Genomic DNA, 43,402 nt, shown 5'->3' on the forward strand with positions numbered 1-43,402 from the left:
GATAAGAAGTAGGTAATTCATCAAACGTAAATCCATTTAATTCTTCGATAACATCACAATCAGATAATTTTAATTTATCTTTATCTTCAATATTATTATGTGTTGCACCTACTAGTTCTCCTCTTAAATGTAAATATGAGGAAATTCTTTGTAAACCGTCAATTAGTTCATATTTACCATCATCAAGCTCAATAACATAAATAGGTGGTACAGGCATTTCTAAAATAAGCGATTCAATAAAACGTGATTGTTTGCCATTTGACCATCGAAATAATCTTTGGAAGTCAGGTGAAATATTTAACTCATTACTTTGATACATATCAAGAATTTCATTAAAAGAAACATCCAGATGCGTTGTATGTATCTTGGAAACTTTTTCTTCAATTATTGTCACTAGTTGACTTGGATTAATTTTCATATATAACCTACTATTTTTTTAAGATAATTACACTCTCAAAATTTTGTTTTTTAGAAACATATTTTGAAGAGTTTTTGTTAATATTAGATAAAGATTGGATTGGAAAATCTTCACGTTTAATAAGATCAAAGCCAATATTAATAGACATTTCACTTAAATGAGTTGCGATATCATTAAAAATCTCTTTGTAGTAAGAGTTTTGTACAACTAATATAAAAGTTCCATTATATTTTAATACCCTATATATTTCTTCCAAAGAATTAAACATGTTAGAGAAGTATTGAATATGATTTTTATAATAGTATGTATTGGATGCTCTCGATTCGTGATTTTTGATTAAATTAATGAAATTATTGCAACTAGTACCCCATATGATATTAGGTGCAGTTATTTGTTTATCAACGGTTGTTGTTCCAATGATACTTCTTCTCAAGTCCTTAAATTCATAATTTAGACGGTAATTTAAAATTGCTAGCTCAGGCTTCATTGAAACTGCATAATCTATTCTTGTGCAGTAAGGAGGTGATGTTAATACAAAGTCAATAGATTGATTAGTTAATGGAAGAGATGTCGATGAACCTATATAAAAATTAGTGTTAACATTAGAAATTAAATTGCAATTAACTTTTTGCTTTATAATATATTTTTTAAGCAATTCGCTATATTCCTTGAGAATATCGTTTTTATCAATATTAATTTTTTCCTCTTCAGATTTTGCAATTTTAATCCATGTTGGATTAGATGAAGAAAAATTTTCTTTAACTATTTTTTTTGTTAAAAGGAATAAAACTGTTAAGTAAAAACATGTTTCTTCAGAGTAATAATTTTCTGGGTGTAAAAATTTATCATATGCTAAAGTTATTTCTCTTTGTAAATTTCTAAATATTTTACATGTATCTTCATGAAACCATTGCTTAAGAGGTTCCTCTTCATCAATACTTTTATCAAAATCAATTGAATACAAAAAATTATCATTGATATTTGTTAGATTTTCATAAGTAACCAAAGATGCTCTACTTATAATAGTCATAACTGGATTAATATCTATTCCAAATGACTGCAAATTTAATGTATTTGCAATTATATTTGTGATTCCAGTTCCAGCCCAAGGGTCTAAAACAACAGAATTTTGTGAATCTATATTTTCTAGAATAGATTTAACAAAATTTTTAGAAAAACCGGCATAGTAAGGGTACAAACCTGCACCCTCAATTTGCTCATGTGAATTAAGTTTAGCTTTATTTAAATTCATAAATTATACAATCGAATCATCTAAATTAGGCCCTAACCAACGCTTCGCCTCATCAAGTGTCCAACCTTTACGTTTTGCATAATCTTCAAGTTGGTCTTGAGAGATTTTACCTACGTTGAAGTATTCACTTTGAGGGTGTGAATAATAGAAACCACTTACCGAAGATGGCGGCATCATTGCAAAGTGTTCAGTCAGTTTAGTACCAATTTTATCGGTAGAGCCTAACCAATCAAATAACACTGCCTTTTCAGAGTGCTCAGGGCAAGCAGGGTAGCCCGGTGCAGGGCGAATACCGACATATTTCTCTTTGATCAGTTCTTCATTGCTAAGCTGTTCATCAGCTTTATAGCCCCAGAACTCTTTACGAATGCGTTCATGTAAGTGTTCTGCAAAGGCCTCTGCAAAACGGTCAGCTAGTGACTGAACTAAAATTGCAGAGTAGTCATCACCTTTTGCTTTGTATTCATTCGCCAATTCTTCTGCACCAAAAATTGATACAGTGAATCCGCCTAAGTAGTCTTGTTGCTCGCGGTCAGTACGAATGTAATCAGCTAAAGACAAGTTCGGTTTGCCTGTCACTTTGTCAGATTGCTGACGTAAGTGCTCAAAAGTATGCGTAACATTTTGACCAGCTTCATCAAATACACTCACTGTGTCGGCGTCAGTGCGCTGAGCAGGGAACATACCAAATACGGCACGAGCATCAAAACGGTTGTTATCGATAATATCTTTCAACATCGCTTGTGCTTGGTTGTAAAGGTCAGTTGCCGCTTCACCCACCACTTCATCTTCTAAAATTTTCGGGAATTTACCTGCCAAGCTCCAAGAAATGAAGAATGGTGTCCAGTCAAAATAATCTACGAGTGTCGCAAGCGGGTAGTTGGTGAGGACTTGTGTTCCTAAAAGATTTGGTTTTGGTGGTACATAGCTTTCGTCAATTTTAAAACCGTTTTCAACTGACTCAGCATAGGTCAATTTTGCAGCTTTTGGCTGTTTGTTGGCTAAGCGCTCACGAATCTTGGCATATTCAGCACGGTGCTCTGCAATAAAGTTTCCACGCATTTCTTTCGATAAGAGAGTGGTTGCAACACCTACCGCACGTGAAGCATCGGCAACATAAATCACGGCATCATTTTGGTACTGAGGGTCAATTTTTACTGCTGTGTGTGCTTTAGAAGTCGTCGCGCCACCAATCAATAAAGGAATGTTAAAGCCTTTGCGTTGCATTTCTTTCGCAACAAATACCATTTCATCTAAAGATGGAGTGATCAGACCAGACAAGCCAATGATGTCACATTTTTCATCAATTGCAGTTTGCAAGATTTTCTCGCAAGGTACCATCACCCCAAGGTCCACAATGTCATAACCATTACAGCCAAGTACCACGCCTACAATATTTTTACCAATATCGTGTACGTCACCCTTAACCGTTGCCATTAGGACTTTACCTTTAGATTGTCCTTCAGCCTTTTCAGCTTCAATATACGGGTTGAGCCATGCTACAGCTTGTTTCATAACACGGGCAGATTTTACAACCTGTGGTAAGAACATTTTGCCTGAACCGAACAAGTCACCAACCACGTTCATACCATCCATCAGCGGTCCTTCAATCACATCTAAAGGACGTTTAGATTTTAAGCGAGCTTCTTCGGTGTCTTGGTCAATATAAGTGGTAATACCTTTAACCAATGCATATTCAAGACGTTTTTCAACTGACTCATTACGCCATTCAAGGTTTTCGGCTTCTTTGGCAGCGCCGCCTTGTCCGCGGTATTTTTCTGCTACTTCAAGTAGTTTCTCAGTCGCAGCTTGACCAGATTCACCTTGGTTTTGGTTTAAGATGACATCTTCAACTGCTTCTTTTAGCTCGGCTGGAATATCATCATAAATTGCCATTTGACCAGCATTCACAATACCCATGGTCATGCCTTGCTTAATGGCATGGTACAAGAACACAGAGTGAATCGCTTCACGAACGGGTTCATTACCACGGAATGAGAATGAAACGTTCGATACACCACCAGAAATCATGGCATGTGGTAAGTTCTGTTTAATCCAACCTGTTGCCTCAATAAAATCGACCGCGTAGTTGTTGTGTTCTTCAATACCTGTTGCCACTGCGAACACGTTAGGGTCAAAAATAATATCTTCAGCAGGGAAGCCCACTTCATTCACTAAAATGTCGTATGAGCGCTTACAGATCTCGCGTTTACGTTCAGCAGTATCAGCCTGTCCAGCTTCATCAAAGGCCATCACAATAATTGCGGCACCATATTGACGGCAAAGGCGGGCTTTCTCGACAAACTCGTCATAACCTTCTTTTAAAGAAATCGAGTTAACAACGGGTTTACCTTGTACGCATTTTAAGCCAGCTTCAATGATTTCCCATTTTGATGAGTCAATCATGATTGGCACACGTGAAATATCAGGTTCAGATGCTACAAGGTTTAAGAAATGCACCATCGCATTTTGCGAATCGAGCATCCCTTCGTCCATGTTAATGTCGATAATTTGCGCGCCAGCTTCAACTTGTTGCTGTGCAACTTCTAAAGCTTCGGCAAAGTTTTCTTCACGAATGAGGCGTAAGAATTTCTTAGAACCAGTAACGTTAGTACGTTCACCGACGTTTACGAAAAGTGAGTCATCATGAATATTAAATGGTTCTAAACCACTTAAACGGCAAGCAGGTACCGTTTCAGGTACTTGGCGAGGCGCAATGTCTTTTACCACATTGGCAATAGCTCGAATATGGTCTGGTGTCGTACCACAGCAACCACCCGTAATATTAATTAAACCGCTTTCAGCAAACTCTTTTAAGAAAGCTGCAGTTTGCTCAGGTGTTTCGTCATATCCACCAAATGCGTTTGGTAAGCCTGCATTTGGATGCGCTGAAACAAAAGTATCTGCCACATCAGAAATGGTCTTTACGTGAGGACGCATGGCATCTGCACCAAGAGCACAGTTGAAACCAATTGAAAGTAAGTCACCATGACGTACAGAGTTCCAGAAAGCTTCGGCAGTTTGGCCTGTTAAGGTACGACCTGATGCATCGGTAATGGTCCCTGAAATCATAATTGGTAACTCACGACCAATTTGTTTGAAGACTTCTTTAACCGCAAAAATTGCTGCTTTACAGTTTAATGTATCAAATACGGTTTCAATCAAAATGATATCAACACCGCCTTCAATCAGTGCATGAGTCGCTTCAATGTAGTTTTCTTTTAACTCATCAAAGGTAATGTTACGAAAAGCAGGGTCATTTACATTCGGTGAAATTGAACAAGTACGCGATGTTGGCCCAAGTACACCTGCCACAAAACGTGGTTTGTCTGGAGTCGAGTACTTTTCACAAGCTGCTTTGGCTAAACGAGCTGCTTCACGGTTAATCTCTGGAACAAGATCTTCCATGTGGTAGTCAGACATTGAAACACGTGTGCCGTTAAAGCTGTTGGTTTCAATAATATCTGCACCAGCATCAAGATAAGCTTCATGAATGCCTTGAATGATTTGAGGTTGTGTCAAAACTAAAAGGTCATTATTACCCTTTAAGTCATGTGCCCAATCGGCAAAACGCTCACCACGGTAGTCGGCTTCTTCTAATTTATGGCGCTGGATCATCGTTCCCATAGCACCATCAATAATCAGAATGCGTTTAGCAAGAAGCGCTTTTAGGGTGGCAAGCGTAGACATAGAAAACCCCGATCTTTTATATGAATTTAAAAATGCGGCGCTATTGTAACAGAATAGCAGCACAAATGATGACCTACGAAGGTCATGAGTTGATGAGAGAAAAATTAAAAAGAGAGGGGGTTTTATGACAAAAACGAAAGAATTTTCATGAAATATTCATTAAATGATCATGATATTGAAATATTTCATGCTCAATATGCCGAAATATTACAGTTGTTCTGTGTAAAAAATAGACATGTGGGTCATTTTATTTGTTTTTTTGCTGTAAAAATAAGCACAAAAGGAGCTTGTAAATAATGAATTAAGTTATTGTATTTTAATAATAAAATAAAAATGAGCGAGGAAAGGTGCATCAAATGAGGTCAAAATATAAAAATTTGACTTCATCAGGCGGCTCTTTGTCATATAATTGTCATAATTTAATTTAAGAATACAGAGGATTTTATTATCCTCTTACCGTCTGCATGAATTCTAATCTACCCCCTGTTTCGGATTCAAAACTTGCGGCAAACCTGCAAGCAAAATCGACGAATGTACACGTCCCAACACCGAAATTTTTTATGCCGGTGTTTCTGACGATTATTGTTGCAACACTTATTTATATTGGGTTTCAGGTTAGTGCTGATTTAGCGCATGTTCCACCTTTGAGCCTTTATTCGGTTATTCTTTTATCTACTGCGCTTTTCATTGCATTGGGCTTTGAATTTGTAAATGGTTTCCACGACACTGCGAATGCAGTTGCAACGGTCATTTATACAAATGCATTGCCTGCACCAGTTGCAGTCATGTGGGCTGGTTTTTGTAATTTCCTTGGGGTAATGGTCGCAAGTGGTGCTGTTGCTTATGGCATTATTGCATTGCTTCCTGTTGAACTTATTATGAATATGGGGAGCGGTGCTGGCTTTGCAATGGTTTTTGCATTGTTAATCGCTGCAATTCTTTGGAACTTGGGTACTTGGTTCTTAGGAATCCCAGCTTCTAGTTCTCACACTTTGATTGGTTCAATCTTGGGCGTGGGTATTATGAACCATCTATTGAGTGCATCGACTGGCGTAACGACTAGTGGTGTAGATATGGATCAGGTGATTAAAGTAGGTAAGGCATTATTATTTTCACCTTTAATTGGTTTTGCTTTTGCAGCAATCTTATTCTTGTTGGTTAAAACTATTTTTAAACGCCAATTAGAATTATTTCAGCCACCTGAAGGTAATAAGCCACCACCAGCAATCATTCGTGCAATTTTAATCTTTACCTGTACAGGTGTAAGTTTTGCACACGGTTCAAATGACGGCCAAAAAGGTATGGGACTCATCATGCTCATTTTGGTTGGTTTAGTACCATTAGCTTATTCAATCAATAAAAACCTCGATACACAACAGGTTCAATCATTCCACCAGCTTTCTTCTCAAACTGCTGTTTTGTTAAACCATAATCAGCAAGAATTGACTGATGAAAAAGCGCGTGAAGTTTTAACTAAATATATTCAAACCAAGCAACAAACACCTGAAGTTGTACCGGCATTGGCAAGTATGACTGACCATTTAGGTGCTCGTGTTTCTAGCTATCGCGACTTAAAAGATATTCCAGAAGCTGCGATTAGTGAAATTCGTAATGACATGTATTTAAGCACAACCACGTTTAAACGTTTGGATAAAGCAGATGCTTTACCAAAAATGGATGATTCACAGAAAAAGCTTGTGAAAGATTATCGTGGTAGCTTGGATTCATTCTTACAGTACATTCCAAACTGGGTAAAAGTTGCAGTTGCATTGGCACTTGGTCTTGGCACTATGGTTGGTTGGAAACGTATTGTGGTGACTGTAGGTGAGCGTATTGGTAAGAACCATATGACTTATGGTCAAGGTATGTCTGCTGAGCTTATTGCAATGAGTACAATTGCAGCAGCAGATGGTTTAGGTATGCCAGTTTCAACTACACATGTTTTAAACAGTGCGGTTGCAGGTACTATGGTTGCAAATAAATCAGGTCTAAACTTTAATACTGTTAAAACAATCTTATCAGCTTGGATATTTACTTTACCTGCGACCATCTGTTTGTCAGGTGGCTTATATTGGTTGTTCTTAAAGTTCATTTAAGTTGTCTGTTTAAATCTAAAAAGCCACTATGATTAGTGGCTTTTTTATTGGCATATTTAAAAAAAGATCGCTTTTTTCAGGTAAATTCAGTAAAGAGTTAATGATTATTGCGAACACTTAGTGCTAAGTGATTGGCTCAAAAAATTTATGAAAGGATATAGGATGAAAACGGTTCAACTCGATCAGCTAAAACAACAATTTCCACTCATTCAAACATTACAAGATTATCAAGAAACATTCTGGTTCAATCCAAACCGTTATCCTTTAAACGATGCTCTCGCGAAAGTAGGACTGACCGAGCAAGATGTAAAAGATGCCGAGGCTCGACTAGAACGTTTTGCACCTTACTTGGCAAAAGTATTTCCGGAAACTCAAGCACAACATGGAAAAATTGAATCAGAATTAGTAGAAATTGCAGATATGCAACAAGCCCTATCTGTAACAAAACAACAGGAGCTTACGGGAAAGCTTTGGCTCAAAAAAGATAGTCATTTACCTATTTCAGGTTCAATCAAGGCACGTGGTGGTATTTATGAAGTTTTGGCTCATGCTGAAAAATTAGCAATTAAGGCTGGGCTTCTCACGTTAGAAGATGATTACAGTAAACTTGACCAAGATGCATTTCGAACATTTTTTTCTAAATATCAAATAGCGGTAGGCTCTACAGGTAATCTTGGTTTATCTATTGGTATTATGAGTGCGAAACTCGGTTTTAGAGTGTCCGTACATATGTCTGCTGATGCAAGACAATGGAAGAAAGATAAACTACGTTCACTAGGGGTCAATGTCGTGGAATACGCCAGTGATTATGGCGTTGCTGTAGAGCAGGGACGAAAAGCCGCAGAACAAGATCCAAATTGCTTTTTTATTGATGATGAAAATTCAACAATATTATTCTTAGGTTATGCAGTAGCAGGAATACGCTTAAAACAACAGTGTGAGCAAAAACAGATTAAAGTCGATGCAGAACACCCATTATTTGTTTATTTACCTTGTGGCGTAGGTGGTGGCCCTGGTGGCGTAAGTTTTGGATTAAAACTCGCTTTTGGTGAGCATGTACATTGTATATTTGCAGAACCGACTCATTCTCCATGTATGTTGCTAGGTATTTATACAGGTCTGCATGATCAGATTTCCGTAAATGACATTGGTTTAGATAACATCACTGCGGCAGATGGATTGGCTGTTGGCCGTGCTTCTGGTTTTGTCGGGCGTGCTATGGAGCAGTTAATTGATGGTTACTACACGATTCATGATGAGTGTTTATATGAGCTCATTGCGCTTTTAAATCAAACTGAAAATATTCAAGTTGAACCCTCAGCTGCAGCAGGCATGATGGGGCCATATTATGTGCAAACTACTCCTGATTATTTAGCTTTACATCAATTGTCAGCAGAGAAGTTAAAGCAGGCAACACATGTGGTCTGGGCGACTGGTGGTGGTATGGTGCCACCAGATGAAATGCAAAAATATTTAACTCATAGTCAAAACAAATAACTGAAGCTAAAAAAGCCCAATTTTAAAATTGGGCTTTTAATTTCATTATTTTTTAGAAGATTTTCTAAATGGAAGTTTTTCGGTTGCAAAACCGTAAATAGCAGCAAAAGGAAGGGCAGTACGGGCTAAATAAGCCACACGCCATAGTCCACCGTGGTTGGCACCTTCCATCATCAACTCAAGAGGGTGATCGAGTACGGTTTCAGGGTTCGCCACAGAAGATTCATTTCTTAAATCATGAATCCATAGCGCCGCCATAATGGCATTGGTGGTTTCTGGGTTAAATGCTTCTACATCAAACAGTTCGGCACCATTAAAAGCAGCTTTAAGTAGCGGATTTTTAGTCACCGAGTGAGTTGTAGTAGAAGGGGCAATATTAATACTTACACGTTGGCCTTGATGACGGGCAAGTGTTGCACGCCATTGTTGAATACGTTTTGCCAAAGCATAGTTTGGCCCTTGTTCAACCACTAAACAGTCTGCAATACCATAAGTTTTACCATTTTCGCTAGTAATCAAATCTTGATATGGCGCTTGGAAAAAACGTTTGAGCGAAAGTGCAGAAACCCCTTTTGCAGCCATTTTTTGTAGTTGTGAACGAGATTTAAATTTCTCTTGAGCAGCATCTGCAACTTCTTTGGGTACTGCGTAGACGTCGGTTGGGGTGCACATAAACATTAAACTTGTATCAGGTTTATGTTCACTCACATATTGCATAATGCTGTCCATTGCCATTGAGACACGGACATGCTTTTCCCCATCTAAATAAGCAATAGCAGCCAAATCTAACTTTTGTGGAAATTGAACTAACCACTGTGCAATTTCTGGTATTTGAGTTAGTAAATTGGCGCCTAATTTATCTCTTAATTCTGAAGCTTTTGCTGATGAGTCAACTGATTCAATCGTAGGTGCAATCAGCGTCGCATTTCCTTGCTGAATCGTATGTAAAATTTTGCCCCAAACTCTTGGGTTCGGTAAATCTACTGCAATAATATTCGCTTTCCACTTTGCTAACCAAGGTAAGGGGCCAGCTTCTGATGCTGCACCAAACAGGACCATAGTGCAGTCAGATAAATCAAACCATTCAGGGTGGGCAACAGCTTCACGTAATGCTGTGGCGTGGCTAGGCTCAATAATGCCTGCACTTTCCCATTTTTGAATTTGATCGAGTAAGCTTTGTCCGCTCAGTTTTTGACCTTTATATGGCACATACCATTCTGGTGCAGATTCACTTTCGCCTTTAAACCTTACTGTATTTAAAGGTCTAGAAGAGGAAATATGCAGAGCATCTTTTAAAAGATAGTGTTTACCATCGCGGAAATAGTCAAAGAGATGATGAGCCTTATGTAAACCCTGTTTTGCAATGGTAATCGGATTGTTGTTATTAGAGAGTCCATGCTGAACAAGTGATTTAAAGTATGTTGGATAGTTTTTCCGCCAGTTTTTTTCAGTCAAAATCTGTTGAGCAGTTTTATTATCTACAATAGATAAAGCTTCTGACAAAATCTCTTGACCTGTGCGAGAAGTACTTTGCTTTTTGGTTGAAGCGTGTATCGGAAACTGTAGACCTTCATCTGGACTCTGGCTGGACATAAAATATCTCACTTGTACGGTAGCATTAATATACAGGTGTATACATTATCTATGCCAATTAAAAGAAACGAGTGGCAATAACTAACAAAATGAAAATTAAATTATTTTTGTGATAGAGGTAGTTTGAGTGATTTTTTATGATAATTCGATCTCATTTTTACCTCAATTTTTTTCACATTTTTAGAACATTTTTATAGACTTACGTTACATAAATGATTATTTTGTATAGAGCGAAATCATCAGATTTAAGCTGAAGATAAAATGTTCAAAATGTATCAATAAAAAGATACGATGATGAGTAAAAACTAGACTTTTTTATTAAACGATAAGACAAGTCAAACGGAATAAGAAAGAATTGGGGTGAAACTAGATGGAAGACAACGTAAGATTGTCTTTTAAAAATCTTGGGGATATGGTGATTTTTTTGCACCATAATTTTCTAGTTTCGCCCCATCTAATTTTGGGTGAAACCCTCCATATAAGTTATTTTTCCATAAAGAAAAATTAATTTGCTTACAGTCTATCTAAATCTTTAGCAACGGCCTTTCTTAGCTTGTCCTGGTGGGCAGAAGTCTCCTGGATGTCCGTAATGTGGTGAATCTGGATCGACCACCACACTGCCAGCTGGGGTGTAAACTGCACAAGCCGATAGTGATAATGTGAAAATTGCAGCTGCACAAACTAGAAATGTTTTCATATTGTTCTCACTTTTTATCATTCTCCCATTCAGTATTTACTATAGAAATTATTAGATCGTTTTTCGATCTACTTTTGGTTAAGAAATATCAATACTACAAAATAGTTTTAACTTGTTAAGATGTACGTAAAATTGTTCGAAAACCGACGTGGGTAGCTGCTAAATCAAAATCTTGAGGGTAACGGCTACTGTTGCGATAACGTGAACAGTAATTCTCAGCACACAAAAATGAGCCTCCTTTAATGACATATTGGGTACTGCTCATTTCTTTTTGTCTTAAATCAGAATAATTACCCATATGTTGATCATGCGCGCCTTGGTAGGGAGAGGATGTCCATTCCCAAACATTTCCAATCATATCGAATAGTTTAAAGCCATTAGGTTTAAAACAGCCAACAGGAGCAATACCAGTAAAATGGTCTTGATTCAAATTTTCAAAAGGAAATACACCTTGCCAGTAATTTGCTTGGGGATGCTGATGTTCATCAGTAGGTGCTTGGTGTAAAGGCGTGTCGGTCTGTGAGTTTGCTTTAGCGGCGTACTCCCATTCAAGTTCTGTGGGTAAATCGCGTCCTAGCCAAACTGCATAATACTCAGCATCATTTTTTGTCACGTAGCGTACAGGTTCATGAGGGTTGGGAAGTGCGCCATTTTGGCCATTTGGCATTCTCCAGGTATATCCAGATTTGAGTTGCCACCATTGCTGTGGGTGATGAGGGTCTGGTGAAAAAACAGCCGCCTGTTTTTGTTTTTCAGCATCGGTAATATAACCAGTTGCTTTTATGAAACTTGCAAATTGAGCGACCGTAACTTCAGTCTGATCAATCCAGAATCCTTTGACTTCCCGCTGTTTTTTCCCAAAATTAAGCTCATCAGGATAAGCTTTTTCAGAACCAAAATTAAAATGTCCATCTGGAATGAACACCATTCCAGCCGTTGTATTTTTAAGCCAACCTGCAGGAAGGCCTGTATAGCTTTTACATTGTTCAATAGAACCCAAAGCAGCCGATGGGGTGGCTTGCTTTGGTAAAACTGTTTTTGTGTCAGAGCTATGTTCAGACTTACTACAGCCTGTGATGAATAACAAGCTGATTGTAGTGCTTAGAACCAGTTTCAATTTCATTTGGCGTTATATTCCTGTACGCCATTTTGTTCAGTGTATTTTTGATAAACCGAGAGCAACTCTTGTACTTTTGCTGGGTAAAGCTGCGCAACATTGTGATTTTCACCACGATCAGTGGCAATGTTATAGAGTTCCCAAGTACTCGTGCCTAATTCAGGGCGACCTTGAAGCGCAATTTTCCATTCGCCTTGTTTGGCATATTTACTGCCATGGAGTTCATCGGCAAAGCTGAAATTTGCTGGACGGATGGTTTGTGATTTATTTTCAAGTACAGATTTCCAAGAATAACCGCTCGGTGTATTAATAGTTCGACCTTTATATTGGCCTTGAGGGACTTGAATATGGGCATAATCTAATAAGGTTGGAAAAACGTCGAGTACCGATGCAAAGCTATGATTGGTTGCTTCTGCTTTTTTCTGATTTGGTAATTTCACAATAGCAGGGGCAGTCGTTGCACCTTCGCCAGCCGTATCTTTCCATAAGTGGAAAGGTGCCGCACTGACCTCGGCCCAACGTGGTCCAATATAGTGGTATGAAGTAGGCGTACCTACGTTTGCTACAGAGTTATCAAAACCGGATTCACTACCATATCCACCACGAATAAAACCTTCTGTGCCATTGTCAGAAACAAAGAAAATTAAAGTATTTTCATAAAGATTATTTTGTTTTAGATATTGGATAATTCGGCCCACGTTGGCATCAAGATTTTCTACCATACCTGCGTAGATTTCCATTTTACGTGCTTCAAGTGCTTTCTGTTCAGCCGTTAACTCATTCCATTTTCCATATTTCTGTGGTGCATTTTGTGTTGCAATTGGTTCTGCTGCTTCAAAGTTTGTCGGAATAATTCCAAGCTGTTTTTGGCGAGCTATACGTGCTTTGCGAATGACATCGTAGCCAACATCATAAACGCCACGATATTTGTCACGGTATTCAGCAGGAGCCTGTATAGGCCAGTGAGGTGCGGTATAGGCAGCATAGGCAAAGAATGGCTTGCCGCTATTTTTGCCTGATTCTAAGTAGCTCAGCAATTTGTCGGTAAAATAGTTTGTCGAGAAGAAGTCATCAGGTAACGCTGAAACAGGAATAATTTGTCCATCTTCGGTATACGTCGAGTTGCGTTTAAAGGCACTTGGAGCTTGTTTAAAGTGATGATCTAGACCTTGTAATAAAGTAAATGAATGATCAAAACCTTTGGCATGTGCATTGGTTTCAGGTGTTAACCCTAAATGCCACTTACCACTTATATAAGTCCGATAGCCGTTGTCTTTGAGTACCTGAGCAATTGATAAGGAGCGTTCATTTAAATAGCCTTCATAACCCGGCTGTCCTTTTAAACGGTCAGGGGTAAGCTCTGCCATAGCACCTATACCTGCTAGATGATGGTCAGTCCCTGAAATGAGTTGCGAGCGAGTAGGGGAGCAAGTGGGTGCAGTATGATAGTCCGTTAAAAGTCGGCCTTCTTGTGCCAAACTATCAATATTAGGTGTATGAATTTCACCACCAAAGGCTCCTAAATCTGAATAGCCTAAGTCATCAGCCATAATGAATAAAATATTGGGCTGCTTTGGTGTACTTGCTGCAGTTTCTTGTGAGTTATTATCGTTACAGCCAGCTAAAGATAAGCTAAATAAAGCAATGGAAAGACTAGATAAAAGAGCTTTGTACTTCATTGTATCATCTGAATTATTAAAAGAATTGTGCTTGAGTTTAATCAGATGGTTTTTGCTATCAAAACAAGGAATTGATCGAAGAAAATCAGAAAAATATCTGAGAATTTATGCTGATAAATAAATGAGAAAAAAAGAAAAGCCCATATCGGGCTTTTCAAAAACATTAAGTTTAAAACGGTAAGCGGGTAAGTTGATCTAAGAAATGCGGAATCACTCTTGGTTCAATCAAAATCGTTACTACTACACCATAAGCTGCACCCCATAAATGGGCACTATGGTTAATATGAGTATTGCCACGTTTACCAGCCCAAATACTATAAGCTACATATAAAACCGCAAAAATAATGGCTGGTACTGGAATAAAAAATACAAAAATCAGCTTCCATGGCTGAAACAGGATATAGGCAAACAGAACAGCAGATACAGCTCCTGAAGCTCCAAGACTTGCCCAATTTGCATCATTTTTATGTTGTAAATAGCTTGGTAAAATCGCAAAAATTAACCCGCCCAAATAGAACAACACAAAACCCATGTCGTAGAAATATTGGCGATAAAAACTTTCAATGATGCTGCCAAAGAAGAACAGGGTAATCATGTTGAAAAGTAAATGTGTTCCATCGGCATGAATAAAACCATGGGTGATGAAACGATCAAATTGTCCACGTTGCATTGCAGGCGGCCAGAAGATCAGGCGGTTCATAACGTTTTGATTGCTAAAAGCAAGTAAAGAGACGATGACCGTAATAATAATAAGGGTAATGGTATGGTTAAACGGCAAATGCAACATAAGAAATATTTAAAAAATGATCAATACTAAGGTCAATAATGCCATTAAAAATACAACTTGAAACCCTGTTGTGTATAAATCCGACAAATTTAGTTGATTTTTTTTAAATCCCCCTCATCTTCGGTTAATATAAAGGCATCAGCTTGAGGAATATTGTTATGTCGACTGAGAACACCAACACTGCTGTTGCAGAAGAAATTCCGAACCTTTTGATTACACCATCTGCACAAGAGTATTTGCACGAATTATTGGCGAAGCAAAATACTCCGGGAATTGGCGTTCGAATTTTTGTTGAACATCCGGGTACACCACGTGCAGAGTGCTGTATGGCATATAGCGCACCAGAAGAAGTGGTACCAACGGATTATAAACAGGACTATCCTGATTTTCCTGCATACATTGATGCACCGTCTATTCCATATCTTTTAGACGCTGTAATTGATTACAACAAAGACCGTTTTGGTGGTCAGTTAACCTTCCGTGCACCAAACTCTAAAGTGCCACGCGTAGGACCAGATGCTTCAATTGAAGAACGTATTACTTACATTCTTCAAGCAGAAATTAACCCAGGTCTTGCAGGGCATGGCGGTAATTGTAGCTTAGTAGAAGTGCAAGATGACCCAGAACATGGTTTAACTGCTGTATTGAAATTCGGTGGTGGTTGCCAAGGTTGTTCTGCAATTGATGTGACTTTAAAACAAGGCGTAGAAACAACCTTGAAAGAAAACATTCCTGAGCTTCAACGTGTGGTTGACCAAACAGACCATACGCAAGCAGAAGGCGCTTACTTCAAATAATAAGATTATTTGAAAAGTGAAATAAAAAAGCCTCTTCCTGAGGTTTTTTTATTTTTATCAATTGAAAATAATTATCAATATTATTTATTTTATTATTTAAATTTGTTACATTTGTTTAAGTAAAACTTAATATTTATTCATAATTTAATCTGTTGGAGCAGGATATGACTAAGCGTATTTTCCAATCTGTACTATCAATTTCGGTACTAACAGGAATGTTTCCTGCGGCTTATGCCGCTGAAAGTGAAAATATTTTAGTTGATTCTTCCAGAAAAAATAAAAAAGATAGTGAGGTTGCACAATTAGAAAAAATAGTCGTGACAGCAAGTGGTTTTGAACAAAATATAAAAAAAGCAGCCGCTTCTATTTCTGTTTTAACTCAAGATGAAATTAATAAAAAAGCATATCGTGATGTCACTGATGCACTTAAAGATGTGCCTGGTGTCGTGGTTACAGGGGGCGGAAGTTCATCTGATATCAGTATTCGTGGAATGGGAAGTGCCTATACCGTTATTATGGTCGATGGTAAGAAAGTAAACACACGTTCTGTACGACCAAATAGTGATAATTCAGGTATTGAACAAGGTTGGTTACCGGGAATCGAAAGTATCGAACGTATTGAAGTTATTCGTGGCCCAATGTCTGGACTCTACGGTTCAGATGCGATGGGTGGTGTAATTAATATTATTACTAAAAAAGTTGCAGATGTTTGGAGTAGCTCGGTTAAGTTAGATACAACCATTCAAGAAAACAACAAATCTGGCAATCTTTACCAAGCCAATACATATGTTTCAGGGCCATTAATTAAGAATTTACTTGGGTTAAAAGCCAACGGCACATTTTCACAAAGAGATGAAGATGAAATTATTGGTGGTTATAGCAAACAAAAAATCCGTGCTGGTGGGGCTACTTTAAGTCTGACTCCGAATGACCAACATACCATTGAACTTGAATATCAGCGTTCTATTCAAAATCGTAATGCTACAGTTGGAAAATCAGTTTCACCTGTTCAAACTGGACGTAATCCACCAGTGGATTCAATAACGGATTATTATCGTACCGAATATAGTTTGACCCATCGTGGTGACATTGGTCCTGTGAAAACCCATTCTTATATTCAACGCGAAGAAAACAAGAATCCTTCGAGAAACATGGAAGCGGTAAATACTACTTTTAATACGCTTAACCAGATTACACTCGCAAATCATGCACTGAGCGTTGGGGGCAGTTATTTAAAAGAAGAATTAGATGATTTAGGAAACCAGTTAAAATTGGGCGGGTCACAACCTGTTTCTAATTTAGATCGTTATAGCTGGGCATTATTTGCAGAAGATGCATGGAATATTATTGATCCTTTTACTTTAACAATGTCACTGCGTATGGATCAGGACGAAAAATTTGGAGATCATTTCACTCCTAAAGTTTACGGTGTGTGGACTTTAAATGATAACTGGATCATTAAAGGCGGTGTATCAACAGGCTATAAAACACCTGCGCTAAGAGCGACAGTAGCGGAATGGGGACAAGCTACGGGAGGAGGACGTTCGGCAGGGGTAATTGTTGGTAATCCAAATCTAAAACCAGAAAAAAGTACCAACTATGAGCTGTCATTTTCTTGGGATAATTTAGATAACTTGAATGCTGGCCTAACGCTTTTTAATAGCGAATTTAAGGATAAAATTACAGAAGTTAGAACCTGTTCAGGAGATGCAGGTACTTATAATTGTGATTGGTTAGGTACAAAATTTGATTTTGTCAGTCAACGAACAAATGTTGATAAAGCTAGTATGAGAGGCATTGAAGCGACGTTTGGTTGGCTCATTTCACCTGACTTAAAGTTGAATGCTAATTATACCTATACTGATACAGAGCAAAAGAGTGGGGAGTTTAAAGGTCAACCTTTAAATGAAATGCCGGAACACATGTTTAATACTACTTTAGATTGGCAAATGAATGACTTGGTGGGTATGTGGAGCCGCTTGAATTTCCGTAGTAAAACTTCTGAATATTTAAGCCGAACTTCAATGGCTGAAGGAAAACCTGCTTATGGGTTGGTTGATATTGGTATGAACTATAAACCGACTGATAAAATCCAAGTTGCAGCAGGTATCTATAACTTATTTGATAAAGATATTGATGTAGCAACCTACAATTATGTTTTAGACGGACGCCGTTATAATTTAGGGATTATTTATAAATTTTAAATAGTTAAACAACAAAGGCGCTTTAATCGCCTTTGTTGTTTAGAATATCTAATGTTTTTTCAGAATAATAAAATTTCTCTAGATACACGCGAGCACGGCGTCTTAAATGTCCTGTTGTCACTAATTGCTGTAATACTGGTACAAGTAACTGAGTGAGTTCGTGTTGTACTAGGCTTTCATCAATATTAAGGTCACGTAGTAATAAGTCAAAGTTACGTTCCTGATTACGGACGTACCAAGTGTAAATACCATCATGTACTTGTTGTTTCAGGTAATCAGTTTGACGAATGTGGTCCCAAATCTCATGTCCTAAGCCCACTGTTTTTGTTAAATCTTGAACTTCTACATAATTTTTCAAAACAGAAAGAGGCATCGTTTTAACTTTGTGCCAAACATTTGCCTGAAAATGGTAGAGCTTATCATTGTCAAAATGTTGGTTTAAAACACGCTCACTCATTTGACTGAGTTTTAAAATATTCTTTTGCAAATAATGGTTAATGGTATCGTCGAGATTAGAATCGGTGACTGTTTCTAATACCGATTTACCCATTTTCATAAAACGGCCTACACCTGGTACGCGTTTTGACATAGATTCATCTAAATAATCATGCATTGTTTGCTGAATCAATTGCGTTAAAAGGGCTGAAAAGGCTGGATTATTTACAATTGTTTTAATGAGTTTTTTACGGTGCTCTTCTTTACTTGCAACATACTGCGCAATGCGGTCAATGGTTAAAACAGGAATAACGTCTTCAACTGTTGCCATGTCATTTGCAGGATGAATGAGTGCAAAGCGAATATGCTCAGCAATCTGTTCAATCAAAAAATCAGAAGCAGGTGTATCTAAAATCTGCTTTTGAATGAGCTGCTGAATCTGGTCAAAGGTCCAAAGGTGCTGTAATTGTCGACTGCCCAACCAATGATAAAATTGTTCAAACTCTTGTTGAATCACCTGAGTCTGAGCAAATTGCTCATCTAAAAAATCTAGATGAGCTTCAATAAGTTTTTCTATGATTGGTTGGGTAGACATAAGGTCTCACAAGTCCGAAGTTTTATTTAAGGTGCGGTCGTTTTTGACGTCTGATCTGTTTCTACTTTTAGTAAAAACGGTACATATTGTTGAATAACTAACTGCTCAGCTTCCAATATTGGCATATGGCCTACGTTTTCTAAAATAACTGGAGGCTGTGCGTTTTTCAAAAGTCGTTTTAGTTCACTCGCCACTTCGACATTAATAATCTTATCTTGTTTGCCCCATAAAATGAGTGTGGGTGCATCAATGGTTTTGGTGAGTACTGCAAATGAGTCTGGAGTATAGACTTTATTGAGTGCAATGAGTTGGTCGACCAATTTTTGAGTTTGTGGCGCCTGATTAATCATCAGTTTTTCTTGAGCTTGTAAGAACTCTTTAGGAATAAACGGAGGATTAAACATGGTTTGTTTTAATAAATAATTAAAGTCACCTTTTTTAGAGACTAAAAGTTGTTTTAAGTAGGCTGGGTCTTTTAGATAAATTGTATTGGCAGAACGGAAAATACCGCCGCTATCAACTAAAAATAGACTTTTGGTTTCAAATGGATACTGTCCAGCATAGAGTAGGGCAATAGAACCACCAAGTGAGTGCCCAGCAATATGGATAGGTCCTTTCAAATTTTCAGCTTCAACAAAACGGCGTAATTTTTCAGCAAGGTTCGGAACAGAATAGTCAAAGTCTTGAGAAACAATAGTTTCGCCGCTACCTGGTAAGTCTGGAATAATGACGTGGTAATTCGTAGTTAAGTAATGCGCCATGCGATTCCAATTGTCACGACTGCCACCTAAACCATGAATAAGTAATAAGGTTGGTTTTGTGGTCGAACCACCTTCACTATATGACCAAGTGATATCACCTACTTTTAATTTTTTGCTTTGAAGGCCCGCCCAGCTACGTTCTTGTTGTAAGACTGTTTGATACGTTACATCAATATTGTCGATTGCCTGTGCTTGAGAAATGCTCATAACCGACCATAAGCTACAAGCTAATGTCAGTGCAGTAGCAGTTTTTTTCATAGAGGCTTTAATTGATGCAGACAGCCTGGTCATAGATTTCATCCTTGAAGCTTAAGCGAGTTTGAAAAATTATTGAAAAACTTTGCCAATGAGTCATTTGCCAAACGTTTGGAATGAAGAAAATTATAGTCAATCTAGGAACTAAAGTATGTCTATTTTTTCACTAAACAGTAGGGAATATGCAGTAATAGCTATCTTAAAATCTTTTGAGTATTTTTAAATTTTTTCATGAAAAAGGATTTATTTTTTGTCAGTGACATTCAAATTTTGACACATTAAAATGATTTCCAACCTTGAAAAAACAATGGAAATATACAATGCCTACTGCGCAAGAAGTTTTGGATCGTCTGAAAGCTGGTAATCAACGATTTGTAAATGGAAATACTTCCCTTACAAAAACCTTATCGCATCATGAACGCGCTGAAATGGCAAAGGATCAAAATCCGTTTGCAATTGTATTAGGCTGTTCAGATTCTCGTGTACCAGCAGAAATGGTATTCGATCAAGGTCTTGGTGACTTATTCGTAATTCGCGTTGCTGGTAATGTGGTTGCACCTTCACAAGTTGGTAGTGTTGAGTTCGCAGCAGAGCGCTATGACTGTCCAGTTGTAGTTGTATTAGGACATAGTCATTGTGGCGCGATTCAAGCGACAATTGATACATTAATGAACCCTGATCAACCACCATCGTCTAACTTAATGTCAATTGTGAATCGTGTTCGTCCATCTGTTGAAATTTTAATGCAGACGGACTTAAAAAATGATTTGAAAAAATTATCATGTCATGCAGTACGTTCAAACGTTTTTGCTTCGGTAAATCAGTTACGTCATGGGTCGGCAGTGCTAGAAAATTTAATTGCACAAGGTAAATTAATTGTTGTAGGCGCTGAATATTCACTAGAAACTGGTGAAGTTACTTTTTTTGACTTCTGATCAGTCTAAAAAGATTTAAAATTAAAAGGTGCCTATAGGGCACCTTTTATGTATGGATAAGCTAAATTAAGTAGTTTCGATTGTGCTTGAGCATTTGGATGAATCAAGTCATTTTGCATAAGCTGTTTTTGACCAGCGACCCCATCAAGGAAAAATGGTAGTAATTTCACCTGATATTTTTGACTTACAGTCTTGTAGCTGTTTTCGAAAGCTTTGCTATAAGCGGTCCCATAATTTGGCGGAATCTTCATACCAAAAAGAATAACCTGCGCTTTTTGTTTTTGGCTTAACTGGATGAGCTGAGACAGATTTTGTTGAATCATTTGTGGCGGTTGACCTCTTAAACCATCATTCCCACCTAACTCAATAACAACAACCTCGGGTTTATACGTCTGTAAAAGTTTAGGTAATCTTGCCAAAGCCCCACTTGTGGTTTCACCACTCATACTTGCATTGACCACTTTATGTTGTTTGGGATACTGTTGGTCTAAACGTTTTTGTAGTAACTGTACCCAACCTTGTTTAGGGTCTATTCCATAACCGGCACTAATACTATCTCCTAAAATTAAAATAGTTTTGGCCGAGACGAACATAGGCAACATGCTCAATGAGATGAGCAAGAGACTTTTAGAACTAAACAAATAAGATTTATACATTTGTGTTTCGACCCGAATACTAAATATATAGGACTGTCCACATCATGCCACAACCTATCATTGCTGCCCATCAAGTTACACAAACTATTCAGATTAACCAAAATCAGTTTACGATTTTAAAAAATATTGATTTAGAAATTTATGAAGGGGAGCAGGTAGCAATTACAGGACGTTCTGGTTCGGGTAAATCAACATTACTGGGTATTTTAGCGACTTTAGACCAACCATCTGAAGGAGAAGTGTGGTTATGTGGACAGGCGGTTCATCAGTTGACAGAAGAGCAGCGCGCTCAAATTCGAATGCAGCATATTGGTTTTGTATTTCAGTCTTTCCAACTTTTACCGCAGTTAAGTGCGCTTGAAAATGTAATGTTACCACTTCGGTTGCGTAAAGATTTTGATTATAAAGTTGCTGAACAAAAAGCCTTAGATTGGTTGCATCGAGTAGGCTTAAGCCGACAGGCAGAGCAAACCCCTAAAGTCTTATCTGGAGGAGAGCAGCAACGTGTGGCAATTGCTCGGGCTCTCATTGCCGAACCACAAATCATTTTTGCCGATGAACCTACTGGGAACTTAGATGGTCAGACAGCACAAGAAATTGAAACTCTACTTTTTGATTTAAATAAAGAGCTCGGTACAACGCTTATTTTGGTCACACATGACCGTAACTTGGCAGCGCTTTGTCAACGTCATGTTGAGTTAGATGACGGACGACTAAAGACAGTACAGGGTGGCTAGACTATGCGTAATTTACTTAAGCCACTTTTACTACAAAGCTTTCGTACAGGAGGGCTATATTTACTCATTATTGCGCTTTCACTTGCCATTAGCGCAACCACGGCCCTTAAGTTTAGTAATGATCAGGTTAAAAATGCGGTAAGCCTGCAAGCTTCGCAAATGTTAGCGGCCGATTTAGTTTTATCGAATAATGAACCTCTAGACACAAAATGGAAAAAAGAGGCAGAACAATTTGGTTTAAAACAAACTAATGTGACCATGTTTAGTTCGATGGCGCATACGCAAGACCAGTTTGTCATGGTCAATATCAAAGCGATAGAACCAGCATTTCCATTAAGAGGAAAGCTTGAGATTGCACCTAGTGCACAGAGTATTCAACCAGGCCAAGTGTGGTTAAGTCAAAGAGCAGCCGATTTACTTAAAGTTAAACTAGGCGATACGGTTTCTATTGCAGATGCCGAATTCCGTTTTAGTGGTGTCATCGTACGAGATTCAAATCAAGAGTTAGGTTTTTCTGGTTTTTCGCCTACCGTTATTATTCATCAAGCAGATATTGCTAAAACGCATGCAATACAAACTGGCAGTAGAATCGATTATCGATTGTTAATGTCTGGTCAACCTGAACAGGTTCAGAACTTTAGTAAGCAATTTAAACAGCAACATAAACCCGTAAATGATCAGGAAGAACCTGCAGGATTACGCTTACGCGATGCCAGTGAATCAAATAGTAGATTATTACGTCCGTTAGAAAACCTCGATACATTCTTACAACTTGCCAATATTTTAACGATTTTATTATGTGGCATTGCCATCGCGTTAACGAGTCAGCGTTATGTTCAGCAAAACCAAGATCATATTGCTTTAATACGTTGTTTAGGTGCCAGTAAGTTCCAAATTTTATGGGCCTATATCGGGCTACTTTGTGTAGTCAGTGCAGTTTCGATTGTGATCGGTAGCCTACTCGGAATAATGATGGGCTATGGCTTGCTTGAGCTTATGTTACAACTGATTCCACAACTAGAGTTAAGTTTCTCTGTGGTTGGTTTTTTACTTGGTCCCTTACCAATTGCCATTTTTACCAGTGTAATTGTGCTAATTGGATTCATTTTGCCAAGCATTTGGGAGTTGTTAAATACTCCTCCCATCCGTGTTATTCGAGAGCAAGCAAAATCTCGAAAATCACTATTTTTTATGTTCTTTGCAGGTATTACCAGTCTTGTTATTTTTAGCTTAGTTTTAAGTGAAAACTTGATGCTCAGTATTTGGGTACTAACAGCGATTATTCTGCTTTGCATTTTACTTTATACCGTTGTCTGGCTATTGCTTCGTGCTTTAAAAAAGATGAAAACCCGTTTGTCTTTTTATATTCGTTCAGCATCGCAAAGTGCCTTACAAATTACAGCACTGGCTTTGGGTTTAAGCCTCATTACCGTGTTAAGCGTACTCAGGACAGATTTATTAGAGCGTTGGCAACAGCAATTACCAGAGGGAACACCAAACCAGTTTGTTTATGGCCTACCTCCATTCGATTTAAAAGCTTTTGAGCAACAGTTAAAGCAAAATGGTTGGCAAAGTACACCGTTATATCCAAACATTCGCGGGCGTTTACTTGCCAAGAATGATGTGCCTTTTTCGGAAGAAGCCATAAAGCAAAATAATGCTTTACGCCGTGAATTAAATTTAACTCAGTCGAGTGCTTTACCAAATGACAATGTCATTACAAAAGGTCAAGCTAATTTTAATGCTGTAGGCCAAGTTTCAGTAGAGACAAAAACTGCTGAAAGTCTAGGTATTAAGATTGGGGATAAGCTGACCTTTAGTCTGCCAGACGGTACTTTACAGGCTAAAGTTGTAAACTTCAGAAGTGTTGAGTGGGAAAGTTTTAGCCCCAATTTCTTCTTTATTTTTTCGCCAAAAACTTTAGATGAGAATGCAGGTAGCTACTTGGGTAGTTTTTACGTGCCTAAACAAGATCAACCTAAGATGATTCATATTATTCAGCAATTTTCAAATACGGTTTTTATTGATGTTGACCGTATTTTGGATGAAGTAAAGCGTTTAATGAATGTTCTAGTCAAAATCGTGACCGTGCTTGCAGCGTTAGTTGGCTTTTCTGGAATACTCGTTTTAATTGCTTGTTTAAACCTGTTAATGGATGAACGCCGTCGGGAAGTTGCTTTGTTACGGTCATTTGGTTTGTCTAAAAATAAAATGAAGCAGATGCTGAGCTTAGAAATTGGATTTTTAGGTCTGTTAGCAGGCATTGTTGCCTGCTGTTTTGCTGAGGTAATTAGTGCAATTGCAAGTTATAAAATGAACATGGCTCTACAGTGGCATATTGAAATATGGTTAATTTTACCCCTTGCTATGATGTTAATTTGCGCTCTCATTGGTCAATATAGACTTGGTTATCTTTGTAATTTACCGCCGCTACAAAGTTTGCGAGAGCTGAACCAGATTTAAGTTAAGGCAGTATTTCTGGGTTCTGAATTAAAATTTCATGCCAAAGTGGAAGTAATGATGAGTTGAGCTGATTACAGTAAATATAGAACCCGACTGTTAATAAGAGGCCTCCCATTAAACCCAAAAATTTTAAGATCGTACTAAGTTTAGTACGGTAACTTAAATACCAAATCAGCGCGAGTAATGCACCCATAATCATACCGCCGACATGTGCAGCATTATTGATACCTGTGGCAACCAGACCGAATATAAGGTTAATCGCCATAATCATTAATAATGCTTTTTTATCGAGTATATAGGCTTGATGAGGTAGAGGAGGAAATAATGAAAGGACGGTTAAAGCTGCACCTAATCCCATCACAGCACCAGAGGCTCCGGCACTTACATGAGGGAGCAAGCTTTGGTCAAAATGTTGTAGTAATTCATGTCCATTTTGAATATTGATATAGCTACTTAAAAGGCTACCAAACAGGCCTGCAAGCAAATATAGGCCGATAAAATATAAACGACCAAATAAAGCTTCAGCGACATTACCGAAAATATATAGGGCCCACATGTTAAGCATAAGGTGAATGATACCAAAGTGAAAAAACATGCTGGTAAATAAACGTTCGGGCTGTCCAGAAAAAGTAAGTGGTGTAAAATCTGCTCCCCAGTGAAGAGCATCTTTTATGGCTGGGTCGCTAATGTCGACCCCAGATATAATTTGCCAGATGAACAAACCTACATTGATTGAGATCAGTAGGGCGGTCAGCCACCATGCTTGTACATTGAGTTTACGATTAATGTGCGGAGGCTGAGATTGAGTCATGCTATGCTTTTGTTATATATGAACATGCTTTACAGCTTAACATGAAAAAAGTTGAATACAGGAGATCAGGACGAACATGAAAGCTTTTATTGTTCGCGTGTTGTTAATTTTTATTGGGGCAATTCTCTTAATTCAGCTTTGGATCTTCTCAAGTTTGGTTTGGTGGCGTACACATGAAGTTGATACCACCATGTTTATGCGAATTGATTATTGGTCTGATACATCTCGGCCAATTATTCATGAATGGCTCGACTATGACGATATTAGCGATAATTTCAAACATGCGATTTTAGCTGGTGAAGATGCTAAATTTATCCATCATCATGGCTTTGATTGGTACGGTATTCGTTTTGCCCTTGAGCGTAACAATGAAGAGGGTGAAGTTGTTGCGGGTGGTTCTACCGTGTCTCAACAGCTTGCAAAGAATTTGTTTTTATATAATAAGCGTTCATTTATTCGTAAAGGCCAAGAAACAGTAGCGACATGGATGATGGAGCGCATGTGGTCAAAACGCCGAATTCTTGAGGTGTATATGAACTCGGTTGAATTTGGCAAACATCTATACGGTGTTGAAGCAGCTTCTCAATATTATTATGGTAAAAGTGCTAAAAGCTTAACGCGTGAACAAGCTGCTTTTTTAGCCGCGTTATTGCCTGATCCAAAATATTATCAAGATCACCGTAATGACCATAAACTACAATATCGAAAACGCGTTATTTTACGTTATATGAATAGCACCCAGATTCCTGAATAACTCTGTCTTAAAGATGTGTTATTTTTTTAGTTTTTATCAAATTGACATAAATTTGCAGCATACTATTTTGCAGAGATTTTGGTTGGAAAGAGATTAAGTTAGACATGAATACAGCGATTACAGCAACGACCCCAACAGAATATAGTTATAACGACCGTTATATTAATCGTGAATTGTCTATTCTTGACTTTCATTTACGTGTACTGGAACAGGCAGTCGACCCTTTACATCCATTACTTGAGCGAATGAATTTCTTGCTCATTTTTTCGCGTAATTTAGATGAGTTTTTTGAAATTCGTGTGGCAGGAGTCATGGAGCAATATGCTCTAGGCAATGAAAGTCGAAGCCCTGATGGTTTAACACCACGACAAGTCTTACAAAAAATCTCTGAGACTGCTCATGCGGCAATTGAACGCCAATATCGCATTTTAAATGAAGAAATTTTGCCTAAACTCCGTGAAGAAGATATTTGCTTCTTGCGTCGTGGGGAGTTAACGCCCGCTCAATCGGCTTGGGTTAAAAAATATTTTCAAGAACAAGTTGCACCTGTTTTAACACCAATTAGTCTAGATCCAGCTCATCCATTCCCGCGTTTAGTCAATAAAAGTCTGAACTTTATTGTGACCTTGGAAGGTAAAGATGCATTTGGTCGTCAAATTGATTTGGCTGTAGTACCAGCACCACGCTCATTACCACGTGTTGTACGATTACCAGATGAGTTAACAGGCGGTAAAGAGCATCATGTCATGCTGTCTGCAATTATTCATGAACATGTATCAGACTTGTTCCCTGGTATGACTGCAACTGGATGTTATCAATTCCGTGTAACTCGTAATGCCGATTTGGCGCTCAATGAAGACGTTGAAGATTTAGCTAAAGCTTTAAAAGGTGAATTAAGTTCACGCCGATTTGGTCGAGCAGTTCGTTTGGAAGTAACTCATAACTGTCCACAACATATTTATGAATATCTGCTTGAAGAATTCGACTTAAACGAAGAACAACTATATAAAGTTGATGGTCCTGTAAACTTGGCTCGTTTGGTTTCAAACTTTAAACGTCCTCATTTGCGTTATGACTCGCATACGCCAGTCGTACCGAAAGTGTTTAAAAAGACCGAGAGTATTTTCTCTGCCATGCAAAAGCAGGATATTTTGCTTCATCATCCATTTGAATCTTTTGCGCCAGTTATTCAGTTACTCCGCGAAGCAGCCCGTGATCCACAAGTATTGGCAATTAAACAAACGCTTTACCGTAGTGGAGTTGATTCGGAAATTGTACAAGTCTTGGCTGAAGCTGCACGTAATGGTAAAGAAGTAACGGCAGTTATTGAATTACGTGCCCGTTTTGATGAAGAATCAAACATTGAAGTGGCGAATGTACTTCAAGAAGCAGGGGCGGTAGTCGTTTACGGTATCGTGGGTTATAAAACCCATGCCAAAATGATTATGGTGGTACGCCGTGAAAATAATAAATTGGTACGTTATGTTCATTTAGGAACAGGTAACTACCATGCGATGAATGCCCGTATTTATACCGATTATGGTCTTATGACGACCGATAAAGACTTATGTGAAGACGTACATCGTATCTTCCAAGAGTTAACAGGTATGGGCAAAATGGCAAAACTGAAAAAGTTGCTCCATGCACCTTTTACTTTGCATGCTCAGCTCATCAACTTTATTGATGAAGAAATTACCAATGCAAAGGCTGGTCGTAAAGCTCAAATTATTGTGAAAGTGAATGCTTTAACGGAAGTTCAATTAATCAATAAATTGTATGAAGCTTCTCAAGCAGGGGTACAGGTAGATCTCATTATCCGTTCTATTTGTTGCTTACGCCCAGGATTGCCAAATTTATCGGAAAATATTCGAGTACGTTCAATCGTAGGACGATTCCTTGAGCATACACGTGTTTATTACTTTAGTAATAATGGTGATGCACGTATTTACTGTTCAAGTGCAGACTGGATGGATCGTAACCTATTTAATCGTGTTGAAGCATGCTTCCCGATTGAAGATCCTGCATTGAAAAAGCGAATTTATCAGCAAGGTCTTCTTAATTATTTGCAGGACAATCAGCAAGCTTGGTTATTGCAAGGTGATGGTACTTGGGTCCGTGCTCAACCTGCTGAAGGTGAAAAACTACATAATGCTCAAAGAGAATTATTAGAAACATTTAAATAAAACTTAATATTAAAAAGCCGGCATTATGTCGGCTTTTTAATTGTTTGAAATTCATAGTAATTTAATCTGAATTCTTAAATGGTTGCAGGATATACGATAATAGTTTGAAACACCGCAATATGTTTTAAAAATATGTGATTCTTTACATAAAACATTGAATTTTAAAAATATACAAATTATGTGAAATCTACTTTAATACGCTGCATTAAATATACTTAACTTTGGTAAGTGAATAATATGCAATGCTTTATTAAAAGTTTATTTATTAGAATATTTTTAGGGGTAATGCCAGTGACTGCGTATGCAGATCAAAAGTGCTATGGAGATATTATTGTATTTCATAAATATGATGATCAAATGATATATCCCTACTTTATACAACCTTCAAAGGAAAAAAATAAGAAAAATGAAACACAAACAAAGGTAATAACGGTCCAGAAAAGAAAACCTACTCAAGATGAACTGGTAGCACAAAAGAAAGTTGAAGATACTCAATTAAAAAAAATAGAAGAAAAGAAAAATCTTGAGAATAAGAAACAGCTTGATGCAGCAGTAGCTAAAGAAATTTTAGAAAATGGCGAAAAAAAATGGATGGTACAAGTTGCATTGGCACCTAATCAAAATAAAGCAAATATGATCCAGTCTCAATTGCAGGCGAAAGGATATAAGATTGTGACTAGCCCAACCACAAAAGGAATACGGGTTATGGTAGACCCCGCCAATGATTTTGCGATTGCACAAATTATTCGAGAAAAAATAATTTCAGATGAGAGTTTGGATCTGAAATCGGCTTGGGTCTTTAAATGGGCATCTTTAACAGCACAGTAAAAGAAAAAGGAGTCCGAAGACTCCTTTTTTTATTCATGTAAATTTGTTGTAATTTTCTGCATGATTTGCAGGAGTACATCAAACTCGCTTTGCAATGGCGTACTTTTACGTGTAACGAGCGCTAGAGTACGACTTGGTGCATCTTCAATTGGTTTTGCAGTAATCTGATCATTAAACTTGATCATACTATTTTCAATTGCGATTTCTGGTAAAAGCGTAAAACCTAAATTAGAAGAAACCATTTCGACTAATGTTGGTAATGAACTTGCTTTTAAGCGGTTATCGTTTTTACGTTCACCAATTGGGCAAGCACTTAATACATGGTCACGTAAACAGTGACCTTCTTCAAGCAAAATAAGACGCGATAAATCAAGGTCATCGAGAGAGTTTGCTTGAAGTGCATTTGTATCTTGCTTACTACAAACAAGATATAAATTTTCTTTTGAAATTTCAGCTACTTTTAGACTTCTTGTGTCAAAAGGTAGGGCAAGAACGATCATGTCCAAATTACCGTGTTCTAAGCGCTCTACAATTTTCTCACTTTGAGCTTCATGTAAATGCAACTGAATCTTTGGTAATTGTTGATGCACTTCATCAAGTAACCGTGTCAGGATAAAAGGTGCAATGGTTGGAATAACACCCAAATGAAGATCGCCAGTTAATGGTTCACTCATTTCACGGCTTAAACGCATTAAATCCTGAGCATCTGCTAGCAATACACGGGCTCTAGCAACGACTTGTTCACCTAATGGTGTTAAGCGCACATTCTGACGGTCACGCTCAACCAGAACGCCACCTAATAGCCTTTCCAGCTCCATGATACCGCCCGATAAAGTCGATTGGGTAACAAAAGAGCGGCGTGCTGCTTCAGTAAAATGCAAAGTTTCCGACAACGTAACTAAATATGATAGCTGTCTTAGTGAGGGTAATGCAGCCATAGTGTCCTAGTATGATGATTTAAAATGATGCGCAAATAAACCGCTAAGCTGTGGAATAAAATGGGCAGGGATATCATGCCCCATTCCATCAATTAATTCAAACTTAGCACCGGAAATTGCTTTTGCTACAGCCTTACCGTGACTTGGTGGAAGTAAGCGGTCACGAGAGCCATGTAAGACTATGGTGGGTTGCTTAATTTCACGGTCCAGTTGCAGTAAGGAACCTGTACATAATATTGCTAAAAACTGTTGAAGTACACCAGCAGGATAATAGCTACGTTGATAAAGTTTTCGTGCAGTTTGAACGGCTTCAATATGATTAATATAACCAGGAGAACCAATCAATTGGAATAATTTTAAGCTGTGGTTAACAATCCCTTCTTCATCACGTGATTCGGGTTTGCCAATCAAACTTAAAAGTTGTTTAGGAAATGGTGGTGGTAAAAAGGGTTGGTTGTTACTGGTAAACATCAAACCTAATTTTTCTACTTTTTCCGGATATTTTGCAGCAAGTATCTGGGCAATCATACCACCCATTGATGCACCGACCACATGTGCTTTACTTACGCCTAAACGGTCGAGAAGCATCGATACATCGTCTGCCATATCATACAATGTATAAGGTGCACCCTGATTTTTTAACCCTAAAGCAAAGCGTCCCATCAATTTCATGGTATTTAAACGTTTACCCTGATGACGAACTTTTGAAGAAAGGCCAATATCACGGTTATCAAAACGAATAACACGAAAACCTTGATCAATGAGCGATTTACAGAAAAAGTCCGGCCAAAATAGCATTTGGGCACCTAAGCCCATAATTAGCAAAATGGTTGGATGTTCTGCTTTTCCACCTACTTCTACATGCAATTCAATACCATTGCCTAAGTTGACTTTGGTTTCTTGCATAAAAGGAGTGTAGGGTGAAATACTAAATTGTAAGGCGCTATTCATGTTATGCATTCCTTGAAGGAATACTCTTGAGCGAGTATTCCCAGTTTAAACCTTATGCTTGGGCAGGAATAAGATCTGGAACAAGCTTAGTTAACGTTAAACGTTGCTTGCCTGCTGTTGCACCTAACAATACGAAACCACGCAATGTTCCTTCATTGTCAATTGCTTTGGCAAGCATACCATCGTCGAATTCTTCAGTTTCCCAATTTACATCGACATCAACCGGTGCCGGTAAAACTGTAAGTGGTGCAGCCGGGGTTTTTACCGCAACTGGCATTGCAGGGTAATGTACATTTGTTTGTTGGCCGCTTAATGTTTTTGCTAGAGCACGCGCTTGTTGCATAATTGGCATTACATAAGGAAGCAGGTTACCATTCACTTCTGCACAGTCACCAATCGCATAAATATCTGCTTGATTCGTTTCAAGCAAGCTATTAGTAATTACACCACGGCTGGTTTGAATATTTGCGCTTTGAGCAAGAGAAATATTTGGTTGTAGACCAATCGCTGAAAGCACGATATCAGCAACTAAAGTTTGACCATTTGCTAATGTAACGGCGTAATCTTCACCATTATTGATCTTACTTACTTTTTCAACGGTTGTGCCTAATGCAAATTTAACCCCAGCTTCTTCAAGATTTTCTTGGAAAGCTGAAGCAATGTGTGACGGTAACAAACGGCCTAATGGTTGAGGTGCTAAATCAATTACCGTTACATCATATTCACTATGAAGTAAATCATTGGCAAATTCGCAACCAATTAAACCAGCACCCAAAATCACAACACGTTTATCTTTGCGCTGAGCAAGGTTTTCGCGGAAGGTACGATAATCAATCAGTGAGTTCACTACATGAATGTCATCACTGCCATCACCTGCAATTGCAAGACGAATCGGGTTAGCACCAACGGCTAAAATCAGTTTTGAATAGGGTTGATTTGAAGTTACCCCATCTTTCTCTAGAACAAGCTCATGACGCTCAGCTAAAATTTCTTTCACCCATGTAAAAGGTTCAATACGCATATTGAGCTGTGCACTCATTTTTGCAGCATCACCTAACGGAATTTGTTCCGGAGCCTTTTTACCTGCAAAAGCGTTAGATAACGTTGGTTTTGCATAGTTCACCGCATCATCCGCACAAATCATCACAAGTTCTTGCTCTGGGTTAAGCTTACGGAACTCACGTGCTAAGGTATAACCCGCCATGCCTGATCCGATAATGACGATTGGATGCATTTTTTTCTCCAGAATTAGAATTGTTCATTTAATACGGTGATTGGTGATATATAAAAAAGACCATGTAAATCATGGCCTTTTCATTTAAGACATTAGATTTCGATCATTTCAAAGTCAGCTTTTGAAACGCCACAATCAGGGCAAGTCCAATCATCAGGGATATCTTCCCATTTTGTTCCAGCTGCAATGCCGTCTTGTGGCCAACCTTCTGCTTCATCGTAAATCCATCCACAAACGATACATTGATATTTTTTCATGAGACTCTCCGCACTGATAAGTTTGCTCAAAGCTGCCTTTCAGTAAAACTATTCCATCTATTAATAATGTAACTACGATCCGTTCAATAATAACTAATGTAGCTTTGATCGGGTATCAAATTTTTACGCAGTTCTACATTTAAAGTAAAGCACATAAGGGAGTTTAATCATTCGTAAGCAAAGGTGAATGGCATATCGAGACAAATAACTGGTTATTTAGGCAAAACTTCAACATAAACACATAATAAACCATATGTTTTTATTCACTTATTAATGTAATAAGGTTTTAAGTGATATGAAGGGTTACAAAAAGAACAAAGCATTTATATAAATAAAGTTCTTAAAAACATAAGCTGATTAATAAATAGACAGATAAATTCATGTTTATATAAAACGAGAAAGTTTATTGAACACTTGAGTAACAGAGATAAGGAAATTGAATATGGAAATTCTAGTATATGAAGTAGAAATTAACGCGCCTATAGAAAAAGTATGGAATATACTCTGGAATAGCGAGACATATAATGCATGGACGAAATTCTTTGCGCCGGATTCTTCAATGCGTACTGACTGGAAGATTGGTGGTAAAACATATTTTCTAGACGGAGAAGGAAATGGAATGGTTTCGACCATTGAAGAAATGAAAAAGCCTGAGGTGCTAATTTTTAAACATTTAGGAATGATTAAAGAGGGTAAGGAAGACTTAGAAAGTGAAGAGGTGAAAGGCTGGAGTGGTTCACTAGAAAAATATTTTTTAAGCCAAAATGGGAATACTACAACTTTAAAAGTTGAATTGGCCACCTTACCTGAATATATCGGTATGTTAAAAAGTGGCTTTGTTCAAGGTTTTGAAGTTGTAAAAGATATTGCAGAAGGGAGTTAGTTCATCTTGCTCAGTTGGTTGTTTAGGCAAAGTATTTTTTATGAATTTTAGAAATCAGATCATTGAGACGAGAAGGATAAGCAAGACGATGATGGCCTCCGTCATATGTTTCTACTGTCATATAAGGTGAAAGTTTTTCCTGTACTTGATACATATCAAGTTGCTCGTCTCCTAACTCTAAATAAGCCATTTTAGGATTAGAGTGATCAAGATCTTCATCACAAAGGTTGGGGTAATCATTACGAAAACTAGGATTAAGGCTTGGATTGGCAACAACAACAGCTAACTTATGTTGAGCAGCTGTTTTTAAAGCCCAATAGCCACCAAGGCTATGACCGACTAATAAATCAGGTTTAATCGTTTCAATTGCTTGATGATAAAAGTCCTTCACTGAGGCATAACTTAAGTTACGATAATCTACATCAATACAAAATTTTTCAGGATGTAAAATGGCATGGAATTTTGTTGATTCACGAGAAGAATCCAAGCCATGTAAAAATAGAATTTTCATTATTTGCTACACAATCTCATAGATAAAATAAAAGGCAAAATAGGCCTTTTAAAAATCGAGGTTATTTGGATTTTTTTATATTTTACTTAAAGCAAAAAAAAATGATCTTAGCGATTGGTCTAAGTAATTTTCTTCATTCAAAACGCCTTTAGTCTGACTGCTTTGACTTTTTTCATTTTTGTTTGATTGAAATCATTCGAAAAACCTCAGCAATCTGTTAAGCTATGCCACTTCATTTTTACTTAAATCGAGGCAGAGATGACGCAACAAAACGCTCAATCGACTTCTGAACCAACTATTTCCGAAAACGATTTAATTGCACAGCGTCATGCCAAATTAAAGCAAATCCAAGATGTTGCAAAGGATACTGGAAAAAGTCCTTGGCCAAATACATTCAAACGTGAACACTACGCTGCTGATCTACAAGAACAATTTAAAGATCAGTCGAAAGAACAGATTGAAAGCGCTGAACATGTCTATGTAAAAGTTGCTGGTCGTGTCATGTTGAACCGCGGTTCTTTCATGGTAATCCAAGACATGACTGGTCGTATCCAGTTATATGTTGACCGCAAAGGTTTACCAAAAGATATTCTTGAAACCATTAAAGGTTTAGACCTAGGCGACATTATTGCTGCTGAAGGTTATATCGGTCGCTCTGGTAAAGGTGATTTGTATGTACACCTTGAAGGTTTTGAACTTCTTACAAAATCACTTCGTCCATTACCAGATAAATTTCATGGTTTGAACGATACAGAAGTTAAGTACCGTAAACGTTACCTTGACTTAATCGTGAATGAAGAAACGCGTAAGACTTTTGAAATTCGTGCCAAAGTTGTTGCAGGTATTCGCGCATTTTTAACAAATGAACGTTTCATGGAAGTTGAAACGCCAATGATGCATGTAATTCCGGGTGGTGCGTCTGCACGTCCGTTTGAAACGCATCACAATGCTCTAGATATGCCGTTATTCTTGCGTATCGCACCTGAGCTTTACTTAAAGCGTTTGGTTGTTGGTGGTTTTGAACGTGTGTTCGAAATTAACCGTAACTTCCGTAATGAAGGGGTGTCAACACGTCACAACCCTGAATTTACAATGATCGAGTTTTATCAAGCATATGCTGATTATAAAGACTTGATGGCTTTAACTGAAAACATGCTTGAAAAGTTAGCTCTTGATATTTTAGGTACAACTGATGTGCCTTACCAAGGCGAAGTGTTCAGCTTTAAAGGGCCATTCAAGAAAATCTCTATGTTTGATGCGATTTTAGAGAATAACCCTCAGTTCACGCCAGAAAATGTGGGTGACCGTGAATTCCTTGCAAAATTTGTTCGTGAGGAATTAAAAGAAGAAGTTAAACCTGGTTTTGGTTTAGGTAAGCTTCAAACAATTGTATTTGAAGAAACGGTTGAGACTAAACTTCGTCAACCTACCTTTATTACTGAATATCCAGCAGAAACTTCTCCACTTGCTCGCCGTAATGATGACAATCCGCACATTACCGATCGTTTTGAATTCTTCATTGGTGGTCGTGAATTGGCAAACGGTTTTAGCGAGTTAAATGACCCGATTGATCAGGCTGAACGTTTCCAAGCTCAGGTTGCTGAAAAAGACGCAGGCGACGATGAAGCAATGCATTATGATGCAGAGTTTGTTGAAGCACTTGAATATGGTCTACCTCCAACAGCGGGTGAAGGTATTGGTATTGACCGTTTGGTTATGCTTTTTGCAGACGCACCAAGTATTCGTGATGTAATTTTATTCCCGCATATGCGCCGTAAAGACGGTTAATTTAATCTTCAAAACAGAAAAAGGCAGTTTATACTGCCTTTTTTATTCACTATTTATATATAAAAAACACTTAAATTATAGAAAACTTAAGAGCACGTTAAAAAATGTAATTGCACAGTTTAACAATTGCAAATTTGCGATAAAAAAATTAATGTGTTGCTCATAAATAACTTTGAGAATTGTGCTGACATGTTTTTAAGAAAAACACTTTCAATTGCATTATTAGCAACTGCCTCATCAGCTGTTTTTGCCCAAGGTTTGGTGCTTAATAATGATGATTTACGTACAGATTTAAATTGGTTGAATCAACAAGGTGTTATTAACATCAGCACTTCTACTTGGCCTTTAAGCGGTGATGAAATTCAGCGCGCACTCTCTCAGGCTAAAGTAACACATCCAGCTCAACAAAAAGTTATTAACTCAGTTCGCAATGCATTAAAGGCAGATAACGATACAGTTAAAGTGGGTGCTTTTGCCGAATCTGATATTAAAAATCTTCCACAAGCTTTTGGCGATAACCAAAAATCACAGTATCAAGGTTCTGTAGAGTTTAATGCGGGCGGTGAAAACTGGGATGCAAAAATCCGTGTAAACGCAGAAAAAGATCCACAAATTGATAATGGCCATGATGTCAATGTGGAAGGTTCTTATGTCGCTGGTAAAATTTGGAACCAATGGGTTGTTGCTGGTCAAATTCCAACATGGTGGGGACCTGGCCATGATGGTAGTTTAATCCGTGGTGATGCAAGTCGTCCTGTGTATGGGGTGACAGCTCAAAGAGCTATACAAAATGCATTTGATACCAAATGGTTATCTTGGATTGGTCCTTGGCAATACCAATTATTTGCAGGTCAGTTAGATGATTATAAAGCTATTCCTCATGCTAAGTTATTAGGTTTGCGTGTTACGGCAAGTCCATTACCTTACTTGGAACTGGGTGCTTCCCGAACTTTACAATGGGGTGGTGAAGGGCGTTCTGAAAGTTGGAACTCATTATGGAATGCAATTAAAGGTAATGATAATGTTTATGATGCAGCTGAAGACAGATCTAATCAAATTGCTGGATTTGATGCTCGTTTAAATCTTCAATCACTTTTAAATGCTCCTGTTGGTATTTATGGTCAATATGTAGGTGAAGATGAAGCCGGTTTGCTTCCTTCTAAAAAAATGTATTTAGCTGGTGCTGATTATTCTTCTAGCTATAAAGATATGCCTTATCAAGTTTATGCTGAATGGGCAGATACACGTACCAATAATGATGTAAAAGGAATCTCTTATAATCATTATATTTATACTGACGGTTATTATCAGCATGGTTTCCCTCTAGGGCATGCAATGGGTGGTGATGGTCAAATGTACTCTGTTGGTGGTGATATTCGCTTTGACACTATGAATCGCTTAAGTGGCCGTGCAATGGTTGTGAAGGTGAATGAATCTAACTTGGCAATCAATAAAGCCTTCCCTAAAGAAGATAAAATCAAAGCACTTGATTTAACTTGGACGCATTACATCAAGCCAGATCTTCCATTAAAAATTAATGGTTGGATTAGTGACTCTGATTTAGAGGGTAATGATTCAGGTGCATCTATTGGTATTGAAATTCCGTTAGAACGTAAAATGTTTGGTTTTTAAGACTTAAATATTACTGATGAAAAGGAGAAGCTAAAAAGGCTTCTCTTTTTTTATTGTATTTAAAGAAATCTAAAGATGAGATCGTGATTTGCTTCAGTTAACGATGCGGGCTAGGATGGGCATGTTATCTATGCGAATCAGTATTTTACATTTATATGATGAATTTGAATATCAATATGAAAAAACAAGCAAAAGAAAACAGTTTTAAATCACTATAATGCATAACTAATGCTATAAGCCTCATAAAGGCATGTAGTTGGATTATTTATCACAAAAAATTGGAGTTGTTATGGCACTCGTTCCTCCACATGGTCTTCTAAGTGGTGGTTTAATACCACTTCTAGATTTTATGGGCAAAATGGATAGAGAAGGACGTGTTCATGACTGAATCAAGACTTACACATCTCAAGCAACTTGAAGCTGAAAGTATTCATATTATTCGTGAAGTTGCGGCAGAATTTGAAAATCCAGTCATGCTTTACTCAATTGGTAAAGACTCGGCTGTAATGCTTCATCTTGCTTTAAAAGCATTTTATCCTGCGAAACTTCCATTTCCTTTATTACACGTAGATACAGGTTGGAAGTTTAAAGACATGATCGCGTTTCGCGATAACATGGCAAAAACCCATGGCTTTGATTTAATTGTTCATCAGAACAAAGAAGGCCGTGAAGCAGGGATCAATCCATTTGATCATGGTAGCTCAAAATATACAGATATTATGAAAACCCAAGCTTTAAAACAGGCTTTGGATAAATATCAATTTGATGCTGCTTTTGGTGGTGCGCGCCGTGATGAAGAAAAATCACGTGCGAAAGAGCGTGTGTATTCATTCCGTGATAGTAAGCATCGTTGGGATCCTAAAAACCAACGCCCTGAACTTTGGAATCTTTACAACGGTAAAGTAAACAAAGGCGAAAGTATTCGTGTATTCCCATTATCAAACTGGACAGAGTTAGATATTTGGCAATATATCTATTTAGAAAATATTCAAATTGTTCCTCTTTATTTCTCTGCTGTTCGTCCTGTGGTTGAGCGTAGTGGTACGCTTATTATGGTGGATGATGAACGCATGCGTTTAAAAGAGGGTGAAGTTCCGCAAATGAAGTCTGTACGTTTCCGTACGCTTGGCTGTTACCCATTAACAGGTGCAGTTGAGTCTGAAGCTGATACATTGCCAGAAATTATTCAGGAAATGTTATTGGCAACAAGTTCTGAGCGTCAAGGTCGTATGATTGACCATGATGAAGCAGGCTCAATGGAAAAGAAAAAGCAAGAAGGCTATTTCTAAGACAGTTTCTAAATTTGTGGAGTTTGAGCAATGTCTCATCAATCAGACTTAATCAGCCAAGATATTCTGGCTTATTTAAAACAGCATGAACAAAAAGATCTTTTACGCTTTTTGACTTGCGGTAACGTAGATGACGGTAAAAGTACCTTAATTGGCCGTTTACTTTACGATTCAAAATTGATTTATGAAGATCAATTACAAGCAGTAACGCGTGACAGTAAAAAAGTAGGAACTACGGGTGATGCACCAGACTTGGCATTACTGGTAGATGGTCTGCAAGCAGAACGTGAACAAGGCATTACCATTGATGTAGCTTATCGTTATTTCTCAACAGAAAAGCGTAAGTTTATTATTGCGGATACCCCAGGGCATGAGCAATATACACGCAACATGGCAACAGGTGCGTCAACTGCGGACTTGGCAATCATCTTGATTGATGCGCGCTATGGCGTTCAAACGCAAACTCGTCGCCATACGTTTATTGCAAGTTTGCTTGGTATTAAGAATATTGTTGTTGCCATTAATAAAATGGACTTGGTTGAATATTCACCTGAACGTTTCACTGAAATTCAGATTGAATATGATGCTTTCGTAAGCCAATTAGGTGATCGTCGTCCAGCCAATATCTTATTTGTTCCAATTTCTGCTTTAAATGGCGATAACGTTGTAAATCCATCAGCTCATACTCCTTGGTACAAGGGTCAAACCTTGATGAGTATTCTTGAGTCTGTGGAAATTAGCCGCGAGTCGAACAAACACGAATTCCGTTTCCCTGTTCAATATGTGAACCGTCCAAACCTCGACTTCCGTGGTTTTGCAGGTACCGTTGCTTTAGGTGAAATTAATGTTGGTGATGAAATTGTAGCGTTACCTTCTGGTAAGCGTTCTACAGTTAAAGAAATTGTTACTTTTGACGGTAACCTTGAGCAGGCAGTTGCAGGTCAGGCAGTTACATTAACGTTAAACGATGAAATTGATATTAGCCGCGGAAACGTGCTGGTACGTGCAGGTGAGCAACCATTAATTTCACGTAGCGTTCGTGCTTCTGTGGTATGGATGAATGAGCACCCGCTTGTAAAGGGTAAGTTGTACAATATTAAGATTGGTACACAAACTGTTCCAGCAAAAGTGACTAACATTCACTATCGTGTGAATGTGAATACACTTGAACATACTCATGTGGAAGAGCTTGAGTTAAATGCAATTGCAGATGTTGTAGTTGAGTTCGATGCGCCAGTTGTATTTGATCAATATCAAGATTCTCGTTATACAGGTTCATTCATCTTCATTGACCGCTTAAGCAACGTAACTGTTGGTGCTGGTATGGTTGAGGCTGCTGTTGAATGGACTACTCATAGCAATGCTGTTACTGCCGAAGACCGTGCTGCTCGTTTAGGTCAAAAACCTGCTGCTATTAGTGTTTCTGCACAATTAATTGAAAAAGCTCAAGTCTTAGAAAGTTTGCTGATTCAGCAAGGTGTAGTTGCGATCGCGAAAGCAAACTTAACAGCTGAGCAATTGGTTCTATTACGTGAGACGGGTGTTGTAATTATCACAACTTCTGTGGAAGGTACAGATACAGAGATAACTGCTGAAACTGTAGAAGAAGCAGTAGAAAAAATCGTGGAATTGGTTCGTCTTTAATAGATTGAAAATGAGTTCTAAAAAACCCGCGTAAGCGGGTTTTTTATTGAGTTTAGAAAATATTTTGAGTTTTTAAAGTTAAATATTCTCTTAAATCTTTGGGATAGTTCTGGATCATCTTTAAAAATGTATCTCGATCACCTTGATATAAGGCACGTGTTGCTTCCTCGTAATTTGGCATATTACCTAACATGGCAGACATAAAACGGTCGATAGCTTGTTTAGCGAGCATAATATTGCCTTCAGAATTTGGGTTGTTTAACTCTTTATCAATTAACTTGCGAATCAATGCTGATGCACTCGCACTTTGTTGATCTAACCAATCCCAATGTTTTTTCTGTAAAGTGATTTCACGAGAAATTACACCAAGTTTAGGTCGTCCAACTTTTTTAATTTCTTCTGGCTCAGCATAACGTTGTTGAAATTCTTGTTCCGAACCAGAAAGATCAAGATCAATTTGTTGACCTGTTTGATCATTAAAAATCAGAATATTTTCCGTTGTTTTCGGAAGATCTTTGAGTTTTTTTGCAAGTTCAACAATGGAGGCGCTTGCAATAAGTGTACTTCCAGTAAAAGCAGTATAGGTGATTGTAGTATTCATTTTAGCCGTATATTTTTATCAGGGTAAAATAATATTATCAGGGTAAAATTAATTTGGCAAACATTAAAATTTATAACCAAAGAATGATCTGATTTTATAAATGTAATCTGTGAAGTTAGGACTATAAAAATAGTCACGGTAATAGACTACTTAAAATTTTGTTCTGCTTTAATATCGCTTTTATGAGAGAATGTGCCTTTAGTTGTATGTATAAGGACTCCTATGTTTGAGCAATCTCCTGAATCTTTAAGCGATATCGAAATTTTAGACATTTTACAGTCGATGAAAAAAGATAAGCTAGATACGGAAGCAAATGAGATCATCCGTAGCGGGGGGAAAGCAGGACGTCAGGAAGCACATAAACAGGCTTTGGTGGCACTAAATACAAATTTTGAAGAGAAATTTGTAGAGGCGGTTACTCTTGCACTAGGTTTAAATGCAGCTCAAGCTAAAAAAATTCGCTATAAAAAAGATCGAATTCGTATTTTAAAAGCACGTGGTATTGATTATTTAGCTATTGATGGTGCTGAAACAGCGCAAGTTTTGGCACAAATTTCACAAGCAATTGTGCGAGAAGATGCAATTGTTACTCATGACTTGCATGACATCTTCCCATTTTGGAAAGAAGGTTGGCCAATGGTGCAATTTGATAATGCCTATAAAATTTTAGAAGAAGATATTGGCTTGCACTTTCATGCGTTCTTAGATGCCATGATTGAGTATGTGAATAAATAAAAATAAAAGCCCCAATTGGGGCTTTTATTTTTTATAGCAGAATGTAGTTAGATCGCACTAAAAAGTGGGAAAACACCAATCACTAATGCTGTACCCATTAACACCATACAAGTAATAAATGCCCACTTAAAAGTGAACTTTTGATGGTCTGCAAAATCGACTTTAGCAAGACCGCATAACAAGTAAGTTGATGGAACAAGTGGTGATAATAAGTGTACAGGTTGGCCTACAATAGAAGCACGTGCAATCGCTTCTGGGCTAATACCATAATGTGAAGCAGCTTCAGCAAGAATAGGTAATACACCATAGAAGAATGCATCATTTGACATAAAGAAGGTCAATGGCATGCTTACGAAAGCTGTAATCGGTGCGAGATATGGACCCATACTTGCAGGAATCATTGCGACAAATTCTTTAGACATTGCTTCAACCATGCCTGTGCCAGATAAGATACCTGTAAAAATACCTGCCGCAAAAATTAAACCTACAACAGCCAAGATGCTATCTGCATGCATAGCGATACGCTTTTTCTGCATATCAACATCAGGGTAGTTGATGAGCATTGCAATACAGAACGCCAGCATGAATAACACTGACATAGGTAAAATACCTTTGATCAATGCAATCATAAGAAGAATGGTGAGCACCATATTTACTTTACGTAAATGTGGACGAGTCGCTTCTGGATCTTTTGAAACAGTAATGTTGTCGCCATGATGACTTTCAAGCTCAATCACGCCTAAACGTTTTTGCTCATATCGACCATATAAATATGCCAAGAAGAATAACCAGCCAATACTAATCACCATTGGAAGGATCATTGGTACAAAAATATGGCTTGGATCAACTTGAAGCGCACTCGCTGCACGGGCAGTAGGGCCACCCCATGGTGTAAGGTTCATTACACCACTACATAACAACATAAGTGCTGTCATGATGAGTGTATTCATACCTAGGCGTTGATAGAGAGGGAGCATTGCTGCTACACAAATCATATATGTCGTTGAACCATCACCATCAAGAGAAACTAAGGTAGTTAAAAAAACGGTCCCTAATGTAATTTTTAGAGGGTCGCCTTTAACTTTTTTCAAAATCCATTTAACCGGAGGATCGAAAAGACCTGCATCGATCATTAAGGCAAAATATAAAATCGCGAATAATAACATTACGCCAGTAGGCGCAAGTTTTTTGATGCCTTCTAGCATCATTTCGCTGAGACCCTTAAGCTCAATATGACTTAAGCTTTCAAAGTAGTGACCAAGGCCCCAGGCGATAAGAGAAAAAATAAATGGGATAAGAATTAAAGCAATAATAGGGCTTAAACGTTTGGACATGATTAAATACATGAAGCATAAAATCATGCCAACACCAAGTAATGTCAGCATACAATCAATCCTTTGCCTTTAGTTTTACTGAACAAGTTTATTCAAAACTCTGACTTTGATTATTCTTATGAATTTTTATTAAAAAGACAAATAATATATTTAGTTTATTTGGTTAATATATATTCACTTGGAAAGGTATATTCTGTGGAAATACTGAACATATATATTAATGGTATAGTCTATTTATAATATATGGCATTTATTATAAGAACTTATAAAGCCTTTATCATATTTAAAATTATCATGTATTTTTAGAATTTATATTTAGTTTGAATGCTGAAATGAGAAGTATACCCATTTACAATGCTTGTAAT

Annotated in this window: 36 protein-coding genes; 17 read left to right on the forward strand and 19 right to left on the reverse strand. The window is 37.8% G+C overall.

The window, feature by feature from the left end:
* The 3 genes from ACH8JV_RS15615 to metH all read right to left on the reverse strand — a co-directional run.
* Positions 1 to 418, reverse strand: a 418-nt coding sequence (locus ACH8JV_RS15615) for a DUF262 domain-containing protein (protein WP_396522282.1), incomplete at its 3' end; no start/stop codon positions are given.
* 10 nt (positions 419 to 428) lie between these two features.
* On the reverse strand, positions 429 to 1,670 hold the full coding sequence (locus ACH8JV_RS15620; protein ID WP_396522284.1) for a DNA methyltransferase: 1,242 nt from the start codon (positions 1,668 to 1,670) through the stop codon (positions 429 to 431).
* A gap of 3 nt (positions 1,671 to 1,673) precedes the next feature.
* Entirely contained in the window at positions 1,674 to 5,360 is a 3,687-nt protein-coding gene (gene metH / locus ACH8JV_RS15625) for a methionine synthase (RefSeq protein ID WP_396522286.1), read from the reverse strand.
* 464 nt (positions 5,361 to 5,824) lie between these two features.
* Here metH and ACH8JV_RS15630 point away from each other — a divergent pair, with 464 nt between their 5' ends.
* The gene (locus ACH8JV_RS15630; protein WP_004703132.1) at positions 5,825 to 7,456 is read left to right on the forward strand and encodes an inorganic phosphate transporter; all 1,632 of its coding nucleotides are present in this window, start codon (positions 5,825 to 5,827) and stop codon (positions 7,454 to 7,456) included.
* A gap of 162 nt (positions 7,457 to 7,618) precedes the next feature.
* The gene (locus tag ACH8JV_RS15635; RefSeq protein WP_396522288.1) at positions 7,619 to 8,953 is read left to right on the forward strand and encodes a D-serine ammonia-lyase; all 1,335 of its coding nucleotides are present in this window, start codon (positions 7,619 to 7,621) and stop codon (positions 8,951 to 8,953) included.
* Positions 8,954 to 8,998: 45 nt separating this feature from the next.
* On the opposite strand, the gene ACH8JV_RS15640 is transcribed toward ACH8JV_RS15635, so the two are convergent.
* The 5 genes from ACH8JV_RS15640 to ACH8JV_RS15660 form a co-directional block, all read right to left on the reverse strand.
* Positions 8,999 to 10,546 (reverse strand): hypothetical protein, encoded by a 1,548-nt coding sequence (locus ACH8JV_RS15640; RefSeq protein WP_396522290.1) that lies wholly within the window; start codon positions 10,544 to 10,546, stop codon positions 8,999 to 9,001.
* A 532-nt stretch (positions 10,547 to 11,078) separates the two neighbouring features.
* Positions 11,079 to 11,243 (reverse strand): hypothetical protein, encoded by a 165-nt coding sequence (locus tag ACH8JV_RS15645; RefSeq protein ID WP_019456973.1) that lies wholly within the window; start codon positions 11,241 to 11,243, stop codon positions 11,079 to 11,081.
* Between the two features lie 115 nt (positions 11,244 to 11,358).
* Positions 11,359 to 12,366: a formylglycine-generating enzyme family protein gene (locus ACH8JV_RS15650; RefSeq protein ID WP_396522292.1), complete on the reverse strand. Its 1,008-nt coding sequence runs from the start codon at positions 12,364 to 12,366 to the stop codon at positions 11,359 to 11,361.
* Positions 12,363 to 14,039, reverse strand: coding sequence for an arylsulfatase (locus ACH8JV_RS15655; protein WP_396522294.1), 1,677 nt, complete (start codon positions 14,037 to 14,039; stop codon positions 12,363 to 12,365). Before ACH8JV_RS15655 ends, ACH8JV_RS15650 begins: the two co-directional genes overlap by 4 nt.
* Positions 14,040 to 14,208: 169 nt before the next feature.
* A complete protein-coding gene (locus tag ACH8JV_RS15660; protein WP_272416443.1) occupies positions 14,209 to 14,826 on the reverse strand; it encodes a rhomboid family intramembrane serine protease in 618 nt (205 codons plus the stop codon).
* Between the two features lie 158 nt (positions 14,827 to 14,984).
* On the opposite strand from ACH8JV_RS15660, the gene nfuA reads away from it, so the two are divergent.
* A complete protein-coding gene (nfuA, locus tag ACH8JV_RS15665) occupies positions 14,985 to 15,623 on the forward strand; it encodes a Fe-S biogenesis protein NfuA (RefSeq protein WP_004703125.1) in 639 nt (212 codons plus the stop codon).
* A gap of 164 nt (positions 15,624 to 15,787) precedes the next feature.
* Complete coding sequence (locus ACH8JV_RS15670) at positions 15,788 to 17,827, forward strand: ligand-gated channel protein (protein WP_396522296.1); 2,040 nt, start codon at positions 15,788 to 15,790, stop codon at positions 17,825 to 17,827.
* Positions 17,828 to 17,849: 22 nt separating this feature from the next.
* Here the strand turns inward: ACH8JV_RS15670 and ACH8JV_RS15675 are convergent, their stop codons facing one another.
* Together ACH8JV_RS15675 and ACH8JV_RS15680 are read right to left on the reverse strand one after the other, a co-directional pair.
* Positions 17,850 to 18,857, reverse strand: a complete 1,008-nt coding sequence (locus ACH8JV_RS15675; RefSeq protein WP_396522298.1) for a hypothetical protein — start codon at positions 18,855 to 18,857, stop codon at positions 17,850 to 17,852.
* A gap of 26 nt (positions 18,858 to 18,883) precedes the next feature.
* Positions 18,884 to 19,909, reverse strand: coding sequence for an alpha/beta fold hydrolase (locus tag ACH8JV_RS15680; RefSeq protein WP_396522300.1), 1,026 nt, complete (start codon positions 19,907 to 19,909; stop codon positions 18,884 to 18,886).
* A gap of 284 nt (positions 19,910 to 20,193) precedes the next feature.
* Here ACH8JV_RS15680 and ACH8JV_RS15685 point away from each other — a divergent pair, with 284 nt between their 5' ends.
* Positions 20,194 to 20,808 carry a carbonic anhydrase gene (locus ACH8JV_RS15685; protein WP_396479604.1) on the forward strand — a complete coding sequence of 205 codons (615 nt, stop codon included), beginning with the start codon at positions 20,194 to 20,196 and terminating at the stop codon, positions 20,806 to 20,808.
* A gap of 32 nt (positions 20,809 to 20,840) precedes the next feature.
* Here ACH8JV_RS15685 and ACH8JV_RS15690 read toward each other — a convergent pair whose 3' ends face one another.
* Entirely contained in the window at positions 20,841 to 21,464 is a 624-nt protein-coding gene (locus ACH8JV_RS15690) for an arylesterase (RefSeq protein WP_396522302.1), read from the reverse strand.
* A 44-nt stretch (positions 21,465 to 21,508) separates the two neighbouring features.
* On the opposite strand from ACH8JV_RS15690, the gene ACH8JV_RS15695 reads away from it, so the two are divergent.
* Positions 21,509 to 22,201: an ABC transporter ATP-binding protein gene (locus tag ACH8JV_RS15695; RefSeq protein WP_396462648.1), complete on the forward strand. Its 693-nt coding sequence runs from the start codon at positions 21,509 to 21,511 to the stop codon at positions 22,199 to 22,201.
* A gap of 3 nt (positions 22,202 to 22,204) precedes the next feature.
* Positions 22,205 to 24,664 (forward strand): ABC transporter permease, encoded by a 2,460-nt coding sequence (locus ACH8JV_RS15700; protein ID WP_396522304.1) that lies wholly within the window; start codon positions 22,205 to 22,207, stop codon positions 24,662 to 24,664.
* Between the two features lies 1 nt (position 24,665).
* On the opposite strand, the gene ACH8JV_RS15705 is transcribed toward ACH8JV_RS15700, so the two are convergent.
* Entirely contained in the window at positions 24,666 to 25,475 is an 810-nt protein-coding gene (locus ACH8JV_RS15705; RefSeq protein ID WP_396522306.1) for a rhomboid family intramembrane serine protease, read from the reverse strand.
* 76 nt (positions 25,476 to 25,551) lie between these two features.
* Here ACH8JV_RS15705 and mtgA point away from each other — a divergent pair, with 76 nt between their 5' ends.
* The 3 genes from mtgA (at position 25,552) to ACH8JV_RS15720 (ending at position 29,240) form a co-directional block, all read left to right on the forward strand.
* Positions 25,552 to 26,229 carry a monofunctional biosynthetic peptidoglycan transglycosylase gene (gene mtgA / locus ACH8JV_RS15710; protein WP_396522308.1) on the forward strand — a complete coding sequence of 226 codons (678 nt, stop codon included), beginning with the start codon at positions 25,552 to 25,554 and terminating at the stop codon, positions 26,227 to 26,229.
* A gap of 104 nt (positions 26,230 to 26,333) precedes the next feature.
* The gene (ppk1, locus tag ACH8JV_RS15715) at positions 26,334 to 28,412 is read left to right on the forward strand and encodes a polyphosphate kinase 1 (protein ID WP_396522310.1); all 2,079 of its coding nucleotides are present in this window, start codon (positions 26,334 to 26,336) and stop codon (positions 28,410 to 28,412) included.
* A 237-nt stretch (positions 28,413 to 28,649) separates the two neighbouring features.
* Positions 28,650 to 29,240, forward strand: a complete 591-nt coding sequence (locus ACH8JV_RS15720; protein ID WP_311072104.1) for an SPOR domain-containing protein — start codon at positions 28,650 to 28,652, stop codon at positions 29,238 to 29,240.
* Positions 29,241 to 29,269: 29 nt separating this feature from the next.
* Here ACH8JV_RS15720 and oxyR read toward each other — a convergent pair whose 3' ends face one another.
* The 4 genes from oxyR to rubA all read right to left on the reverse strand — a co-directional run bounded on the left by oxyR (position 29,270) and on the right by rubA (position 32,620).
* A complete protein-coding gene (gene oxyR, locus ACH8JV_RS15725; RefSeq protein WP_002054474.1) occupies positions 29,270 to 30,178 on the reverse strand; it encodes a LysR family transcriptional regulator OxyR in 909 nt (302 codons plus the stop codon).
* 6 nt (positions 30,179 to 30,184) lie between these two features.
* Complete coding sequence (gene estB, locus ACH8JV_RS15730) at positions 30,185 to 31,129, reverse strand: esterase EstB (protein WP_215899744.1); 945 nt, start codon at positions 31,127 to 31,129, stop codon at positions 30,185 to 30,187.
* Between the two features lie 52 nt (positions 31,130 to 31,181).
* Complete coding sequence (gene rubB, locus ACH8JV_RS15735) at positions 31,182 to 32,363, reverse strand: rubredoxin reductase RubB (RefSeq protein ID WP_396522312.1); 1,182 nt, start codon at positions 32,361 to 32,363, stop codon at positions 31,182 to 31,184.
* Between the two features lie 92 nt (positions 32,364 to 32,455).
* Positions 32,456 to 32,620, reverse strand: a complete 165-nt coding sequence (rubA, locus tag ACH8JV_RS15740) for a rubredoxin RubA (protein WP_000760495.1) — start codon at positions 32,618 to 32,620, stop codon at positions 32,456 to 32,458.
* 442 nt (positions 32,621 to 33,062) lie between these two features.
* On the opposite strand from rubA, the gene ACH8JV_RS15745 reads away from it, so the two are divergent.
* Positions 33,063 to 33,503, forward strand: a complete 441-nt coding sequence (locus ACH8JV_RS15745) for an SRPBCC domain-containing protein (RefSeq protein WP_396462656.1) — start codon at positions 33,063 to 33,065, stop codon at positions 33,501 to 33,503.
* A gap of 22 nt (positions 33,504 to 33,525) precedes the next feature.
* Here the strand turns inward: ACH8JV_RS15745 and ACH8JV_RS15750 are convergent, their stop codons facing one another.
* Positions 33,526 to 34,014 carry a YqiA/YcfP family alpha/beta fold hydrolase gene (locus ACH8JV_RS15750; protein ID WP_343569786.1) on the reverse strand — a complete coding sequence of 163 codons (489 nt, stop codon included), beginning with the start codon at positions 34,012 to 34,014 and terminating at the stop codon, positions 33,526 to 33,528.
* A 258-nt stretch (positions 34,015 to 34,272) separates the two neighbouring features.
* Here ACH8JV_RS15750 and lysS point away from each other — a divergent pair, with 258 nt between their 5' ends.
* The 5 genes from lysS (at position 34,273) to cysN (ending at position 40,367) form a co-directional block, all read left to right on the forward strand.
* A complete protein-coding gene (gene lysS, locus ACH8JV_RS15755) occupies positions 34,273 to 35,802 on the forward strand; it encodes a lysine--tRNA ligase (RefSeq protein WP_396522314.1) in 1,530 nt (509 codons plus the stop codon).
* A gap of 189 nt (positions 35,803 to 35,991) precedes the next feature.
* On the forward strand, positions 35,992 to 37,434 hold the full coding sequence (locus ACH8JV_RS15760; protein WP_396522316.1) for a capsule assembly Wzi family protein: 1,443 nt from the start codon (positions 35,992 to 35,994) through the stop codon (positions 37,432 to 37,434).
* A gap of 256 nt (positions 37,435 to 37,690) precedes the next feature.
* Complete coding sequence (locus tag ACH8JV_RS15765; RefSeq protein ID WP_002054314.1) at positions 37,691 to 37,822, forward strand: hypothetical protein; 132 nt, start codon at positions 37,691 to 37,693, stop codon at positions 37,820 to 37,822.
* Positions 37,815 to 38,723 (forward strand): sulfate adenylyltransferase subunit CysD, encoded by a 909-nt coding sequence (cysD, locus tag ACH8JV_RS15770; RefSeq protein WP_000140408.1) that lies wholly within the window; start codon positions 37,815 to 37,817, stop codon positions 38,721 to 38,723. The genes ACH8JV_RS15765 and cysD overlap by 8 nt, the downstream gene beginning before the upstream one ends.
* Positions 38,724 to 38,753: 30 nt before the next feature.
* Positions 38,754 to 40,367 (forward strand): sulfate adenylyltransferase subunit CysN, encoded by a 1,614-nt coding sequence (gene cysN, locus ACH8JV_RS15775; protein WP_396522318.1) that lies wholly within the window; start codon positions 38,754 to 38,756, stop codon positions 40,365 to 40,367.
* Positions 40,368 to 40,419: 52 nt separating this feature from the next.
* On the opposite strand, the gene ACH8JV_RS15780 is transcribed toward cysN, so the two are convergent.
* The gene (locus tag ACH8JV_RS15780) at positions 40,420 to 40,968 is read right to left on the reverse strand and encodes a DUF2239 family protein (RefSeq protein WP_396522320.1); all 549 of its coding nucleotides are present in this window, start codon (positions 40,966 to 40,968) and stop codon (positions 40,420 to 40,422) included.
* Positions 40,969 to 41,190: 222 nt separating this feature from the next.
* Between ACH8JV_RS15780 and ACH8JV_RS15785 the strand changes: the two genes are divergently transcribed.
* Positions 41,191 to 41,703 carry a hypothetical protein gene (locus ACH8JV_RS15785; RefSeq protein WP_263613170.1) on the forward strand — a complete coding sequence of 171 codons (513 nt, stop codon included), beginning with the start codon at positions 41,191 to 41,193 and terminating at the stop codon, positions 41,701 to 41,703.
* Between the two features lie 47 nt (positions 41,704 to 41,750).
* Here ACH8JV_RS15785 and ACH8JV_RS15790 read toward each other — a convergent pair whose 3' ends face one another.
* A complete protein-coding gene (locus ACH8JV_RS15790; RefSeq protein ID WP_396522322.1) occupies positions 41,751 to 43,088 on the reverse strand; it encodes a CitMHS family transporter in 1,338 nt (445 codons plus the stop codon).
* Positions 43,089 to 43,402 lie beyond the last annotated feature (314 nt).

This window comes from Acinetobacter sp. ABJ_C5_2 (assembly GCF_044538485.1).
Taxonomy (GTDB): domain Bacteria; phylum Pseudomonadota; class Gammaproteobacteria; order Pseudomonadales; family Moraxellaceae; genus Acinetobacter; species Acinetobacter nosocomialis_A.

Bases quoted from the DNA above. Each gene is read 5' to 3' on its own strand.
- ACH8JV_RS15620 (WP_396522284.1), bottom strand. From the start codon at position 1,670: ATGAATTTAAATAAAGCTAAACTTAATTCACATGAGCAAATTGAGGGT.
- metH (WP_396522286.1), bottom strand. From the start codon at position 5,360: ATGTCTACGCTTGCCACCCTAAAAGCGCTTCTTGCTAAACGCATTCTG.
- ACH8JV_RS15630 (WP_004703132.1), top strand. From the start codon at position 5,825: ATGAATTCTAATCTACCCCCTGTTTCGGATTCAAAACTTGCGGCAAAC.
- ACH8JV_RS15635 (WP_396522288.1), top strand. From the start codon at position 7,619: ATGAAAACGGTTCAACTCGATCAGCTAAAACAACAATTTCCACTCATT.
- ACH8JV_RS15640 (WP_396522290.1), bottom strand. From the start codon at position 10,546: ATGTCCAGCCAGAGTCCAGATGAAGGTCTACAGTTTCCGATACACGCT.
- ACH8JV_RS15645 (WP_019456973.1), bottom strand. From the start codon at position 11,243: ATGAAAACATTTCTAGTTTGTGCAGCTGCAATTTTCACATTATCACTA.
- ACH8JV_RS15650 (WP_396522292.1), bottom strand. From the start codon at position 12,366: ATGAAATTGAAACTGGTTCTAAGCACTACAATCAGCTTGTTATTCATC.
- ACH8JV_RS15655 (WP_396522294.1), bottom strand. From the start codon at position 14,039: ATGAAGTACAAAGCTCTTTTATCTAGTCTTTCCATTGCTTTATTTAGC.
- ACH8JV_RS15660 (WP_272416443.1), bottom strand. From the start codon at position 14,826: ATGTTGCATTTGCCGTTTAACCATACCATTACCCTTATTATTATTACG.
- nfuA (WP_004703125.1), top strand. From the start codon at position 14,985: ATGTCGACTGAGAACACCAACACTGCTGTTGCAGAAGAAATTCCGAAC.
- ACH8JV_RS15670 (WP_396522296.1), top strand. From the start codon at position 15,788: ATGACTAAGCGTATTTTCCAATCTGTACTATCAATTTCGGTACTAACA.
- ACH8JV_RS15675 (WP_396522298.1), bottom strand. From the start codon at position 18,857: ATGTCTACCCAACCAATCATAGAAAAACTTATTGAAGCTCATCTAGAT.
- ACH8JV_RS15680 (WP_396522300.1), bottom strand. From the start codon at position 19,909: ATGACCAGGCTGTCTGCATCAATTAAAGCCTCTATGAAAAAAACTGCT.
- ACH8JV_RS15685 (WP_396479604.1), top strand. From the start codon at position 20,194: ATGCCTACTGCGCAAGAAGTTTTGGATCGTCTGAAAGCTGGTAATCAA.
- ACH8JV_RS15690 (WP_396522302.1), bottom strand. From the start codon at position 21,464: ATGTATAAATCTTATTTGTTTAGTTCTAAAAGTCTCTTGCTCATCTCA.
- ACH8JV_RS15695 (WP_396462648.1), top strand. From the start codon at position 21,509: ATGCCACAACCTATCATTGCTGCCCATCAAGTTACACAAACTATTCAG.
- ACH8JV_RS15700 (WP_396522304.1), top strand. From the start codon at position 22,205: ATGCGTAATTTACTTAAGCCACTTTTACTACAAAGCTTTCGTACAGGA.
- ACH8JV_RS15705 (WP_396522306.1), bottom strand. From the start codon at position 25,475: ATGACTCAATCTCAGCCTCCGCACATTAATCGTAAACTCAATGTACAA.
- mtgA (WP_396522308.1), top strand. From the start codon at position 25,552: ATGAAAGCTTTTATTGTTCGCGTGTTGTTAATTTTTATTGGGGCAATT.
- ppk1 (WP_396522310.1), top strand. From the start codon at position 26,334: ATGAATACAGCGATTACAGCAACGACCCCAACAGAATATAGTTATAAC.
- ACH8JV_RS15720 (WP_311072104.1), top strand. From the start codon at position 28,650: ATGCAATGCTTTATTAAAAGTTTATTTATTAGAATATTTTTAGGGGTA.
- oxyR (WP_002054474.1), bottom strand. From the start codon at position 30,178: ATGGCTGCATTACCCTCACTAAGACAGCTATCATATTTAGTTACGTTG.
- estB (WP_215899744.1), bottom strand. From the start codon at position 31,129: ATGAATAGCGCCTTACAATTTAGTATTTCACCCTACACTCCTTTTATG.
- rubB (WP_396522312.1), bottom strand. From the start codon at position 32,363: ATGCATCCAATCGTCATTATCGGATCAGGCATGGCGGGTTATACCTTA.
- rubA (WP_000760495.1), bottom strand. From the start codon at position 32,620: ATGAAAAAATATCAATGTATCGTTTGTGGATGGATTTACGATGAAGCA.
- ACH8JV_RS15745 (WP_396462656.1), top strand. From the start codon at position 33,063: ATGGAAATTCTAGTATATGAAGTAGAAATTAACGCGCCTATAGAAAAA.
- ACH8JV_RS15750 (WP_343569786.1), bottom strand. From the start codon at position 34,014: ATGAAAATTCTATTTTTACATGGCTTGGATTCTTCTCGTGAATCAACA.
- lysS (WP_396522314.1), top strand. From the start codon at position 34,273: ATGACGCAACAAAACGCTCAATCGACTTCTGAACCAACTATTTCCGAA.
- ACH8JV_RS15760 (WP_396522316.1), top strand. From the start codon at position 35,992: ATGTTTTTAAGAAAAACACTTTCAATTGCATTATTAGCAACTGCCTCA.
- cysD (WP_000140408.1), top strand. From the start codon at position 37,815: ATGACTGAATCAAGACTTACACATCTCAAGCAACTTGAAGCTGAAAGT.
- cysN (WP_396522318.1), top strand. From the start codon at position 38,754: ATGTCTCATCAATCAGACTTAATCAGCCAAGATATTCTGGCTTATTTA.
- ACH8JV_RS15780 (WP_396522320.1), bottom strand. From the start codon at position 40,968: ATGAATACTACAATCACCTATACTGCTTTTACTGGAAGTACACTTATT.
- ACH8JV_RS15785 (WP_263613170.1), top strand. From the start codon at position 41,191: ATGTTTGAGCAATCTCCTGAATCTTTAAGCGATATCGAAATTTTAGAC.
- ACH8JV_RS15790 (WP_396522322.1), bottom strand. From the start codon at position 43,088: ATGCTGACATTACTTGGTGTTGGCATGATTTTATGCTTCATGTATTTA.